Annotated in this window: 46 protein-coding genes and 1 tRNA gene (1 of these 47 cut by a window edge); 21 read left to right on the top strand and 26 right to left on the bottom strand. The window is 72.7% G+C overall.

Annotated features, from left to right (window positions below):
• Positions 1 to 1686, top strand: partial view of a hypothetical protein gene (locus ACZ4WQ_RS05705; RefSeq protein ID WP_398369282.1) — the 3' portion only. Its footprint begins 1128 nt before the window's first position; 1686 of the gene's 2814 nt are visible here — the last part of the coding sequence; its start codon lies off the left edge, out of view; its stop codon occupies positions 1684 to 1686.
• Positions 1687 to 1736: 50 nt separating this feature from the next.
• Here ACZ4WQ_RS05705 and ACZ4WQ_RS05700 read toward each other — a convergent pair whose 3' ends face one another.
• Positions 1737 to 2807: a DUF8094 domain-containing protein gene (locus ACZ4WQ_RS05700; RefSeq protein WP_398369284.1), complete on the bottom strand. Its 1071-nt coding sequence runs from the start codon at positions 2805 to 2807 to the stop codon at positions 1737 to 1739.
• A gap of 280 nt (positions 2808 to 3087) precedes the next feature.
• Here ACZ4WQ_RS05700 and ACZ4WQ_RS05695 point away from each other — a divergent pair, with 280 nt between their 5' ends.
• Both ACZ4WQ_RS05695 and ACZ4WQ_RS05690 read left to right on the top strand, forming a co-directional pair.
• Positions 3088 to 3543, top strand: a complete 456-nt coding sequence (locus ACZ4WQ_RS05695; protein WP_398369286.1) for a hypothetical protein — start codon at positions 3088 to 3090, stop codon at positions 3541 to 3543.
• Between the two features lie 116 nt (positions 3544 to 3659).
• Positions 3660 to 5750 carry an FUSC family protein gene (locus ACZ4WQ_RS05690; protein ID WP_311729612.1) on the top strand — a complete coding sequence of 697 codons (2091 nt, stop codon included), beginning with the start codon at positions 3660 to 3662 and terminating at the stop codon, positions 5748 to 5750.
• A gap of 22 nt (positions 5751 to 5772) precedes the next feature.
• On the opposite strand, the gene ACZ4WQ_RS05685 is transcribed toward ACZ4WQ_RS05690, so the two are convergent.
• Positions 5773 to 6399 (bottom strand): TetR/AcrR family transcriptional regulator, encoded by a 627-nt coding sequence (locus tag ACZ4WQ_RS05685; RefSeq protein WP_398369289.1) that lies wholly within the window; start codon positions 6397 to 6399, stop codon positions 5773 to 5775.
• A gap of 99 nt (positions 6400 to 6498) precedes the next feature.
• Between ACZ4WQ_RS05685 and ACZ4WQ_RS05680 the strand changes: the two genes are divergently transcribed.
• From ACZ4WQ_RS05680 to ACZ4WQ_RS05670, 3 genes are all read left to right on the top strand, one after another.
• Entirely contained in the window at positions 6499 to 7032 is a 534-nt protein-coding gene (locus ACZ4WQ_RS05680; RefSeq protein ID WP_358845456.1) for a PH domain-containing protein, read from the top strand.
• Entirely contained in the window at positions 7029 to 8603 is a 1575-nt protein-coding gene (locus ACZ4WQ_RS05675; protein WP_398369291.1) for a PH domain-containing protein, read from the top strand. Before ACZ4WQ_RS05680 ends, ACZ4WQ_RS05675 begins: the two co-directional genes overlap by 4 nt.
• A 360-nt stretch (positions 8604 to 8963) precedes the next feature.
• A complete protein-coding gene (locus ACZ4WQ_RS05670; RefSeq protein ID WP_358845454.1) occupies positions 8964 to 10145 on the top strand; it encodes a Cmx/CmrA family chloramphenicol efflux MFS transporter in 1182 nt (393 codons plus the stop codon).
• 48 nt (positions 10146 to 10193) lie between these two features.
• Here the strand turns inward: ACZ4WQ_RS05670 and ACZ4WQ_RS05665 are convergent, their stop codons facing one another.
• The 3 genes from ACZ4WQ_RS05665 to ACZ4WQ_RS05655 are packed head-to-tail and all read right to left on the bottom strand — an operon-like array spanning position 10194 to position 13658.
• Positions 10194 to 10949: a succinate dehydrogenase/fumarate reductase iron-sulfur subunit gene (locus tag ACZ4WQ_RS05665; RefSeq protein ID WP_311722370.1), complete on the bottom strand. Its 756-nt coding sequence runs from the start codon at positions 10947 to 10949 to the stop codon at positions 10194 to 10196.
• Entirely contained in the window at positions 10946 to 12892 is a 1947-nt protein-coding gene (locus ACZ4WQ_RS05660; protein WP_385340799.1) for a fumarate reductase/succinate dehydrogenase flavoprotein subunit, read from the bottom strand. Before ACZ4WQ_RS05660 ends, ACZ4WQ_RS05665 begins: the two co-directional genes overlap by 4 nt.
• A 1-nt stretch (position 12893) precedes the next feature.
• Positions 12894 to 13658 carry a succinate dehydrogenase cytochrome b subunit gene (locus tag ACZ4WQ_RS05655; RefSeq protein ID WP_311722372.1) on the bottom strand — a complete coding sequence of 255 codons (765 nt, stop codon included), beginning with the start codon at positions 13656 to 13658 and terminating at the stop codon, positions 12894 to 12896.
• Positions 13659 to 13741: 83 nt separating this feature from the next.
• Between ACZ4WQ_RS05655 and ACZ4WQ_RS05650 the strand changes: the two genes are divergently transcribed.
• On the top strand, positions 13742 to 14695 hold the full coding sequence (locus ACZ4WQ_RS05650) for a LysR family transcriptional regulator (protein ID WP_311722373.1): 954 nt from the start codon (positions 13742 to 13744) through the stop codon (positions 14693 to 14695).
• Between the two features lie 97 nt (positions 14696 to 14792).
• On the opposite strand, the gene crcB is transcribed toward ACZ4WQ_RS05650, so the two are convergent.
• From crcB to ACZ4WQ_RS05635, 3 genes are read right to left on the bottom strand one after another with little or no spacing between them, the layout of a single operon-like run.
• Positions 14793 to 15167, bottom strand: a complete 375-nt coding sequence (gene crcB, locus ACZ4WQ_RS05645; protein WP_311722374.1) for a fluoride efflux transporter CrcB — start codon at positions 15165 to 15167, stop codon at positions 14793 to 14795.
• The gene (locus ACZ4WQ_RS05640; protein WP_311722375.1) at positions 15164 to 15529 is read right to left on the bottom strand and encodes a DUF190 domain-containing protein; all 366 of its coding nucleotides are present in this window, start codon (positions 15527 to 15529) and stop codon (positions 15164 to 15166) included. The genes crcB and ACZ4WQ_RS05640 overlap by 4 nt, the downstream gene beginning before the upstream one ends.
• On the bottom strand, positions 15529 to 16035 hold the full coding sequence (locus tag ACZ4WQ_RS05635) for a fluoride efflux transporter FluC (protein ID WP_311722376.1): 507 nt from the start codon (positions 16033 to 16035) through the stop codon (positions 15529 to 15531). Before ACZ4WQ_RS05635 ends, ACZ4WQ_RS05640 begins: the two co-directional genes overlap by 1 nt.
• Before the next feature lie 212 nt (positions 16036 to 16247).
• Between ACZ4WQ_RS05635 and ACZ4WQ_RS05630 the strand changes: the two genes are divergently transcribed.
• The 3 genes from ACZ4WQ_RS05630 (at position 16248) to ACZ4WQ_RS05620 (ending at position 18805) form a co-directional block, all read left to right on the top strand.
• Positions 16248 to 17249, top strand: coding sequence for a zinc-binding alcohol dehydrogenase family protein (locus ACZ4WQ_RS05630; protein WP_398369296.1), 1002 nt, complete (start codon positions 16248 to 16250; stop codon positions 17247 to 17249).
• 57 nt (positions 17250 to 17306) lie between these two features.
• Entirely contained in the window at positions 17307 to 18224 is a 918-nt protein-coding gene (locus ACZ4WQ_RS05625) for a nitroreductase/quinone reductase family protein (protein WP_398369298.1), read from the top strand.
• Positions 18225 to 18313: 89 nt separating this feature from the next.
• The gene (locus ACZ4WQ_RS05620) at positions 18314 to 18805 is read left to right on the top strand and encodes a MarR family winged helix-turn-helix transcriptional regulator (RefSeq protein ID WP_398369300.1); all 492 of its coding nucleotides are present in this window, start codon (positions 18314 to 18316) and stop codon (positions 18803 to 18805) included.
• Positions 18806 to 18846: 41 nt separating this feature from the next.
• Here the strand turns inward: ACZ4WQ_RS05620 and ACZ4WQ_RS05615 are convergent, their stop codons facing one another.
• Positions 18847 to 20085: a glycosyltransferase family 39 protein gene (locus ACZ4WQ_RS05615; protein WP_398369302.1), complete on the bottom strand. Its 1239-nt coding sequence runs from the start codon at positions 20083 to 20085 to the stop codon at positions 18847 to 18849.
• Positions 20086 to 20228: 143 nt separating this feature from the next.
• A tRNA-Arg gene (locus tag ACZ4WQ_RS05610) sits at positions 20229 to 20301 on the bottom strand.
• A gap of 387 nt (positions 20302 to 20688) precedes the next feature.
• On the opposite strand from ACZ4WQ_RS05610, the gene ACZ4WQ_RS05605 reads away from it, so the two are divergent.
• From ACZ4WQ_RS05605 to ACZ4WQ_RS05575, 7 genes are all read left to right on the top strand, one after another.
• Positions 20689 to 22386 (top strand): dynamin family protein, encoded by a 1698-nt coding sequence (locus ACZ4WQ_RS05605; RefSeq protein ID WP_385340849.1) that lies wholly within the window; start codon positions 20689 to 20691, stop codon positions 22384 to 22386.
• A complete protein-coding gene (locus ACZ4WQ_RS05600) occupies positions 22383 to 24467 on the top strand; it encodes a GTPase (protein ID WP_398369304.1) in 2085 nt (694 codons plus the stop codon). The genes ACZ4WQ_RS05605 and ACZ4WQ_RS05600 overlap by 4 nt, the downstream gene beginning before the upstream one ends.
• Positions 24468 to 24556: 89 nt before the next feature.
• A complete protein-coding gene (locus ACZ4WQ_RS05595; RefSeq protein ID WP_398370493.1) occupies positions 24557 to 25048 on the top strand; it encodes a single-stranded DNA-binding protein in 492 nt (163 codons plus the stop codon).
• A 204-nt stretch (positions 25049 to 25252) separates the two neighbouring features.
• Positions 25253 to 26653 carry a Cys-Gln thioester bond-forming surface protein gene (locus ACZ4WQ_RS05590; protein ID WP_311722386.1) on the top strand — a complete coding sequence of 467 codons (1401 nt, stop codon included), beginning with the start codon at positions 25253 to 25255 and terminating at the stop codon, positions 26651 to 26653.
• Between the two features lie 304 nt (positions 26654 to 26957).
• Complete coding sequence (ettA, locus tag ACZ4WQ_RS05585) at positions 26958 to 28622, top strand: energy-dependent translational throttle protein EttA (RefSeq protein ID WP_311722387.1); 1665 nt, start codon at positions 26958 to 26960, stop codon at positions 28620 to 28622.
• A 2-nt stretch (positions 28623 to 28624) separates the two neighbouring features.
• Entirely contained in the window at positions 28625 to 29113 is a 489-nt protein-coding gene (locus tag ACZ4WQ_RS05580) for an acyl-CoA thioesterase (protein ID WP_358846479.1), read from the top strand.
• A complete protein-coding gene (locus ACZ4WQ_RS05575; protein ID WP_358846478.1) occupies positions 29110 to 29895 on the top strand; it encodes a DUF8185 domain-containing protein in 786 nt (261 codons plus the stop codon). Before ACZ4WQ_RS05580 ends, ACZ4WQ_RS05575 begins: the two co-directional genes overlap by 4 nt.
• 57 nt (positions 29896 to 29952) lie before the next feature.
• Here ACZ4WQ_RS05575 and ACZ4WQ_RS05570 read toward each other — a convergent pair whose 3' ends face one another.
• Positions 29953 to 30357 carry a globin gene (locus ACZ4WQ_RS05570; protein WP_358846477.1) on the bottom strand — a complete coding sequence of 135 codons (405 nt, stop codon included), beginning with the start codon at positions 30355 to 30357 and terminating at the stop codon, positions 29953 to 29955.
• 228 nt (positions 30358 to 30585) lie between these two features.
• On the opposite strand from ACZ4WQ_RS05570, the gene ACZ4WQ_RS05565 reads away from it, so the two are divergent.
• Complete coding sequence (locus ACZ4WQ_RS05565; RefSeq protein ID WP_385340817.1) at positions 30586 to 31635, top strand: methyltransferase domain-containing protein; 1050 nt, start codon at positions 30586 to 30588, stop codon at positions 31633 to 31635.
• Between the two features lie 229 nt (positions 31636 to 31864).
• On the opposite strand, the gene ACZ4WQ_RS05560 is transcribed toward ACZ4WQ_RS05565, so the two are convergent.
• The 13 genes from ACZ4WQ_RS05560 to ACZ4WQ_RS05500 all read right to left on the bottom strand — a co-directional run bounded on the left by ACZ4WQ_RS05560 (position 31865) and on the right by ACZ4WQ_RS05500 (position 49416).
• Complete coding sequence (locus ACZ4WQ_RS05560; RefSeq protein WP_398369309.1) at positions 31865 to 33046, bottom strand: FHA domain-containing protein; 1182 nt, start codon at positions 33044 to 33046, stop codon at positions 31865 to 31867.
• A gap of 71 nt (positions 33047 to 33117) precedes the next feature.
• Positions 33118 to 34485: a vWA domain-containing protein gene (locus tag ACZ4WQ_RS05555; RefSeq protein WP_398369311.1), complete on the bottom strand. Its 1368-nt coding sequence runs from the start codon at positions 34483 to 34485 to the stop codon at positions 33118 to 33120.
• A 49-nt stretch (positions 34486 to 34534) separates the two neighbouring features.
• Positions 34535 to 35884: a PP2C family protein-serine/threonine phosphatase gene (locus ACZ4WQ_RS05550; RefSeq protein WP_398369313.1), complete on the bottom strand. Its 1350-nt coding sequence runs from the start codon at positions 35882 to 35884 to the stop codon at positions 34535 to 34537.
• Positions 35885 to 35886: 2 nt separating this feature from the next.
• Positions 35887 to 38382: a serine/threonine-protein kinase gene (locus ACZ4WQ_RS05545; protein ID WP_398369315.1), complete on the bottom strand. Its 2496-nt coding sequence runs from the start codon at positions 38380 to 38382 to the stop codon at positions 35887 to 35889.
• Positions 38379 to 39701 (bottom strand): hypothetical protein, encoded by a 1323-nt coding sequence (locus ACZ4WQ_RS05540; protein WP_398369317.1) that lies wholly within the window; start codon positions 39699 to 39701, stop codon positions 38379 to 38381. Before ACZ4WQ_RS05540 ends, ACZ4WQ_RS05545 begins: the two co-directional genes overlap by 4 nt.
• Positions 39702 to 39835: 134 nt before the next feature.
• A complete protein-coding gene (locus tag ACZ4WQ_RS05535; RefSeq protein ID WP_358846472.1) occupies positions 39836 to 40855 on the bottom strand; it encodes a glutamate ABC transporter substrate-binding protein in 1020 nt (339 codons plus the stop codon).
• 20 nt (positions 40856 to 40875) lie between these two features.
• A complete protein-coding gene (locus ACZ4WQ_RS05530) occupies positions 40876 to 42300 on the bottom strand; it encodes a hypothetical protein (RefSeq protein ID WP_398369320.1) in 1425 nt (474 codons plus the stop codon).
• A gap of 265 nt (positions 42301 to 42565) precedes the next feature.
• The gene (locus ACZ4WQ_RS05525) at positions 42566 to 43600 is read right to left on the bottom strand and encodes an N-acetylglucosamine kinase (protein WP_311722399.1); all 1035 of its coding nucleotides are present in this window, start codon (positions 43598 to 43600) and stop codon (positions 42566 to 42568) included.
• Positions 43591 to 44853: a 6-phospho-beta-glucosidase gene (locus ACZ4WQ_RS05520; RefSeq protein WP_398369322.1), complete on the bottom strand. Its 1263-nt coding sequence runs from the start codon at positions 44851 to 44853 to the stop codon at positions 43591 to 43593. Before ACZ4WQ_RS05520 ends, ACZ4WQ_RS05525 begins: the two co-directional genes overlap by 10 nt.
• The gene (locus ACZ4WQ_RS05515; protein ID WP_398369324.1) at positions 44850 to 45752 is read right to left on the bottom strand and encodes a carbohydrate ABC transporter permease; all 903 of its coding nucleotides are present in this window, start codon (positions 45750 to 45752) and stop codon (positions 44850 to 44852) included. Before ACZ4WQ_RS05515 ends, ACZ4WQ_RS05520 begins: the two co-directional genes overlap by 4 nt.
• Positions 45753 to 45776: 24 nt before the next feature.
• Positions 45777 to 46733, bottom strand: coding sequence for a carbohydrate ABC transporter permease (locus ACZ4WQ_RS05510; protein ID WP_385340833.1), 957 nt, complete (start codon positions 46731 to 46733; stop codon positions 45777 to 45779).
• Between the two features lie 10 nt (positions 46734 to 46743).
• A complete protein-coding gene (locus ACZ4WQ_RS05505) occupies positions 46744 to 48075 on the bottom strand; it encodes an ABC transporter substrate-binding protein (RefSeq protein WP_311722404.1) in 1332 nt (443 codons plus the stop codon).
• 138 nt (positions 48076 to 48213) lie between these two features.
• A complete protein-coding gene (locus ACZ4WQ_RS05500) occupies positions 48214 to 49416 on the bottom strand; it encodes an ROK family transcriptional regulator (protein WP_311722405.1) in 1203 nt (400 codons plus the stop codon).
• Between the two features lie 189 nt (positions 49417 to 49605).
• On the opposite strand from ACZ4WQ_RS05500, the gene ACZ4WQ_RS05495 reads away from it, so the two are divergent.
• Positions 49606 to 50637 (top strand): trypsin-like serine peptidase, encoded by a 1032-nt coding sequence (locus ACZ4WQ_RS05495; protein ID WP_398369327.1) that lies wholly within the window; start codon positions 49606 to 49608, stop codon positions 50635 to 50637.
• Between the two features lie 15 nt (positions 50638 to 50652).
• A complete protein-coding gene (locus ACZ4WQ_RS05490; protein ID WP_358846466.1) occupies positions 50653 to 51144 on the top strand; it encodes a hypothetical protein in 492 nt (163 codons plus the stop codon).
• 99 nt (positions 51145 to 51243) lie between these two features.
• Here the strand turns inward: ACZ4WQ_RS05490 and ACZ4WQ_RS05485 are convergent, their stop codons facing one another.
• Positions 51244 to 52347 carry a mechanosensitive ion channel family protein gene (locus ACZ4WQ_RS05485; protein WP_398369329.1) on the bottom strand — a complete coding sequence of 368 codons (1104 nt, stop codon included), beginning with the start codon at positions 52345 to 52347 and terminating at the stop codon, positions 51244 to 51246.
• Positions 52348 to 52715: 368 nt separating this feature from the next.
• Here ACZ4WQ_RS05485 and ACZ4WQ_RS05480 point away from each other — a divergent pair, with 368 nt between their 5' ends.
• Positions 52716 to 53252, top strand: coding sequence for an HNH endonuclease (locus ACZ4WQ_RS05480; RefSeq protein ID WP_352128433.1), 537 nt, complete (start codon positions 52716 to 52718; stop codon positions 53250 to 53252).
• A 392-nt stretch (positions 53253 to 53644) separates the two neighbouring features.
• On the opposite strand, the gene ACZ4WQ_RS05475 is transcribed toward ACZ4WQ_RS05480, so the two are convergent.
• Positions 53645 to 56620: a beta-N-acetylglucosaminidase domain-containing protein gene (locus tag ACZ4WQ_RS05475; RefSeq protein WP_398369332.1), complete on the bottom strand. Its 2976-nt coding sequence runs from the start codon at positions 56618 to 56620 to the stop codon at positions 53645 to 53647.
• Between the last annotated feature and the right edge of the window lie 454 nt (positions 56621 to 57074).

The raw sequence follows: 57074 nt of genomic DNA, 5'->3' as shown, positions 1-57074 counted from the left end.
GACCACGCCACGGGGGCGCCGGAGGGCGGCCTCGAGCCCTTGCTGGCGCCGCTGGTGCCGCTGCCGCCCGGGGTCAGGTCGGGCACCGCGCCCCGTTCGGGCCCGGTCTCTCCGCGGGACTTCCGGATGGGCCCGGTCGCCGAGGCGGTGCTGGAGGGGGTGGCCCTGGTGGCGGTGCTGGGTGTGCTGGGGGCGTGGCTGATCCCCATGACGATGGGCGGCGAGGACGAGAGCTGTCTCGGCGGCGCGTCCGGTGGCCCCCTCTCGGGCCGGGCGGAGCTGGGCGCCACACCGCCCCGGCAGCAGTACGAGGCCGCGGCGCTCATGATCGAGGAGGAGAACAAGCGGGTCGACGAGGCGGTGCTGCGGCGCGGAGCCGAGGCCCGTACGGTCGTGCACATCGGCGCGGAGGTCGCCAAGGACCAGGAGGGCCAGCGGTACAACGGCGCCGTGCCGGAGCTGCGCGGCATCGCGCTGGCCCAGCGCGCGCTCAACGACGAGGCGCGGAACGACTCGCAGAAGGTATGGCTGCGCGTCCGGATGCTCAACGGGGGCGAGGGATACAAGGACGCCGAGCGCCGCGCGCGGCAGGTCGTCGAGGAGGCGGGGCGGAAGGGCTCCGGCATCATCGGCGTGGTGGCCTTCTCACAGAGCCTGAAGCAGACCCAGGCGGCCGTCCGTGAGCTGGGCCGGGCGAAGATTCCCATGGTGGGCACCACAGCCACGGCCGACGCGATGAACGTGAGCCCCTACTACCGCCGGGTGGCGCCGACCAACAGCCGCGAGGCGCGGATCGAGGCCGACTTCGCCCATCGGGGAAACATCATGGACGGCGGCTCGGGCGGGTGCTCGCCGGCCGAGGCGGCGGTGGTGGTCCAGGACCCCGCGGACCTGTACAGCAAGGAGATCGGAAACTTTTTCGCCGAGCAGTTCGGCGGGGACTGGTCCAAGCTGGAGTACTCGCCCGGCGGCCGGTCCGGCGGCGCCTCCGAGTCGGGCGCCCCGGGGTCGGGCGGCAACCGCGTCACGCACGAGGACAGCATCAAGGACGTGGCCGACGCGGTCTGCGAGCGGATCAAGGCCCAGCCCCGTACAGTCCTGTACTGGGCGTCCCGGGCGCGCGAGTTCACCGCGTTCCTCGATGTCTTCGGGGACGACACCTCCTGCGAGGGGCGGAAGCTCACGGTCCTGGGCGGCAATGAGCTGACCACCGCCGCCCTCTCCGGCGAGTACGAGGCCCGGCCCTGGCTGCGGCTCTACCACACGGCCCATGTGCTGCCCGCCGGGCATCCGCGCGGCAGCGACGTCACCCAGGAGTTCAACGCGGAGTACGCCGCGGCGTTCGGCGCCAAGGACCTGTGGCGCAACGACGGCCGGGCGGCGCTGGCCCATGACGCGATGCAGCTGATTGCCGCCGCGGCCAACGAGGCGTTTGCCAGCACCGGTGATGTGGAGCGGTCCAATGTGCAGATCAGCCTCGACAACGGCATCAGCAAGGAAGGAGCCAGCGGCTATCTGGACTTCGGGCGAGGCGCCAAGGTCTCGCGCGACAAGCCGCTGGTGATCCTGCATCACACGGCGAAGGGCTCCGAACCGGTCCTGTTCTGCGGCTCGTTCGCGCAGAACACTGGGCGGGTCGAACGCTGGGGGCCGAAGGGCGAGTTCGCCTGCCCGAAGGACGGCTGAACCCGCGATTCGGCTCTCGGCGTGCGCGGCGGGCGTTGGACAGCGGCTGTCTAGCCCTTGGCGTTGATGAGCTGGAAGCTGTATCCGGTGACCCGGACCCGCTTGCCCGAGGGCGGTACGACAGCCATGGTGAGCGACGAATCGGTGCGGGTCAGGAAGGTGGAGGTGCCCCTGCCGTCCAGGTAGACACCCGTGACCGTGGGCATGTTGTCGATCTGCATGACGGAGGTGCAGTTCATGCCATCGGCCTTCGGCCAGTTCAAGTAGTCGATGCCGAAACCGTAAAGAGCCACGGCGCCACCGTCGGCGGTCTTGAGCCCGTACACCGTGTCGTCCGCGGTGGGGGCGGCCTTGTACTTGCCGTTGACGCAGCCGTCGGGGAAGTCGGCGCGGTCCGCGTAGCTCTTCTTCCAGGCCTTCACGGCAGCGTTCTGCGTGAACGTGCTGTCCGCGCTCTTGCCGCCGGTCAGAAAGATGTCCTGGGACAGCCCATGCAGATCGGCGAGGGTGGTGCCGCCCACCTGGTCCGACTCCTTGAGTGCGGAGGCGAATCCGTCGCCGTCCAGCTGGATCTTCGGCAGTTTGGTCTTGCTGTCGAGGTTGCCGACGCCCACCGCCTTCCAGGCGGCACCCTCGTTGCCTTTCGTCTGTTTGAAGGCGATCAGCCGGCGGCGGCCCTCGTCGATGTTCGTGCCGGTGATCCGGGTGTCGACGAAGAAGACGCTCTCGGAGCCCTTGGGCGGAATGTAGAAGTGGGCGCCCTTGACCGGATAGTAGAAGGGGACTTTGTAGGAATCCTGTTCCTTCTTGGACAGAGTCTTGAATTGGGTGAAGGTCGCCTGGCTCTGCTGCCGCAGCGCGCCGTCCTCGATCTCGGCGATCTTCTTCGGATCCCGGGCGGCGTTGGCCTCGTTGTTGACCTTCGCGTAGTTGAGCAGGACTTTCTGTGCCGCCTTGAGGGAGATGACGCCGACCGCGGCCGACGGGGACGACGACGCGTCCTTGCCGCCCTTGTCGGAAGAGTCCGATCCACCGCCGGATCCGGAGCAGGCGGTGAGTACGACGGCGAGGGCGACTGCAGAGACAACCGTTCGCCCAGATCCGGATATGTGGTGGCGCATGTTTACGAGTCCCCTGAGGTGGTTCCAGGACGATGACCGCCACAGGCTAACGGACGGGTTTTCTCCGTTGAATGGGGAGGCCACCTGTCGGGACACCTGTTGGGCGCGCGGAGCCATCCGGCTCCGGCATCGAGTCGGGCCGCGGCCGTGCTGTTACACGCCTGTAGCGGAGCGGAGGAGCAACCATCCGATGTCCGTGAGGGTCTTTCTTGGTGTTCGACCGATCAATGGTCAGATGACCGCTCACCGATCGAAACAGCACTTCACGGGGGTATTTCTTATGCTTCGTACTCTGCGCCGCTCCGCGGCGCTCGCCGGGGGCTGCGCGGCCGCGCTCGGCCTCGGCCTCACTCTCGCGGCCGGCTCGCCCGCGGCCGCCTCCGCGCAGACCGACCCCAACAACCGCTACACCGCCGAGGAGATCCACCACTTCCTGGAGGGCTTCTACGGCAACCACGGCCCGACCGCCTGGGAGCGGAAGCACCTGGTCTCGGCACAGCTCAAGGAGAAGGCCGCCCAGAACCCGGACTTCGATGTGCTGCTGTGCGCGCAGAACACTCCGCGGGACATCGAGGTCGGGGAGGTCACCACGGCCCAGTCGGCGCGGGTGGGCTGGGCGACGATCACCACCACCTGGGGCGGCGAGCCGCGGACCGCGTCCTTCACGGCGTATGTGGACCTCGACGGCAGCAAGCCGATGAAGCTGCTGGACGTCTACTGCGGGGCGGAGGACTGAGTGATACGCCGACGCGGATCCGACGAAGCCATGCCGCGGGTGTGATGCGGCGGATGTGACGAACCAGTGCGGAACGGCTGGTTCAGCTCTGTGGATCAAAACCGTAGTCTCGGCGTATGACCTGGTCACACGCGCTGAAGGCGACCGCACGCGCCGGGCTTGCGATCGAGCGCACCCGGCTGGAACCGCTCGTCGCACTGCGCGGCGCGTGCGGGGTCGCCCTGGTCATCGGCCTGACCATGTGGCTCGGCTCGCCGACCCTCGCGGTCTCCTCCGCGTTCGGCGCCTTCTCCTCGGGGATCGCGACCTTCCAGCGCAGCTGGCGGCCGCGCCCCGCGCTCGCGCTGGCCGCCGCGGGCGGGCTGGCGGTGTCCACGTTCCTCGGCTATCTGGCCGCCGCCCACACCGTCACCTTCCTGATCATGGTCGCCGTCTGGACGCTGCTGACCGGCATGGCCTGGGCGGTCGGCCCGGTGTCCGGGCTGGTGTCCACCCAGATGGTCGCGGTGATGCTGGTGACCGTCACCCTCCCGACCTCGGTGCTCGGCGCGCTCCAGCACGCCGCCCTGATCGGGTTCGGCGGCGTGGTGCAGGCCGCGCTCATCGTGCTGTTCCCGGTCCGGCCGTGGGGGGTGCAGCGCGACGCCCTCGCGGACGCGCTCGCCGCGGTGGCCGACTACGCGCGCCGGCTGCGCTATGACCCGGTGGCGCCGTTCGACCCGCAGCCGCTGATGGAGGCCCGCAGCGCCGCCGCCCTGACGCCCCGCCAGGCCCGGCGGCGCCCGCGCCAGCTGCGCGGCTACCGGCTGCTCGCCGAGCGGATCCGGCCGGTGCTGGCCTCGCTCGCCGACCCGGTGGTGGGAGCCGCGCCCGAGGGCCCGGAGCGCGACCGGGCGCGCGCCCTGCTCGGCGCGACCGCCACCGTGCTGGACGCGGTGGCGCACGCCATCCGCTGGGGCAAGCCGGTGCGGCTGCCGCCCGACGCCATGGCGGTGCTGGAAGTGCCCCCGACCGGGCCGATGCTCAGCGGCGCAGGCCGCCGCGCCGCGCTCCGGCTGATGGCGCTGGTGGCCGATGTGGTGGAGTCCTCGGACGAGCCGGTCGAGGCGGTGACGGCCGAGGGCGCCAAGGACCGCCGGTATCTGCCCCGGCCCACCGTCCCCGGCATGGTGCCGGTGGCGCTGCGCGCCCTGCGGCGCGAGGCGCGTTGGTCCTCGCCCGTGCTGCGCCACGCGGTGCGGGTGTCCGTGGTCGCCTCCTGCGGCTATCTGCTGGGGGCCGCGCTGCCGTGGGGCCATGGCTACTGGGCGCCGCTCACCTCGGTGATGGTGCTGCGGCCCGACTTCGCCCAGACCTTCTCGCGCGGCGTCGCGCGCTTCACGGGCACCCTGGGGGGTGTGGTGATCGGTGGTGCGGTGATGGCGCTGGCCCACCCCGGTCCGTATGTGAGCGCGGCGCTGGCCGTGGTCTGCGCCGCGCTGCTGTACCTGCTGCTGCGCACGGGCTTCATCGTGGCCTCCGCGTGTGTGACCGCGTATGTCGTCTTCCTGCTGGGCATCGCGGGCGAGGGCTGGTCGCAGACGGTGGCGGCGCGGGTGGCACTGACCCTGCTGGGCGGGCTGCTGGCGATGGCCGCCTATGTGATCTTCCCCGCCTGGGAGACACCGCTGCTGCGGGACCGGCTGGCCGACTGGCTGGAGACGAACGGCCGTTACGCGGTGGCCGTCTTCGACGCCCATGCCCGCCCCGCCGACCGCCGCCCCCGCCAGGTGCGGGAGGCGCTGCTGGACGCCCGGGCGGCGCGGTCGGCCTGGGAGCGCAGCGAGGCGCGGGCGCATCAGGAGCCGGTGCGCCACCGCGGGCTGTCCCGTGGCGCGGCGCGGGCGGCGCAGACGGCGCTGTCCACCATGGGCCGGGTCACGATGCTGCTGGAGGCGCATCTGCCCGCCCGGGACGCGCCCGCGTCGAAGGAGGCCGCGGAGTTCGCGGCGGCGCTGCGGGAGTCGCTGCCGGATGCGGTCTCGGCCGTACGGGAGCGCCGGCCGCCCGAGTGGGGCCCGGTGCACGAGGCCCTGGAGCGGTGGCAGATACGGGAGGGGGAGCGGCAGGGGGTGGCGGTGCGCGGCGCCGAACTGCTGGTCGAGGCGCTGGACGATCTGCCGCAGGCCCTCGCGATCAAGCCCGGCCGGGGCGGGCACAGCCGCTAGTGCCCGGCATCGCGCCGTGACCTCAGGCGGCGCCGCCGGTGTCTTGCGCGGCGCCGCTGAAGAGGCGCGCCAGATGCAGCTCGAGCAGGTCCAGGGCCCCCCGCGGGCTGTCGTACTCCATCAGGGCGGCGGCGGAGAGCCCGTCCGTCAGCGCGATCAGCAGCGCCGCCTCGCGGTCGGGATCGCGGTCCGCGGACACTTCCCCCTGGGCGATGGCCGTCTTCAACTGGTCGGCGAAGAAGGCCCGCAGGGACGCGATGCCCTCCTGGGCGTGGGTGCGCAGCCGCTCGTCGTGGACGGCGCGCACGAAGTAGGAGATCTGCACCAGATAGCCGGTGCGGCTCGCCTCGTCCAGGGGCAGCATCTCCGCAAGCGTCTCGCGGAGGACGACCCGGGGGGTGGGGGCGCCCGGCAGTGCCTCGATGCGGGTGCGGATGCGGTGCTGGGCCAGCCGCTCGATATGGCCGAGCGCGAAGACGATCATGTCGTCCTTGCTGGTGAAGTAGTGCTGGAGCTGTCCGAGCGAGATGCCCGCCTCCGCGGCCACATCGCGCAGGCTCGCGCCGTCGAGGCCGCGCGCGGCGGCGATCCGCCACAGCGCCTCGGCGATCTGTCCGCGCCGTTCCTCATGGTCCACCCGCTTGGGCACCCCGGCCTCCCTTCCCACTTTCGCAAGTCAATCGTATTGCTATACCGTGGCGGGTGCGTGCCAATACAGTTGACTTGAAAAACCTCGGGGGAATCTCCCATGTCCGTCCCGCCCAGGCCCCGGCTCGGGGCGCCCACGCTCAGGGCGCCGCTCCACAGCGTCGACCCGCGCGCCCGCCGCTGGTGGACCACGCAGGCGCTGCTGATGGTGAGCGGGCCGATGCTGCTGACCGCCGCCGCCCTGCTCGTCCTCTCGCTGCTCTTCTTCCCCGGCGCACTGCCCTGGCTCGGCCCGCTGCTGCTGGTCACGCTGGTGCTGCCCGGGCTCGGATACGCATGGGCCATGCCCCGGTGGCGCTACCGCACACACGCCTGGGAGCTGGGGGAGCGCGCGGTCTACGCGGCGAGCGGCTGGCTGTGGCGCAAGCGGCGCATCGCCCCGCTGTCGCGGGTGCAGACCGTCGACACCGTGCGCGGCCCCCTCCAGCAGGCCTTCGGGCTGGCCACCGTCACCGTCACCACCGCCTCCACGGCGGGCGACGTACGCATCGCGGGGCTCTCCGACGCCGATGCGCGGGAGCTGGCGCGGCGCATCGGCGACGCGGCGCAGCTGGTGCCGGGTGATGCCGCGTGACCACCCACCTGACCGGCGCCGACTCGCCGGGCGCCGATCACCCGGGCACCGACTCGCCGAGCGCCGCGTGGCGCGCGCTGGACCCCCGCACCATCGCCGTCCACTGCGCCTGGATGGCGGCCCCGCTCGCCTCGCTCGCGCTCACCGCGCTGGCCACCGGCGGCCGGCTCGGCAGCCGGGCCTGGATCACGCTCGCCGCCATCGCCGTCTCCTTCGCCTGCGTCACCGTCACCGGGCTGATCAGCTGGTCGCGCACCCGCTACCGCGTCACCGCCGACTCCTTCGAGCTGCGCACCGGCCTGTTCACCCGCCGGCTGCGCGCCATACCGCTGCACCGGGTGCGCAACGTCGACCTGACGGCCAACCCCGTACAGCGGCTCTTCGGCCTCGTCGTGCTGCGCGCGGGCACCACGGGCGCGGGCGGCGGCCGTGAGCTCACCCTGGAAGCCCTCACCCGCCCCGCCGCCGAGCGGCTGCGCGCCGAACTGCTGGCCCGCGCGGGCACCGGCGACACCGCCGACGAGCCCGTCCTGTCCACCGGGGACCCGCGCTGGCTGCGCTACGCCCCGCTCACGTTCTGGGTGTTCGGAGGGGTGTTCGCGGCCGTGGGCGCGGTGTGGCGGGTTCTGGACGACCTCGGGGTGCAGCCGTGGCGCATCGGGCCCGTGCGCCGCGCCTTCGAGGACTTCGGCAACAGCGCCCTGTGGCTGACGATCCCGCTCGCGCTGCTGGCCGTGGCCGCCGTGGGCGGCGTCGGAGCGGTCGTGCTGTACGCCGAGAACTGGTGGCGGTACCGCCTGGAGTGGGCGGACGCGGGCACCCTGCGGGTCCGGCGCGGGCTGCTCACCACCCGCTCGGTCTCCATCGAGCGCGCCCGGCTGCGCGGTGCGGTGCTGCGCGAGCCGATGCTGCTGCGCGCGGGCGGCGGCGCGACCGTACGGGCCGTGGCGAGCGGCCTCGGCGACTGCGAGGAGAACCGCACCCGCTCCACGCTGCTGCCGCCCGCCCCGCGCCCCGAGGCCCTGCGGGTGCTGACCGGCGTGCTCGCGCGGCCCGCCGCGCCCGCTGAAACCTCTGTCGGTGAAGCCCTCTTCGACCGGCCCGAGCTGACCCGGCACCCGCGCGTCGCCCTGCGCCGCCGTGTCATGCGCGGCATGGTGTGGGTCGTGGTGCCGGTGACGGCCGCCCTCGCGGTGCTCGGGGCGCTGCTGACGCCCGTACTGCTCTACTGCGCCGGGGGCTTCCTCCTCGTCGCGACCCCCGTCGTGTACGCCCTGGCGCGCGACGCGTACCGCGCGCTCGGCCACGGGCTGGCGGGCGGTCACGACGGCCATCTGCTCATCCGCTCCGGCACCTTCAGCCGTGACACGGTGGCCCTGGACCGCCGGGCCGTGCTGGCCTGGACGTTCACCGACAGCCCGATGTCGCGGCGGGCCGGGGTCACCACGCTGACGGCGGCTGTCGCGGCGGGTGAGGACGGCTACCGCATCCCCGACATGGCGGCCGGGGAGGCGGCGGCGTTCGCGCACGAGGCGGCTCCGGGGATCCTCGACGAGTTCCTCGCGATGTGACACCCGGCAAAGACGCGGCACCCGGTAAATCCGTGGAAGCGGTCCGCCGGGGCTGCTACCGTGCTCGACCATGTCCAGCCCGGAGTCAGACAGACCGTAGCCACCGGCCCCGTCCGGTGGCAGTGACGCCGCCCCGCCGCACACCCCGCCCCTAAGGCCGTGCGGCGCTCCGTGGCGTGCCCCCGGTGGCCGGATCTCCGCATCACGGCAGCGGACGACTCCGACCGGACGTCGATTCCCTTTCTTTCGTCGCGCCTTGGCGCGTCATCGCGCATCGCGCATCGCGCATCGTGGCGAACTCTCCCGTCGGCGAACGCTGCCCGCTCGCAGTCCCATCGGATTCACTCGGGGAGTTCCCGTATGCCCTTTGCCGTCTACATGCTCGGGCTGGCCGTATTCGCCCAGAGCACTTCGGAGTTCATGCTGTCCGGCCTGGTGCCGGACATCGCCGCCGACCTCGGGGTGTCCATCCCGCAGGCCGGCTTTCTGACCTCGGCGTTCGCCATCGGCATGGTCGTCGGCGGGCCGCTGCTGGCGATGCTCACGCTGCGCTGGCCGCGGCGGACCGCGCTGGTGGCGTTCCTCGTGGTGTTCGCCGCCGTCCATGTCGTCGGGGCGCTCACCTCCGACTACGGCGTGCTGCTCGCGACGCGGATCGTCGGCGCGCTCGCCAACGCCGGTTTCTGGGCGGTGGCCGCCGGGGCCGCGGTCGGGATGGTCGAGCCCGGCGCCAAGGCCCGCGCGATGTCCGTGGTGATGGGCGGGGTCACGCTGGCCTGTGTGGCGGGTGTGCCCGGCGGTGCGGTGCTGGGGCAGCTGTGGGGCTGGCGGGCGGCGTTCTGGGCGGTGGCCGTGCTGTCCGCCGCGGGCGTGGCCGCCGTCCTGGCCTCGATCCCGGGCGGGCGCCCCGAGGCGCCCGCGGCCGGGCTGCGCGCCGAGCTGCGGTCGCTGATCGGCGGGCAGCTGCTGATCGCGTACGCCATGAACGCCCTGGTCCAGGGCGCGACCTTCTGCACCTTCACCTATCTCGCGCCGCTGCTGACCGACGTCAGCGGCTACGGCGCCGGGTGGGTGCCCGCGATGCTGGTGCTGTTCGGTGTGGGCGCGTTCATCGGCATCTCCGTCGGCGGCCGGATCGCCGACGCCCGGCCTCATCTGACGCTGCTGACCGGCATGGCCGCGCTCACCGTGGGCTGGGCCGTGCTGGCCCTGTCGGCGGGGGCCGCGGTGGCCGTGTTCGTGCTGGTCTTCGTGCAGGGCCTGCTCGCGTTCGGCATCGCGCCGGCGCTGACCTCGCGCACGTTCTACCTGGCCGACGGCGCCCCCACCCTCGCGGGCGGGTTCACCACGGCGGCGTTCAACGTCGGTAACACGGCGGGCCCGTGGTTCGGCGGGCTCGCCATCGACGCCGGTCTCGGGTTCCGTGCGCCGGTGTGGACCAGCGCGCTGATGATGGTCGTCGCGCTGGCCACGTTCGGCCTGGCCGCCGCCCTGCGCCGGCGCGAGGCGCGACGCGAGACCCCGGTGGTGGCGGCGGCCTGAGCCCGGCCGCCACCTCGCCCTGCTGACGGTACGAGGGCTCTCGTACCGTCAGCTCCGGCCGCCCCCGCCCTTGACGCTCGCCCGCAGGAACTCCCGGTTCATCATGGAGATGCTCTGGAGCGGGATCCCCTTGGGGCAGGCCACCGCGCACTCACCGGTGTTGGTGCAGCCGCCGAAGCCCTCCTCGTCCATCGCGCCGACCATGTCCAGCACCCGCGACTCGCGCTCCGGCTGCCCCTGCGGCAGCACGTTCAGGTGGACGACCTTGGCGGAGGTGAAGAGCATCGCCGAGCCGTTGGGGCAGGCCGCCACGCAGGCCCCGCAGCCGATGCACTCGGCGTGCTCGAAGGCCGTGTCGGCGACCGGCTTGGGCACCGGCGTGGCGTGGGCGTCCGGGGCGCTGCCGGTCGGGGCGGAGATGAACCCCCCGGAGCCGATGATCCGGTCGAAGGCCGAGCGGTCCACGACCAGGTCCTTGACCACGGGGAAGGCGGCGGCGCGCCACGGCTCGACGTCGATCGTGTCACCGTCGGAGAAGTGCCGCATGTGCAGCTGGCAGGTGGTGGTGCGCTCGGGGCCGTGCGCCTGGCCGTTGATGACCATGCCGCACGCGCCGCAGATGCCCTCGCGGCAGTCGTGGTCGAAGGCCACGGGCTCCTCGCCGCGCAGGATCAGCTCCTCGTTGAGCGTGTCCAGCATCTCCAGGAAAGACATCTCGGGCGATATGCCGTCGACTTCGTACGCGGTCATGGCGCCCGGCTCGTTCGGGCCGTGCTGGCGCCAGATCCGCAGGGTGAGCCTCATGCGTAACTCCGCTGCGTGGGGTGGACGTACTCGAAGACCAGGTCTTCGCGGTGCAGGACGGGGGCGCTGCCGGTGCCGGAGAACTCCCAGGCCGCGGCGTACGAGAAGGACTCGTCGTCACGGGCCGCCTCGCCGTCGGGCGTCTGGCTCTCCTCGCGGAAGTGGCCGCCGCACGACTCGGCGCGGTGCAGCGCGTCCAGGCACATCAGCTCGGCGAGCTCCAGGTAGTCGACGATGCGGTTGGCCTTCTCCAGCGACTGGTTGAGCTCCTCTCCGGTGCCCGGGACCTTGATCCGCCGCCAGAACTCCTCGCGGAGCGCCGGGATGCGGTCGAGCGCCTTGCGCAGCCCGGTCTCGGTGCGGGCCATGCCGCACTCGTCCCACAGCAGTTCGCCGAGCTCGCGGTGGAAGGAGTCGGGGGTGCGGTCCCCGTCGTTCTCCAGGAGGCGCCGCAGGCGGTCCGTCACCTCGGAGACCGCCTCGGTGACCGCCGGGTGGCCGGGGTCGACCTCGCCGTGCGGGTGCCGGGCCAGGTAGTCGTTGATGGTGGAGGGGAGGACGAAGTAGCCGTCGGCCAGCCCCTGCATCAGCGCGGAGGCGCCGAGCCGGTTGGCGCCGTGGTCGGAGAAGTTGGCCTCGCCGATCGCGAACAGGCCGGGCACGCTGGTCTGGAGGTCGTAGTCGACCCACAGGCCGCCCATCGTGTAGTGGATGGCGGGGTAGATGCGCATCGGCACCCGGTACGGGTCCTCGGCGGTGATCCGCTCGTACATCTCGAAGAGGTTGCCGTACTTCTCGGACACCGCCTTGCGGCCCATCCGGGCGATCGCGTCGGCGAAGTCCAGATAGACGCCCTGCCCGCCCGGGCCCACCCCGCGCCCCTCGTCGCACACGTTCTTCGCGGCGCGCGAGGCGATGTCGCGGGGCACCAGGTTGCCGAACGACGGGTAGATCCGCTCCAGGTAGTAGTCGCGCTCGTCCTCGGGGATCTCGGCGGGCGGGCGGGTGTCGCCCTTCGCCTTGGGCACCCAGATGCGGCCGTCGTTGCGCAGCGACTCGCTCATCAGGGTCAGCTTGGACTGGTGGTCGCCCGAGCGCGGGATGCAGGTGGGGTGGATCTGGGTGAAGCAGGGGTTGGCGAAGTACGCGCCGCGCCGGTGCGCCCGCCAGACGGCCGTGGCGTTGCTGTTCTTGGCGTTCGTGGACAGGTAGAAGACGTTGCCGTAGCCGCCGGAGGCCAGGACGACGGCGTCCGCGAAGTAGGTGGAGATCTCGCCGCTGATCAGGTCGCGGGCCACGATGCCGCGGGCCCGGCCGTCGATGACGATCAGGTCGAGCATCTCGGTGCGGGGGTGCATATCAATGTTATCGGCGGCGATCTGCCGGGTCAGCGCCTGGTACGCGCCGAGCAGCAGCTGCTGGCCGGTCTGGCCGCGGGCGTAGAAGGTGCGGGAGACCTGGACGCCGCCGAAGGAGCGGGTGTCCAGCAGACCGCCGTACTCGCGGGCGAAGGGCACGCCCTGGGCCACGCACTGGTCGATGATCTCCACCGAGACCTGGGCGAGGCGGTGCACATTGGACTCGCGGGCGCGGAAGTCGCCGCCCTTGACGGTGTCGTAGAACAGCCGGCGGATGGAGTCGCCGTCGTTGCGGTAGTTCTTGGCCGCGTTGATGCCGCCCTGGGCCGCGATCGAGTGGGCGCGCCTGGGCGAGTCCTGGTAGCAGAACTGCACCACGTGGTAGCCCTGTTCGGCGAGGGTCGCCCCGGCCGCGCCGCCCGCCAGGCCCGTGCCGACCACGATGACGGTGTACTTGCGGCGGTTGGCGGGGTTGACCAGCTTCGCCTCGAAGCGGCGGCGGTCCCAGCGCTCCTCGATGGGGCCGTCCGGGGCCTTGGTGTCGTTGATCGGCTCGCCGGTCGTGTACTCCGCATAGGTGCTCATGTCAGCTCACTACTCCGGTCATGACCCCGATGGGCGCGGCGACGAACCCGCCGGCCAGGACGACCGCCACGGCCGTCGAGGCGATCTTGAGCGCGCGGTCCCGGCCCGGGCGGCCCGCGCCGAGGGTCTGGACGGCGCTCCACAGGCCGTGCCGGATGTGCGCGCCGAGGGCCAGCATCGCCACGATGTAGATGGTGTTGCCGTACCAGGTGGAGAAGGTCGCCACCACGTTCTGGTACGGATGGCCGGGCTCGGCGCGCTCGTTCACCGTGAGCGTGGTCAGGTCCAGGATGTGCCACACGATGAACAGGCCGAGGATCACCCCGCCCCAGCGCATGGTGCGCGTGGCATAGCTGGCCTTCTGCCTGCGGCGCGCGTACTTCTGCGGCCGCGCGGCCAGGTCGCGGCGGCTGAGCTGGTACGCGGCCACGCCGTGCAGCACGACCGAGGCCACCAGCGCCACCCGGACCACCCACAGGAACCACTCGTAGTGCAGCGCGGGCTCGCCGATGGTGCGCAGCCAGTGCGCGTAGTGGTTGAACTCGCCGGGGCCGAAGAAGATCTTCAGATTGCCGAACATGTGGGCCGCCAGATAGGCGAGCATGATCAGCCCGGTGACGGCCATCACCGCTTTCTTGCCGACGGTCGAGCGCCACACGGAGCCGATGAGTGACGGGCTCCGCGCAGGCCTCCGCGGCGGTTCCGGCCGCTGTCGCGGCCCCTTCTGGGCGGGCCGCTCAGGGTCCGTCCGCGTCGCCAGTGCCATGTGACAAGACGCTAAGCAGGCTTTTGTGATTCGTCCAAGACATGGAATGGCTCGATTCCATAGACGGTAGCTATCATGGCTGGGTGAGACTCCAGCAGCTGCGCTATTTCGCCACCGTGGCCGATACCCGCCACTTCACGCGCGCGGCGGAGATCCTGCATGTCGCCCAGCCCTCGCTGTCCCAGCAGATCCGCACCCTGGAGCGGGAGCTGGGTGCCGAGCTGTTCCACCGCGCCCGCGGCAACATCGCCCTCACGGACGCGGGCGAGGCCCTGCTCCCGCTGGCCCGGCAGATCCTCGCCGACACCGAGACCGCGCGCCGCGAGGTGCAGGAGGTCGCCCAACTGCGGCGCGGCCGGGTGCGGCTCGGCGCCCCGCCGAGCCTGTGCGCCAGCCTCGTCCCGGATGTGCTGCGCCGCTTCCACGACGAGTTCCCGGGCATCGAGCTGATCGTGGACGAGGGCGGCTCGCAGGACCTGGTGCGCACCCTGGCCGCGGGCGAGCTGGACCTGGCGCTGATCATCACCCCGCTGGCCGGGCAGGCCCCGGCGCTGGCCACCACCGAGTTGCTGCGCGAGGAGCTGGTCGTGGCCTCCTCGCCCGCGTCCCCGCCGCCCGTGCGGCGCCGCCACATTCGCGTCGAGGATCTGCGGGACCAGCCGCTTGTGATGTTCCGGCGCGGCTATGACCTGCGGGAGTTCACCACCTCGGCCTGCCGGGCGGCCGGCTTCGAGCCCTCGTTCTCGGTCGAGGGCGGGGAGATGGACGCGGTGCTCGGCTTCGTACGGGCCGGGCTGGGGATCGCCGTGATCCCGGGGATGGTGGCCGCCAGATCCGGGCTGCGGGCCACGCCCTTCGCGGACCACGGCATGCAGCGCACCATCTCGGTCGCGCACCGCAAGGACGTCGCGCCGCCGCGCGCGGCGCGGGAGCTGCGCCGGGTGCTGCTGGAGCATCTGCGCTCGGCGAGGGCGGGGGAGGAGCTGACCCCGGGCACCAGGCTGCTGCCGCCTGTGCCCGACTCCGCTTCCGGCTGAGCTGCTTCCGGCTGGGCTGCTTTCGCCTGGGCCGCTTCTAGTCGGGCTGCTTCCGGCTGGGCTGGTTCCGGCTGGGCTCCTTCCGGTTGGGCGGCGCTCAGCCCCAGATGGCTCGGGCCAGCGCCACACCGCCGAAGGCGGCGCCGAGCCCGGCCGCCACACTTGCCGCGACATTCGCGACCGCAAAGAGCCGGGCGCCGTCCTCGGCCAGCCGCAGCGTCTCGTACGAGAACGTGGAGTACGTCGTCAGCGCCCCGCACAGCCCGGTGCCCAGCAGCAGCTGGAGGTGCGAGGAGGCGGCCCCGGCAGCGGCGGCGCCGGTCAGCAGGCCCAGCACCAGACAGCCCGAGACATTGACCACGAAGGTGCCCCAGGGGAACACCGAATCGTGCCTGGCCTGCACCGCCCGGTCGGTCAGATAGCGCAGCGGCGCCCCCACCATGGCGCCGGCCACCACCAGCAGCCAGTTCACCGGGCCTCCTCCTCGTGGCCGCTTCCGCCCTCGTCGTCTCCGTCGCGGCCCGGGAAGCGAAGCACCTCGACCGGGTCGAGGGCGACGAGCCCCTCGCCGACGATCTCCTCCAACTCGGGCAGAAAGGCCCGCACCCGCTCCTCCGTATCCACGATCACAATCGCGACGGGCAAATCCTCGCTCAGCGACAGCAGCCGCGAGGTGTGGACGACCGACGTCCCGCCGAACCCCTCGACCCCGCGGAAGACGCTCGCGCCCGCGAGCCCCGCGCGGTGGGCGCGGTGCACGATCTCCGCGAACAGGGGCCTGTGGTGCCAGGTGTCGCACTCGCCGACGAAGGCGGTCAGCCGCAGGCCGTTCATCACGTCCCCCCGCCGCTCTCGCCGCGCGCCGCGAACGCCCCGACGGTGCGCCGCGTCGCCGCCACCGCCGCCCACACCGCCGCCAGCGCCGCCAGCGGGGTGGCCGCCAGATAGGCCAGCCCGGTGGCCGGATGGCCCCCGTCGATCAGGCGCTCGAAGTCGACGGTGTAGGTCGAGAAGGTGGTGAACCCGCCCAGCACCCCGGTGCCGAAGAACGGCCGCACCAGCCGGTGGGCGGCCCACACCTCGGTGATCAGCGCCAGGAACACGCCGATGAGCGCACAGCCGACGGCGTTGATCGCGAACGTCGTCCAGGGGAACCCGCCCGTCTTGGTCGGCCACAGCAGCGACGCCCCGTACCGCGCGACCGCCCCGGCGGCGCCGCCCACCGCCACCACGCAGACCACCGGGCCCTGCCCGCGCCAGGTGCCGCGGCGGGCGTGCGGGGCGGAGCCGGCACCGGGGTTGGTGACGCCCTCGACCAGTGGAGACCGTGAGCTGCCCATGACCTCAGACTACGGGGCGCCCACCCGGTGCCCCACGGCGCTCCCGGCCACGCCCCAGGCCCGCTCCGGCCCACGGGCGTGCCTGCGGGCGTGCCTGCGGACGTACCCGCTGACGCGCCCGGAACGCGCGCCTCCGCGCCCCCGTACCGCCACGGCGTTACGTTGCCCCGGTGGCGCAGGCGAATGCGGGTTTCTCGGGTATTCCAGGGAAAATGCGGGCATGGGTGGTGCGGACCCCGGGTCGGCTCGACCGGGTGGAGCTGCCGGTTCCGCAACCCGCCGAGGACGAGCTGCTGGTGCGGGTCCGGGCCTGCGGGGTGTGCCGCACCGATCTGCATGTCCGCGACGGCGATCTGCCGCCGCACAAGACCCCGGTCGTCCCCGGCCATGAGGTGGTCGGGGAGGTGGTCGCGGCGGGCCCGGCGGCGGAGGGGCCCCCGCTCGGGGCGCGGGTCGGGATCCCCTGGCTGCGCCGGACCTGCGGCCGGTGCCGCTACTGCCTGCGGGGCCGGGAGAACCTGTGCCCGTCCTCCGAGTACACCGGCTGGGACGCGGACGGCGGCTACGCCGAGTACGCCACGGTCCCCGCCTCGTACGCGTACGAGCTGCCCGGCGGCTACGCGGACCAGGAGCTCTCCCCGCTGCTGTGCGCCGGGATCATCGGCTATCGCGCGCTGCGCCGCGCCGAGCTGCCGCCGGGCGGCCGGCTCGGGATCTACGGCTTCGGCGGGTCCGCGCATCTCACCGCCCAGGTCGCGATCGGCCGCGGCGCCGTGGTCCATGTGCTGACCCGGTCGGCGGCGGCGCGCGCGCTCGCGCTGGAGCTCGGCGCGGCATCGGCGGGCGACGCGTACGGGCGGCCGCCGGAGCCGCTGGACGCGGCGATCCTCTTCGCCCCGGTGGGGGATCTGGTGCCGGTGGCCCTGGAGGCGCTGGACGGCGGCGGCACCCTGAGCGTCGCCGGGATCTACCTCTCCGACATCCCGCCCCTGGAGTACGAGCGCCATCTCTTCCACGAGCGCACCCTGCGCAGCGTCACGGCGAACACCCGGGAGGACGGGCGGGAGTTTCTGAACGCGGCGGCCGCCCATCGGCTCCGGGTCACCGTGACGCCGTATCCGTTCGAGCGGGCGGACGCCGCGCTGGACGACCTGGCGGCCGACCGGGTGCACGGGGTCGCGGTGCTGACGATGGATCGGGAGGCACCGTCCTGATCCCTTTGCTTTCAAAGTAAAGCCTTTTGTTCGAGTCGATAGGGCTCAAGGACTCCCATGTACCTGAATAAGCACGTCATCGAAGAATTCCGGGCGAACAACGGAAAAGTGGGCGGCATGTTCGAAGGCGCCTCCCTGATCCTGCTGAACACGACCGGCGCCAGGACCGGCAGGCCGCATACGACCCCCACCGTGTATCTGCGCGACGGGAACCGCTATCTGGTCTTCGGCTCCAACGCCGGCGGCCCCCGGCACCCGCACTGGTACCACAACCTGCTGGCCAATCCGCATCTCACCGTCGAACTCGGCACCGAGGACGGGGCCGTCAAGCCGTTCGCGGCGCGGGCGGTGCCGCTGGAGGGCGAGGAGCGCGACCGCTACTGGGAGCTCCAGTGCTCGCGCGACCCGGGCTTCCGCGCCTACGCGGAGCAGACCGAGCGGACGGTACCGGTCGTCGCCCTCCACTTCCTGGACCTCGGCGCGAACAACCCGGAGCGCAACCGGATGATCGGCCGGCAGCTGGTCCAGCACCACAGCGAGCTGCGCGCCGAGCTGCGCCGCGTCCGTGCCGAGATCGACCGGGTGCTCGCCAGGAAGCACCCGGCGGATCTCCCGGAGCCGGAGGACCGGCCCGGGGCCGACCTCGCGAGCCAACTGCGGCGGCACTGCCTGACCTTCTGCTACGCGCTCCAGACACACCACACCCGGGAGGACGGCTCGTTCACCGCCTTCGAGAAGCAGTTCCCGCACCTCGCCCCGGCCATCGCCCGGCTGCGGCGCGAACACGAGGCGGTGGAGCGCGGCCTGGCGGAATTCGAGGCGCTGGTGAACGGGGACGGCGGGGAACTGCCCGCCGATCCCGCCGACGCGGAGAAGCTCCGCGCCGAGCTGGACCGGGTGGTCGCGGGCCTGGAGGAGCACTTCGCCTACGAGGAGCAGCACCTGCTGCCCGCTCTGGAGGCGCCCCTTCGGTAAACGCCCCTGTCGCCCGGCGGCGGCGCGCCCCGGGATAGCTTTGCCGTGAAGGTGACGGCACGAAGCCAGCTGCGAGGGGGCCGGGAGGCATGTCGAAGGAGCACGAGCCGGGGTCCGGCCCGGAGGCCGCCCTGAGTACGGATCAGGCGATCCGGGCCATGCTGCTGGTGATGCCGCGCGTCGCCGCCCGGCTCAAGCGCACCAGGATCCCCGAGCGGCTGCGCTCCTTCAACCTGGCCCCCCGGCATCTGTCGCTGCTCTCCTACCTGCTGTTCGACGGCCCGATGCCGGTCAACGAGCTGGCCGCCCGGCTCGAGGTCGCCCCCACCACGGTCAGCCTGATGGTCGGCGACCTCAGCCGGCAGGGGGTCCTGGAGCGCCGCACCGACCCCGCCGACCGCAGGCGCACCATCGTCACCATCACGGAGGACGCGGAGACCCGCTCGGCCATCGAGGCCTGGCTCGCCCACGGCGCGAACGCCTGGCGCCGGGCCTTCGAACAGCTCACCCCCGACCAGCGCGCCATGTTCGTCCGGACCATCGAGACGTACGAGCGCGAGGTCTCCGGCTCCGCGGACTGAGCGCGCCCGCACCGCTTCCCCGGCCTGGCGCCGTACAGGGCCTACGGCGCGTGCGCGTCGGCGAAGACCAGATAGGCGCCGTACAGCGCGGACAGGACGGCGGCTGTGCTGAGCAGCGCGACGCGGACGCCGCCGGAGCGCACCCGGGCCAGGCATGCCGCCACCGGCAGCAGCAGGGGAAAAGCGGGCAGCAGGAACCGGGCCCGGACGCCGAAGAACGACGAGTCCCCTACGGCGATGGCCAGCAGCACCACGCTGTACACCAGCAGCGGCAGGGGCTGCCGCCGGGCCACCACCACGGCGCCGAGGAACACGGCAGCACACAGGACCAACGTCACGACCACCCAGGTGAGCGGCACCGAGGTGGGATGGAGGCAGGCCCGCCACACCTGACGGACCGTGCTGACGCCCCAGTCGAACCGGGAGTGCCACAGCATCTGGACGGCGAAGTAGCCGTCCCAGCGGCCGAGCCGGTCGCCCACCCACGCGATGAAGCCCAGCCAGCCGAGCGGGGCGATCGCCGCCCCCAGACACGGCCGCCACCGGGCCTCCTCCGGCGCCCGGGCCTCTTCCGCCCACCGGACCTCCTCCGCCCACCGGGCCCCCTCCGCCCACCCGCCCGGCTGCCCGCGCGGCCGTACCACCGTGGCGACCGCGGCCGCGACGATCGCCGCCACCAGGGCCACGGCGGTGGGCCGGGTCAGCCCGGCCAGCGCGCACAGCACACCGGCCCAGATCCAGCGCCGGGTCAGCACCGCGTACAGCGACCAGGAGGCCAGCGCGGTGAACAGCGCCTCCGTGTACGCCATGCTCTCCACCACGGCGTGCGGCAGCACCCCCCAGAGCACCACGGCCAGCACCCCGACGCGCCGGCCGTGGCACCAGGCGGCGACGGCGAAGATCCCCCACGCGGCGGCCAGGGACGCGACCCAGGTGATCAGCAGGGCGGCATGCGTGACGGGCAGCGGCGTCATGGTGTGGACGAGCCGGATCAGCGCCGGGTAGAGCGGGAAGAACGCCAGATTCGAGTAGTCGTTGTCCGTCGGCGCGCCGGTCAGGCCCCCCGCGGCCGGCAGCCCGTGGTCGTACCCGGCCACCGCGATATCGATGTATCGCTGGGCGTCCCACAGCGTCGCCATTCGCTGCGCCGCCGGATGCCCGAGCCGATGCCCCCAGTAGGCGAGTATCGCCACCCCCAGGGTCCGCACCGCGGCGAAGCCCAGCAACGCGGGCGCCGCCTCTCGGGCGGCCGCACGCAATCGGCGAAGTCGGATGGGCACGGTTGCCCCCTCAGGTCATGCCGTCACCGTAGGCATGACCTGGCCGCCGCACGCGCGGGAGTCGGCCATCCGGCTCTACACGCCGCGCCCGGGCTTTTTCGCTGACACACTTCCTCTACGGGCGTAGAGGAGGGAGTGAAGGGCGCCCCCGGCAGGACTCGAACCTGCGGCCAAGTGCTTAGAAGGCACCTGCTCTATCCACTGAGCTACGGGGGCCGGACGCTTGTCACGCAACTGCTGAGCCCCCGGGTGCCTGCGGTTCCGACGGTGCGGGGCCGTGGTGCCGGTGGCCGGGCTCGACGGATCCGTGACCTTGCCGGGGACAAGGATAGGGCTCCCTGCGCCTCGCCCCGGTTGCTTCACCTCCGTGGCACGTTGTGGAGGTTCGGTGAAGCGGTTTGATAATCGCAGGCAGGTGCGAATCCCGCATCGTTTTTCACGCCTCAGAGGGCGGGTGTTGTCTACTCGTTATGCCCGAGCCCCAGTCGCCACGCCCGCCCCTTGCCCAATCTGAGGTAATCCGGGTGGGTCTGTTTGACGCGCACGAATGGGCATACGCTTCAAAAAGAGATCAAAAGCGGGCATTCTTCACCCGTGGCGATCTTGGACGTACGGCCCCGACTGCTCGACGCACTGACCGCACTGCGCGATCGCGTCGATGCCGCACGGTTTCCGCTCCCCCTCCCCGGCGCCGACCGCGCTCGCCGCGGCCGAGCCGAATTGCTCGCCCAACTGGATGACTACCTGGTGCCCCGGCTGCGTGCCCCCCAAGCGCCCTTGCTGGCGGTCATCGGCGGATCCACCGGCGCCGGGAAGTCCACGCTCGTCAACTCGCTGGTCGGCCGCCGCGTCACCGAGGCCGGAGTGCTGCGCCCGACCACGCGCACGCCGGTGCTCGTCTGTCATCCGGAGGACCGCCAGTGGTTCGACGGGCAGCGGGTGCTGCCGCAGCTGACCCGGGTGTGGGTGCCGGCGCAGGGCGAGCGGGCCGACGGCGGGTACGAGGAGGAGGCGTACGAGGGGGCGTACGAAGGCGCGGCATATGAAGCGGCGTCGTGTGAGGGAGCGTTGCGCGAAGGGGCGCCGTACGAGGGGGCCGACAGGGCGGCGTGGACCGCGGGGGCGCTGCGGGTCGAGACCGACCCCGGGCTCGCGCGCGGGCTCGCGCTGCTGGACGCGCCGGACATCGACTCCCTCGTCGCCCGCAACCGCGACCTTGCCGCCGAGCTGATCTGTGCCGCCGACATCTGGGTGCTGGTGACCACCGCCACCCGCTACGCCGACGCGGTGCCCTGGCATCTGCTGCGCACCGCCAAGGAGTACGACGTCACCCTCGTCACCGTGCTGGACCGGGTGCCCCACCAGGTCGCCGCGGAGGTCTCCCACCAGTACGCGGCGCTGCTCGCGGCGGCCGGGCTGGGGGACGTGCCCCGCTTCACCATCCCCGAGCTCCCCGAGTCCGCGGGCGGCGGCAGCGGGCTGCTGCCCGGCACGGCCGTCGCGGCGCTGCGCGACTGGCTCACCCGGCACGCCCAGGACCCCGGCGCCCGCCAGGCCGCGGCCGAGCGGACCGCCGTCGGGGTGATCGCCTCGCTCCGCGCCCGGATGCCCGCGCTGGCCGGGGCGGCGGCCGCCCAGCACGCGGCGGCGGTGCGGCTGGTGCAGCACGTCGGGGGCGCGTACGGGGAGGCGGCCGAGCGGGTGCGGCGCGAGCTGGCCGGCGGGACGGCGCTCGCGGGGGGCGCGCTCACCCACTGGCACGGCCGCCCGTACGACAGCACGCCCGAAGAACTCCTCACCGCCCTCGCCGACTCCCTCGCCACCCTGTTGCGCAGCGCCACGGCCGCCGCCGACGAGCGGGTCGGGGACGTCGGGCGGCGCGAACCCGCCGCGCGCGCCGGGCTCGCGCCGTGCGACGCGCGCGGTGCCGGGGAGCGGATCGGCGTGGCCGTACGGCACTGGCGGCGCTGCATCGAGGAGCTCGCCGAGGAGGAGGTGGCCGCACGGGCCGCCGAGGGCGGCGCCGGCTGCGCCCCGGACGAGGCGGCCGCGCTGCTCGTGGCGTCCCTGATCGGCGGGCGCCGCACCCGTACGGCGGGCGAGCGGCTGGCCGAGACGCTGGGCGCGCACGGGGCGCTGCGCCTGCGCGACCGGGGCCGCCGGCTGCTCGACGAGTGCGTCGGCCGGGTGCTGGCGGCGGAGCGGGACCGGCGGCTTGCCCCGCTCGACGCCCTCGACGTGACCCCGGACCACCAGGTCCGGCTGATCGCCGCGCTGTCCGTACTACAGAAGGAGAGGTGACGGTGGTGACGGCCACTGCGACGTCCGGGCCGGAAGGCGCGCCCTCCCAGGAGAGCGCCGCCAGGCAGACGTGGGACGACGGCCTGATCGCCCGGCGGACGCGGGGCCGGCGGCCCGGAACGCCGGCCGCGGCGGAGCCTGAAGCGGAGGCGGTCGCGCCGGGGCGGGAGGCGGCGTACGGCGGTGGCGGCGCGGCGTACGGCGGGCCTCATGGGCACGGGCCTCATGGCCAAGGGCATGGGCCAGGACACGGCGAGGGGCGGCAGGGCGGGGGATACGGCCAGGGCGGGGCAGGCGGCCTCGGTGGTGGTGGCGGCGCGCGCGAGCCATACGCGCCGGCGTACGAGCCCGGCGGCCGCGGCTTCGTCACCGGCGCTCTGCGGCCGCGCCTGGACGCGCTGCGCGAGCTGGTCGGGCTGTCCCGCACCCGGCTGGACGGGCGCACGCTCGGCGAGGCGGGGCGGGTGCTCGACGAGGCCGTCGCGCGCGGGCGGCATCCGCTCGGACACACCGTCGTGGCCCTCGCCGGGGCCACCGGAAGCGGCAAGTCCACTCTCTTCAACGCCCTGGCCGGGGCGTATGTGTCCGAGGCGGGGATCCGCCGCCCCACGACGGCCGCGCCCCTCGCGTGCGCCTGGACCGACCACGCCGACGGCCTGCTCGACCGGCTGGACATCCCGCACCGGGACCGCCGCCGCCCCGCCTATCCGTACGACCCCACGCTGCGCGGGCTGGTGCTGCTCGATCTGCCCGACCACGACTCGGCGGCGGCGGGACACCGCGAGCGGGTGGACCGGCTGCTCGGGCTGGTCGACGCGGTGGTGTGGGTGGTGGATCCGGAGAAGTACGCGGACGCGGTGCTGCACGAGCGCTATCTGCGGCCGCTGGCCGGATACGCCGAGGTGACCTTTGTGGTGCTCAACCAGGTGGACCGGCTGCCGGGCGACGCCGCCGACCAGGTGCTGGACGATCTGCGGCGGCTGCTGGACGAGGACGGGCTCGCGCTCGGCGAGCACGGGGAGCCGGGGGCGACCGTGCTCGCGCTGTCCGCGCTGACCGGCTCGGGCGTCGGGGAGCTGAGGGAGGCGCTGGGCCGGCTCGCCGCCGACTGCGGGGCGGCGGAGCGGCGGCTGGCGGCGGACGTGGACGGCGCGATGGAGCGGCTGCGTCCGCAGTATGTGGCGGACGGGGCGCCGGTCGGCTTCTCGGCGCGGGCCCGGACGGAGTTCGAGGAGCGGCTGGCGGACGCGGCGGGCGCGGTGGCGGCCGGGCAGGCGGCGGAGCGCGCCTGGCTGCGGGACGCGCGGTGGGCGTGCGGGACACCCTGGGGGCGGCTGAGGCAGCTGAGGCGGGCGGGGGCGATGTGGTCGTGGGAGCGGGACGCGGAGGGGGAGGAGAGCCAGGGCGCGGCCGGAGGACGGTCCGGGGGACGGGCCGGGACCGCGCTGGACATCCCGGGCGCGCGGGCGAAGGCGGCGGCGGTGGCCGCGGTCACCGCCCGGCCCGCGGTGGAGGAGGCGGTACGGAACCTGGCGGACGAGGCGACCGCGGGGCTGCCCGCGCCCTGGGCGCAGGCCGTACGGGAGGCGGCGGCCTGGGGCGGCAAGGGGCTGCCGGACGCGGTGGACGGGGCGGTGGCCGCGACGGCGGAGCGGCGGCTGTCCCGGCCTGTGTGGTGGTCGGTGGCGGCGACGGCGCAGCTCGCGCTGGCGGGGGTGCAACTGCTGGGGTTGGTGGGCCTGGTGGCGGTGGCCGCGGGGGCGCTCGGCGCTCCGGCGTGGTGGGTGGCAGCGCTGCCGGCCGTGGTGGTTGTGGCGGCCGTGGCGTGCGGGCAGGCGCTGGCCTGGGCGTGCGGTCTCGCGGCTCGGGGGCCCGCGCGGCGGTACGGGCTGGCGGCGGAGCGGCGGCTTCGGGAGGCGGCCGCGGAGTGCGGGCGGGCGCGGGTGCTGGAGCCGGTGGCGGCGGAGCTGTCGCGCTACCGGGAGGTGCGCAAGCAGTACGTGATCGCGGCGGGTGGCGTCGCCGCGGGCGGGATCGGTTCAGCCGGCCGGGGGGCCGAGTTGTCCACAACCGGGGAGTAGCCCACAGGCCCCGGCGGACTTCGGCGATCGCGTGCAGCATGAACTCGGAAGGGGACGGACGCGGTGAAGTGAACGGGGAGGCGGCGCGGTTGAACGAGACCTGGCTGACGGTGGTGGGCAATGCCGCGACGCGGCCGGACTATTGGGAGACGGCGGCCGGTGTCGCGGTGGCCCGGTTCCGGCTGGCGGTGACGGCGCGGCGCTGGGAGCGGGCGCGGGAAGCGTGGACGGACGCGTACACGAGCTTCTACACGGTCTGGGCCTGGCGGGGGCTCGCGGCCAATGTGGCGGCGTCGGTCTCGCTCGGCGAACCGCTGGTCGTGCACGGCACGTTGCGGGTGCGGGAGCGGACGGGAGAGCGGCCTCCGGACCAGCGGTCGGACCGGCCGTCGGATCGACTGTCGGATCGACTGTCGGATCGACCGGGGGACGACGGCGGCGGCGGGTCCAGGCGGTGGATCACCGCGGATGTCGACGCGGTGGCGGTCGGACACGACCTGGCGCGGGGCACATCCGCGTTTCGCAGAATCTCGCGGGCTAAACCTCTTTTAAACGCACCGACTGGGGCAACACCCCCGTGATTCCCGGTGATTTGTCGATAAAGCCAGGTCAGGTGGGGTGGTGTGATGAGATAACGATTTCGATTCGGATTGGTTGGCCCTTGGTATTCCTGGGGAACAGGGCGAGGGTTCTCCCTAGGATCCCTGATGCCAACGGGGGCTCCTGAGTTTTGAGTTCGCTGGCGAGGCGCACCCACAGATTGGCGCTCGCCCGGAGGGGAAACCATGATTTCTGTAAAGGGGCGGGGCTCTGCCCGCCTTGCCGCCGCGCTCCTGGCCTCCGGCCTGGTCGCGGCGGGTGCGATAGTCACGGCCGGTACCGCAGTCGCGGACGACGCGCCCCCGAGCCAGGGCGGTGCCACCGCCACGCTGAGCGGTCTCAAGACCTTCGACAAGGCGGTCATCCACGAGGACGGCAAGGACCAGCGGGTCGGCGCCGGTCTGTTCGAGATGGCGGTCGACAACGGCGGCACCATCCAGACGTACTGCATCGACCTCCACAACCCGACGCAGAGCAAGGCGAAGTACGAGGAGAAGCCCTGGAGCGCCACGTCGCTGGCGCACAACACTGAAGCGGGCAAGATCAACTGGGTTCTCCAGAACTCCTACCCGCAGGTCAACGACCTCTCCGCGCTTGCCGCCAAGGCGGGCTCCGGCCCCCTGACGGAGAAGACCGCGGCCGCCGGCACCCAGGTCGCCATCTGGCGCTTCTCGGACGGCGCCGACGTCGACGCGGTCGACCCCGCGGCCCAGAAGCTGGCCGACTACCTCGAGAAGAACGCGCAGAGCCTCGAGGAGCCCAAGGCCTCGCTGACCCTGGACCCGCCCGCGGTCTCCGGCAAGTCCGGTGAGCGCCTGGGCCCGATCAAGGTCCACACCAATGCGGACAGTGTCACGGTCACCCCGGGTGACACCGCCGCCTCCGGCGTCAAGGTCGTCGACAAGGACGGCAAGACGGTCACCAGCGCCGCCGACGGCAGCGAGCTGTACTTCGACGTGCCGGCCGGTGCCGCCGACGGCAGCGCCTCGCTGACCGCCCAGGCCGCCACCAAGGTCCCGGTCGGCCGCGCGTTCGCCAGCGCCACCAAGAGCCAGACCCAGATCCTGGCCGGCTCCAGCGAGTCCACCGTCTCCGCCACCGCCACCGCGGACTGGGCGAAGAAGGGCCCGATCCCGGCGCTGTCCGCCGAGAAGAACTGCGCCAAGGGCGGCGTGGACATCACCGCGACGAACAAGGGCGACGAGGCGTTCACCTTCGAGCTCCTCGGCGAGAAGCACACCATCGAGGCCGGCAAGTCCCAGACCATCACCGCCCCGGTGAAGGAGGACCAGGCCTACAAGTTCACGATCACTGGTCCGAACGGCTTCGAGAAGACCTTCTCCGGCGTGCTGGACTGCAAGACCGCGAGCACCGGCGGCGGCAGCGGTGACAAGACCCCGTCCTCCCAGCCGAGCCCGGCCTCGGCCGGCGGCGGCAGCGCCGACAGCAGCGGCGGCGACCTCGCCGAGACCGGCTCCAGCAGCAACACCCCGATCATCGCCGGCGTCGCCGTGGCGCTCGTCGTGATCGGTGGCGGCGCGGTCTTCTTCGTCCGCAAGAAGAAGGCGGCTCCCGCGGGTGAGTGATCGCTGACCCGAAGTAATCGCTGAAAGGGCCGGGGCCTCGAAAGAGGCTCCGGCCCTTTCGCGTGCGCGGCCGACGAGAGGACGGCATGCGGTTGATATGTGGCCGTTATGTGACCGCCATGCGGCAGGAACGAGGCCGGACCCGGGCAGAGGGGGTAACGGGTTTCCGTCGCACGCTTGGCGTACGGCAAGATGGGGTGTATCTGACGACGCGGCGCAGCCGCGTACCGACCCACGCGGCGACCCACGCGGTGACCCACGTGGCAAGGCCGCACTTAGACCTACGATTGCCGGACGGTTTCTCTTGGCTGAGTACATCTACACCATGCGCAAGACGCGCAAGGCTCACGGCGACAAGGTGATCCTCGACGATGTCACGCTGAGCTTTCTGCCCGGCGCCAAGATCGGCGTCGTGGGTCCCAACGGCGCCGGTAAGTCGACGGTGCTGAAGATCATGGCCGGTCTGGAGCAGCCGTCCAACGGGGACGCCTTCCTCTCGCCCGGATACAGCGTCGGCATCCTGCTCCAGGAGCCCCCGCTGGACGAGACCAAGACCGTGCTGGAGAACGTCCAGGACGGTGTGGCGGAGATCAAGGGGAAGCTGAACCGCTTCAACGAGATCGCCGAGCAGATGGCGACCGACTACTCGGACGCGCTGCTGGAGGAGATGGGCAAGCTCCAGGAGGACCTGGACCACGCCAACGCCTGGGATCTGGACGCCCAGCTGGAGCAGGCGATGGACGCCCTCGGCTGCCCGCCCGGCGACTGGCCGGTCACCAACCTCTCCGGTGGTGAGAAGCGCCGCGTCGCCCTGTGCAAGCTGCTGCTGGAGGCGCCCGACCTGCTGCTGCTCGACGAGCCCACCAACCACCTGGACGCCGAGTCCGTGCAGTGGCTGGAGCAGCACCTCGCCAAGTACGCCGGCACCGTCGTCGCCATCACCCACGACCGGTACTTCCTGGACAACGTCGCCGAGTGGATCCTGGAGCTCGACCGCGGCCGCGCCATCGGCTACCAGGGCAACTACTCCACCTACCTGGAGACCAAGCAGACCCGGCTGAAGGTCGAGGGCCAGAAGGACGCCAAGCGCGCCAAGCGGCTCAAGGAAGAGCTGGAGTGGGTCCGCTCCAACGCCAAGGGCCGCCAGGCCAAGTCCAAGGCGCGACTGGCCCGTTACGAGGAGATGGCCGCCGAGGCGGAGAAGACCCGGAAGCTGGACTTCGAGGAGATCCAGATCCCGCCGGGCCCGCGCCTGGGCAATGTCGTGGTCGAGGTGGAGAACCTCTCCAAGGCGTTCGGCGAGAAGGTCCTCATCGACGACCTCTCCTTCACGCTGCCGCGCAACGGCATCGTCGGCGTCATCGGCCCCAACGGCGCGGGCAAGACCACGCTGTTCAAGATGCTCCAGGGACTTGAGACCCCGGACGCGGGCAACATCAAGGTCGGCGAGACCGTCAAGATCTCCTACGTCGACCAGAGCCGCGCCAACATCGACCCCAAGAAGACGCTGTGGGCCGTCGTCTCGGACGAGCTGGACTACATCAACGTCGGCCAGGTCGAGATGCCCTCCCGCGCGTATGTGTCCGCGTTCGGCTTCAAGGGCCCGGACCAGCAGAAGCCGGCCGGGGTGCTCTCCGGCGGTGAGCGCAACCGCCTGAACCTCGCGCTCACCCTCAAGCAGGGCGGCAACCTGCTGCTCCTCGACGAGCCGACCAACGACCTCGATGTGGAGACCCTCTCCTCGCTGGAGAACGCGCTGCTGGAGTTCCCCGGCTGCGCCGTGGTCGTCTCCCACGACCGCTGGTTCCTCGACCGCGTCGCGACGCACATCCTCGCGTACGAGGGCGAGTCCAAGTGGTTCTGGTTCGAGGGCAACTACGAGTCGTACGAGAAGAACAAGATCGAGCGCCTCGGCCCGGACGCGGCCCGTCCGCACCGCGCCTCGTACAAGAAGCTGACCCGGGGCTGAGCGTGGCCCGTCATATCTACCCCTGCCCCCTGCGCTGGTCCGACATGGACGCGTTCGGCCATGTCAACAACGTGGTCTACCTCCGCTATCTCGAGGAGGCGCGCGTCGACTTCATGTGGCGGCTGGCGCCGGGGGGCGGCAGCCGGGCGTTCACCGGCGGCGTGGTCGTGGCCCGGCACGAGATCAGCTACCTCAAGCCGCTCTTCCACCGGCACGCGCCGGTGACCATCGAGCTGTGGGTGGAGGAGACCGGCGCCGCGTTCATCACGCTCGGGTACGAGGTCAAGGACGAGGACACCGTGTACGCGCGGGCCTCCACCGTGATCGTCCCCTATGACCTGGAGCGCGGCCGTCCGCGCCGCCTCACCTCCGAGGAGGAGGGCTTCCTCGCGAAGTACCGGGAGGACGGCGCGGCAAAGGCCGCCGGTGCCGCCGGTACTGCCGGGGCCGTCGGGCGGGACGAGCAGCCCGAGGGGGCCGTGACCGTATGACGGGGCAGGGGGAGGAGCTGCGCCTCGCCGACCCGGGGGAGGCGGCGGACCTCGCCGCCTTCCTGGCGCGGCTGATCCACTACGACCGCGCCGCGGCGGTGCGGCTACAGGCGGGCGGCGGAGTGCTCGCCGTCTTCGGCCGTCCGCCGTCCTTCGAGGTGCTCGCCATCCGCACGGCGCGCCTCACGGTCGACACCGTGCTGGACACGACGGTCTCGGCCGGGCAGTTCGCGGACGCGCTGGACGCGGGGGCGCGGGGCCTGACGGGCGGCGGCCCGGTACCCGAGGGGCTGGCCGTCGCCGTGCCCGAGGCCGTCACCGGCCCGCCGTGGGCCGGGCTGCTGCCGCCGCGCGGCGGCTGGCGGCGGATGCCCGGGCTGCCGGCCGTGGACGAGGTGCGCGGGGCGGTCACCGCGGCCGTCGCCGAGTTCCGGGCCCGGGACGCGGCGCTGCCCGAGGAGCGGCGCACCCGTGCCGAGCGGGACCGCATCGGCCGCGAGATCTGGTCCCGCACGCTCGGCGAGACCGGCCTCCCGCTGCGCGTCGTCCACGCCGCGCAGTCCCTGGGCTTTCTGCGCCCGGCCCGGACCCCGGTGGCGGTCGCCGCGGCCGTGGCGACCGGCTCATCGGGCGGCGGCGCGACGGCACCCGCCCCCGGGGCCGAGCAGCTCGCGCTGCTCGCCGCGGGCGGCTGGCTGCGGCTGCGCACGCCGTACGGCTCGATAGCGGTGCGCAGGACGGGACTGACCGGGCTCTCGGGCCTGTCGGTGACGCCCACCTGAGCGGGGAATGGCCCGGTGGCTCCACACCTCACCGGGCCATCAGTCCGATCCGCCGGGTCAGCCCGCGGTGTTGACCATGGACGCGGCGGCGTAGGTGAGGTAGTCCCACAGCTGCCGCTCGTGCTCCGGCGCCAGCTCCAGCTCGTCCACGGCGTCACGCATATGACGCAGCCAGGCGTCGTGGGCCGCGCGGTCCACGGTGAAGGGCGCATGCCGCATCCGCAGCCTCGGGTGGCCACGGTTGTCGCTGTAGGTGCGGGGGCCGCCCCAGTACTGCATGAGGAAGAGCCTCAGCCGGTCCTCGGCCGGGCCCAGGTCCTCCTCGGGATACATGGGCCGCAGCAGCGGGTCCTCGGCCACCCCCTGGTAGAAGCGGTGCACCAGGCGCCGGAAGGTCTCCTCGCCGCCGACCTGTTCGTAGAACGTCTGCTCCTGAAGCGTGCCGCCGGAATTCTCTGTCACGCCTCCATGCTCTCAGACGGCCCGACCGACGACTTCGGGCGTAGGGGGTGCCTTGTGGATCAGGCTGGGCTCCCGACGCCTGGCACGCCCATCCGCTGCCTCCGCTTTGCGGCTGGACGCGCCCCCAGCTACCGCTGGGAGGTACCCCCGGACGCCGCTCGCTGATCCAGCCTGACCCACGGCACCCCCTATGTCGCGGCTGGGGCGTGGGCGCAGGACAGTGGAGTCATGGGGAGCGCGCGCACGGGAAGGCGCGGCGCGCAGGGCGCGGACCGGAAGTCCGATCCGTACGCCGCGACGGCCGCGACGCTGCGGGCCGCCCTGGTGAGGGAGATCACCGCGGGCGGCGGGCTGAGCGACCCGGCCTGGCGGGCGGCCTTCGAGGCGGTGCCGCGCCATGTGTTCGTGCCCCACTACTACGAGGCGGGCGGCTACGGCTCGCCCAGCGGGGCGGCGGTCTACGAGCGGCTGGGGCGGCACGACCCCGACCCGGCGCGGCGGGCGCGCTGGCTGGCCGGGGTGTACGCCGATGCGCCCCTGGCCACGCGGGTGCGCGACGGCGAGCTCGTCTCGTCCAGCAGCCAGCCGTCGCTGATGGCGCGGATGCTGGAGGCCCTGGAGGTGCGGGACGGGGACAGCGTGCTGGAGATCGGCACGGGCACCGGCTACAACGCGGCGCTCCTCGCGCACCGGCTCGGCGACGACCGGGTCACGACCGTCGATATCGACCCGGTCATTACCGACACCGCCCGCGAACACCTGGCCACGGCGGGATACCACCCGGCGGTCGTCGTCGGGGACGGGGCGCTCGGCTGCCCCTCTTGTGCCCCCTTCGACCGGATCATCGCCACCTGTGCCGTGGCCACCCTGCCGCCCGCCTGGCTGGGCCAGTGCCGGGCCGGCGCGCTGATCCTCGCGCCGCTCGCCACCGGGCTGGTCGTGCTGCGGGTCGCCGACGCCGGGCACGGGGAGGGGCGCTTCCTGGCCACCCCCGCCTACTTCGTTCCGCTGCGCGGCGCCGAGCCTCCGCCCCCGGTCAGCACGAAGGGCCTGCCGAGCCGGCCGCTGCTGGACGACTCCTTCCGCTTCCTGCTGAACGTCGTCACAGCGCGGATGGACCCGCTGGAGGCCCTGGCGCTGTGGGAGCACGAGGGCCGGCCGGGGCGGGAGCGCTACGGGGTGACGGTGCGCGAGCGGCGGCAGTGGGCGTGGCTGGACGACCCGGAGGGCACCTACGCCTGGACGCTGGGGCCGCTCCATGCCGAACAGGCCCCGTAGGGCGCGGCCCGTGGCGGGCGGCCTGAGCCGACGCCCCGCCACCGGGCGCACGCCCGAGCCGGGTCCTAGGCCCTGTCTCCCCGATCTCTGTGGATCAGCCCGCGGCGTCTGGTGCGTGCGATCGCAAGGCGGAGGGCCGCCCTCGTAGTGGGCCTACTCGGGCGGGCCCGACAAGTAGCGAGCGTGCGTGCCAGGCGTCGCGGGCCCGCAGAGATCGGGGAGACAGGGCCTAGCCCCGGCGCACGGTGATCGTCGTCCAGGCGCCGACGTGGACGCGGTCGCCGTCCTGGAGGGGGATGGGGACATACGGCTGGATCGGGTCCTCGGCGCCGTTGATCGTGGTGCCGTTCGTCGAGTCCTGGTCGACGACCGCCCAGCCGCCGTCCGGCTGCTGGACGAGGACCGCGTGCTGGTGGGAGACCCCGGGGTCCTCCGGCGGGCGCGCCAGGTCGATGTCGGGCGACTCGCCGGTGCTGTGGCGGCGGCGGCCGATGGTGACCTGCTGGCCGGTGAGCGGAAGCTGCTGCTCGGGGGAGTAGGCCGGGAGGTTCAGTCCGGCCGCCTCCGGGCCGCTGCGGTGCATCATCGCCATGAAGTACTCACGGTCGGGGGCGATGACCGCGATCCATCCCGCGGCGCTCTGGGGCACGGGGCCGCCGGGGGCACCGCCCTGGGGCGCGGGGCCGCCCGGCATGCCGCCCTGGGTGAAGTGGGCGGGCGGCCCCTGGTGCGGTCCGGGCGCCGGGGGGCTCGAAAAGTCGCCGCCGCCGTAGGGCGGACCGGGCGGCGCCGGGACCTGATGCGGATGCGGCTGCCCGTACTGGAGCGGGGGCGCGGGGGCGTTCGGCGGCGCGGGTGCGCCCGCGGCGGCGTTCGGCGGCGGAAGCGTCCAGTCGTCGTCGGCGAAGGCCGGGCCGGGGGGCTGGGCCTGCGGCGCCGTGAACCCGTGCGGCGGCGGGGGCTGCGGCGGCTGGAAGCCGCCGGGGCCGGGCGGGGGCGGCGGGGCGTACGAGGTGGCCGACTGGGTCAGAAAGTTGTAGCGGCACTCCTCGCAGAAGGGCGCCTGCGCCTCACGGGGCGTACGGCACTGCGGGCACAGCTCCGCCTGGAAGGTGGCCTCCGGCGGCTGCGGGACCGGCGGCGCGGGGTAGCCGTAGCCCCCGGGCGCGCCCTGGGGCCCCGGACCGCCGGGCCCAGGGATACCGGGCCCAGGGATACCGGGCCCAGGAACACCCGGCGGCGGTCCGCCGGGATAGCCCATGCCGTCCGGGAACCCGGGCGGGCCGGGCATCGGCGGGGGCGGTGGCGGTGGGACGGCGCCCGAGGGCACGGGCGTCCCCGACATCCGGTGGCCACACACCTCGCACCAGTCGTCGGCCGCTGATTGGTGACCGTTAGGGCATGTCGGCATGTCGGTGTTCCCCCTCTTGTGCCGTTCTTGGCGCTTGTTGCCGCTTTACGCGCTTTTCGCGTTACTTCTTGTCACTTTTTGACGCGAACCGTCTTGGTCGAACGCGTTTCGAGAGTCATCTCATCCGCCTCCGCGACCTTCGCTTTCAGTCGCACAGTACCTGTCGCCGCGTCGACGACGTCCACCACCTTCGCAAGCAGTTTCGCCGTGTCTTCGTTCCCCGAGGCGCTGGCCAGCTGGACGGCACGTCCCAGCTTCGCCGTTGCTCCATCCATATCTCCAGCTTTGCGGGCATCCAGCCCCTGCTGGATGGCCTGTGCCAGTTCGGCCTGGCCCGTATAGTGCGCGACCTGCGGATTCATCGCGGTGGAGGCGACCATGTCATCCGTCCAGACGGCCCGCACCAGCCCCTGGGCGAGGGGGGCCGGGAGCCCGCCGTCGGGCTGGGGCAGCACCAGGGAGACCCGGGCGGCCAGCATCTCCTGCCCGACGTCGGCCGCGGGCACCCGCACACACAGGTGATAGTCGCGGGACTCGTCGCCCCACGAGCCCGTCGGATAGTCGCCCGCCCGCGCTCCGGCCTCGGCGCGCCGGTCGGTCAGGTCCTCGACCGTGGGCGCCACCTGCTTGACGAACGCCACCTCGGCGCCCAGCGGGGTCCAGACGCGCAGGCTGACGTCCGCGACCTCCTTGCCCAACGCGTTCTCCATCATGCGGGTGAAGTCCGCGGTCAGCGCGGCCAGATCGGAGGGGTCGGCCACGATATCGGCCGAGCCGAGCAGCGCGGAGGCGACGCCGGTGACCTCCTTGACCTCCCAGTCGGTGCCCACCCCGCGCGCGTCGCAGGTGAAGCGGCCCGCGCAGGCGTCCAGCGCGGCCCGCAGCTCCTCCGGCTTCTCGTGCTCGTTGCGGCCGTCGGTGAGCAGGATGCCGTGCCGGATCGGCACATCGGCCGAGGCCAGCAGCCGGTCGGCGAGGCGCAGCCAGGTGCCGATCGCGGTGCCGCCGTCGGCGCGCAGCCGGCGCAGCGTGTCCTTGGCCCGGGCCCGGGTGGCCGGGTCGGCGATCGCCAGCCGGCCCTCGCCCGGGAACACCTCCTGCGCCTTGTGGGTGCCGGCGACCACGGCGAAGGCGACGCCGTCGCGGACCGTGTCGATCGCGGCGGCGGTCGCGTCCCGCGCGTTGCGCATCTTGGCCGGCGGATAGTCCATGGAGCCGGAGCAGTCGACCATGATGACCACGGCCGCGCCGGGGGACGGGCCGCCGTCCTGGTCCGGGGCCGGGGCGGGCGCCGGGATGGGCATCCCCCCGGTGGTGCCGCCGCCGGTCGAGGTGACCGTGACGATCGCATTCACCTCGCGGCCCTCCTCGGGGAGGTGCTCGTTCTGGAAGACCTCGACCGAGAACCGGGGCACGGTGGACTTGGCGAAATTGGCCATCAGATCGGCTCCTTGGTCAGATCCGCTCCCGAGGGGTGCGTCCGGAGAATCAGCCGGATCCTGCCCTGCCCGGCTCCGCGGGGAACGGCAGGACAGCCACTGTTACGTTGTCGTGGCCCCCGCCCTCCAGGGCGTGACCGACCAGGGCGCGGGCGCTGTGCATCGGCCGGACACGGGCGTCCGGCGGCACCGCGCGGGCCATCTCCTGCGCCGATTCCGCGTAGTTCCACAGCCCGTCGGTGCACACCACCACCACACCGGGCCGGTCCGGTTTGAAGGACGCGGTGTGCGGGTCCAGTTCATAGGCGTCGGCGCCCAGCCAGCCGGTGATGGCGTGGGCCCGCTCGTCCGCGTACGCCTCGGCCTCGGACATCAGCCCCGCGGCCACCATCTGGGCCGCCCAGGAGTCGTCCTCGGTGAGCCGGGCGGGCGGGGCCGAACGGTCGTCGGGCACCCAGTAGACGCGGCTGTCGCCGATCCAGCCGACGGTCAGGATGCCGGTGGTGACCACCGCGCTGACGATGGTGCAGGCCGGCGCGTTCTGCTGGCGCTGGTGGGGCTCGTCGTGCCCCCCGGCCCCACAGGCCTCCGCCGCCAGGGAGTTCACGGCCTCGGCTGCGGCGACGATCGCCTCGTTCATGGCCTGCTGGGGGTGGGCGCCGCGGGGGAGTGCGGCGAGCAGCGACTGACCGGCGGCGTGGGCGGCGGCCGCGGACGCGTCGTCAGGGCGGGTCGCCGAGGAGACCCCGTCGCAGACGACCGCGAGGACGGCCGGTGAGCCGTCGGGCAGCGCGGCGGCGGACACGGCGAACGCGTCCTCGTTGCGGTGGTGGCGCAGGCCGCGGTCGCTGGCCGCCGCGACGCCCGCCAGCTCCCGCTCCATGTGGTCGCGCTCCCGCGGCTGGGCGTGCCCGCAGGAGTCGCAGTATCCGTCCTGGTCGATGGTGCCCTCCCGGCATGCGCCGCACAGGCGGCCGCCGCTGTTCGTGTCGGTGTGTGTGGTGATGTGCGGCGCGCCCGGCGCCCCGGGGGCCGGCCGGCCCCCGAGCGCCGCGGCGGACCGCGGGTCGGCCGCCGCGGCGCTGTCCGGCGCGGCCGGGGTGTCCCAGGCGACCGGGGCGGCCGGAGCCGCCGGGTCGGCCGGGAAGGTCGGGTCGGCCTGGCCGGCCGGGGGAGCCGGGGCGGGGGCCGGCAGCGGATAGTCCTCCGGCTCCTGCCGCCTGGCCCGTGTCGCTCCGTTCACCGGCGGCGGCGCCGGGCGGTCCACGGCCACGGCGGCCTCCGGCGGGGCCGAGGCAACGTCGGCCCCGCACACACCGCAGAAGTTGTCACCCGACTCCAGCGGCTCTTCACAGGTCGGGCAGGCTGCCACCCGGGGCAGCTGCGGCATCTGCGGCATGATCACACCCACGTCCTGGGGCGGAAACGGTTGGCCCGTTCCACCAGTTCGATCCTTTCCTCGCCGCGCTGCGCGAGCCTGGCGAGCACCCGGTACGAGCGTTCCAAACCGAAGCGCAGTCCCCGCTCGTCCAGACTGCTGCCGAGCAGGGACGGCCGGGCGGCACTCGGCGGCGCGCCGCTGCTGCCGGACAGTACCCAATCCAGGGCGCTGCCCAGTACTTCCGTGCACAGCCGCTCATAACGCACCGCGTCGAGGCCCAATTGTCCCAGCCGCTCGACCTGTTGGGCCGAGGCCGTCAGATCGGCCAGCAGCGGCTCGTGCGCGGCCCGCTGCCGCAGCCGGGCCCGCACCGCGGCGACCCGGGCCGCCGTGTAGTGGATGGACGACTCCGGTACGGACTCGAGGGCCGCCACCGCCCCCGCGCGGTCCCCGGCGTACAGCAGCACCCGGGCCAGCCCGAAGGCGGCGCTCACATGGTTCGGGTCGGCCGTCCACACCAGCCGGTAGTACTCCGCCGCGTTGTCCAGCTGGCCGAGCACCTCGGCGCACACGCCGAGCGCCAGCTTCGGCGCGGGCTCACCGGGGAACGCGTCGTAGACGGCGTCGAAGGACAGGGCCGCGGTCTCGTTGTCCCCGGTCGCCAGCGCGTGCAGGCCCCGGTGCCAGACGATCCGCCAGTCGTCGGGATAGCCGGCCTCCAGACCGTCCAGCGCGATTCCGGCCTCGCGCGCGTGTCCCAGCTCCAGCTGGGCGCGGATGCGGCGCAGCCGCAGCTCGAGCGAGTCGGCGGGGGCGGCCCGCAGCGCCGCGTGCAGTTCGGTCGGGGTGGAGGTCAGCAGCCCGGCGAGGAACCCGGCGTTGGCGTCGTCCGGGTCCACCAGCGGCATCGGCACCGCCAGGGCGGTGGCCCGGGCGTCCGGCGGCGCGATCGCGGGCAGCGGCAGCGCGAGCACGCCCTGCGGGCGGGGCGGCTCGACGGCCGCGGAACCCCGGCCGCCGCGGCCCCCGAGCATGGACGGATCCTGGCCCTGCTCGGCGAACAGCTGGGTGTCCACCACCCGCGGCTCGGGCCCGAACAGCGTGGACAGCGCGGGCCGGGGCCGGCCCGTCTGGAGCGCCACGACCTCCCGCAGCACCCCCGTCAGCTGGTCGGCCATCTCCTGCGCGGAGGCGAACCGGCGGTCCGGGTCGGGGTCCGTGGCCCGCACCAGCAGCCGGTAGAACGACTCGTAGCGGCGGAAGACCTCGATGTTCCCCGGGTCGGGCAGGCTGTCCGCGAAGACGTTCGTATAACCCTGGAAGTCGAAGGTCAGCACCGCGAGGGTGCGCGCCACCGTGTACAGATCCGAGGCGACCGACGGGCCCAGCTCCGAGACCTCGGGGGCCTGATAGCCGACCGTGCCGTAGATGGGGCTCTCGTCGTCGTCCATCCGCCGCACCGCGCCCATGTCGATCAGCTTGAGCTGGTCCTGCTGCTGGATGGCGTTGTCGACCTTGAAGTCGCAGTAGAGCAGATTGCGGCTGTGCAGATGGCCCAGGGCCTCCAGGGCCTCGATGCCGTACGCGCACGCCTGCTCGACCGGCAGCGGATCGCGCCTGCCGTCCGGCGCGCGGCGGGCGTTGGCGATGTCCTTCAGCGACTTGCCGCCGACGTACTCCATCACGATGTAGCCGTCGAGGCTGCCGGTGCGCTGGTCGAGGTGTTCGACGAAGTTGTAGATGCGGACGATGTTGGAGTGCTCGATCTCGGCGAGGAACCGGCGCTCCGACACGGCGACGGACAGCGCCTCCTCGTCGCCGGTGTCCAGCAGGCCCTTGAGGACCACCCAGCGGTCGGACACCGCCCGGTCGATGGCCAGATAGATCCAGCCGAGACCGCCGTGTGCCAGACAGCCCGCCACCTCGTACTGGCCGTGCACGATGTCACCCGGGCGCAGCTTGGGCACGAAGGAGTACGGATGGCCGCACTTGGTGCAGAAGCCCTCGGTGCGCCCCGGCCTTTCGCCGCGCGCCCGCCCCACCGGCGCCGCGCAGTCGCTCCGGCTGCAGAACCGCTTGCGCTCGGGCACCTCGGGGTCGGCCAGCACCGCCGTACGAGGGTCGGGGCGCGGCACCTCGGGAACGCTGACCAGGCCCGCGCCCAGGCGGCTGCGCCCGGAGCGGGCCACGGCGGAGGAGCGGGAGCTGCGCACCGACACGGAACGGGACGAGGACCGCCCCGACCCCAGCGACCGCGACAGCCGCCCGGACACCGAGCGCCGGGACGAGGCGGACCGGGACGACGACGGGCGCGAGGAGGCCCGGGAGCCGCTGCCCGACGACCCGCTCACCCCGTCGCCCCGCCTCATGCCGGCGATGCCGGTGGGCGGCGAGCCGACCATGCCGTCACGCGAGACGACCGGGGCCATCCCGCAGGTGTCGCAGTACAGCTGGCCGCTGCCCACGTCCTCGTACGACCCGCCGCACGCGCGCCGCTGACACCTGCCCGCGTTCATAGGACTTCCCCCGTTCTACGATCCCGTGGCCCCGTCTGACGCGGGACCAGGACCTGGGACGCGGCCTGCTGGTAGCGCAGCACCGCCGCTTCGGCGGCGCGCAGATCGCAGGGCGCGCTCCACAGCATCCGGCGCGCCGTGTCGTAACGCTCGATCAGCAGGGGGTCCTCGGCCATGCCGTGGCGGGCGACCTTCGCCTTGTACGCGTCCAGCCTGCCGCGCAGCTCGGCGCGGACGGCCAGCGGCGCGGTCACCGCGGTCAGCGACTCCCGGGCGCGCAGCAGCTCGTCGTCGGCGCGCTCCTCCAGGGACTCCAGCAGCGGGGAGAGCCGGTGCCACTGGGCGCGCCTGCGGTACTCGGCCGCCGTCACCAGCTGCTCCTGAAGCACGGTCGGTGGGCCGCTGACCGCGGGCACCTCGGAGGCCGCGATCTTGGCCAGCACCTCGCCGCGCGCCTGCCGCGCCTCGGCGAGGGTGCGGTCCGCGCGGGAGAGCACATCGCGCAGCCGCATCAGCCGCCGCTCCGCGTCCTGCCGCACATCGAGGACCGCCTCGATCTCGCGCCGCACATCCTCCAGGGCGCGGGCCGCGGCGTCGTAACGGGTGGTGTCGGGGCGGCCGCCGCCGGGCGCGGAACTCGGCGACGCACCGGACCAGAAGGCGAGCGGGTCGGAGACGACCTCGGCGCGCAGCGAGGTCAGCTCCGCGGTGATCCGCTCCAGATCGTCGCCGGAGGGGTGCTCGCCGGGGCGCACCCCGACGGAGTGGGCGAGGGAGCGAGTGCGCCGCAGCTCGGCGGAGAGCATGTCGATACGGGCGGGCAGCGCGGACCACACGGCGTCGGCCGTGACGATGACATCGAGAGCCTCGGCGTACCAGCGGTTCATCCGGTCGACCAGCGCCTCGACCGTCAGCTGCTCGCTGAGCAGCGGGGCTCCGCTGAGCGAGGCGCTGCTGGGCAGCGTGATACCAGGGCCGCGCAGCAGCTCGGTGAGCTCGGCCAACTCGCCGGGCGTGGACCAGCGGTGGCGGGAGCGCACCTCACGGGCGGTGTGCAGCGCGTCCGTATAGGCGTCGAAGTACGTCCACAGCAGGGAGATGGCCTGCTCGGTGGTGGCCCACCGGTCCTTGGTGACGCCCGTCAGCTCGGCGCCTTCGAGGAGTCTGCGGCCGGCGTGGTCCTGGAGGGCGAGCAGCGAGGACTCGATCGCCTCGTGTTCGGCGCCGAGTCTCGCCAGCACGCGGTCCACCTCCTCGCGGCCCATGACCGGCTTGTCGGGTTCCCCCGTGGAGCTGGGGAAGGGTCCCGTGCCCCCCATCGATCACCTCTCCGTGTCCGTGCTGTGTGATCCGCGTGATCCGTATTCGCTCATCCCTGCTGCGTGCACTTACTGCGTGCATCCCTACCGCGCGCGGACCGGCCGCTAATCCTTGGCCGCTCATCCTTCGCGGGTTAATCCCTGTAGGCGGGCGCCGGTGCCGCCGGATTCTCCTCCGTTCTGCCGAGATCTTCCGCGAGCCACTTGCGGTAGGCCCGCATCCAGGGGCTGCCGGAACCGCCGGAGCGGTACTCCTCCAGCACCTTGTTGACCCGGCGTACCAGGTCCTTGTCGTCCTTGTTCATCGCCACGCCGTAGAACTCCTCGGTGAACGGCTTGCCGACGAGCTTGACGGACGGGTCCTGGGCCGCCTGCCCGGCCGCCAGGGCGTTGTCCGTGATCACGGCGTCGACCTGGCCCAGCTGTAGCCTGACCAGGCAGTCCAGCTGATTGGGCACCGGTGCGACCTTGATCGCGCCCAGGTCCTTCGCGCCGCCCTTCTCCTGGTCCAGCTCGGCCTCGGCGGTGGAACCCTGCGCCGTGCAGACCTTCTTGCCGCGCAGCGAGGTGTTGTACCCGGTGACGGACGAGCCCTTGGGGACCAGCACCTGCTGCCCCGCCTTGAAGTAGGCGGTGGAGAACGCGACGTCCTTGAGGCGGGCGCAGTTGATGGTCATGGTGCGGACGACGATGTCCACCTTGCCCTGCTGGAGGGCGTTGACCCGCTGGCTGGTGGGGATGGCGCGGTAGATGACCGCGTCAGGGTCGCCGAAGATGTCCTTGGCGATGGCGCGCACCAGGTCGATGTCGAAGCCGGTGAGGTCGCCGGTGGCCGGGTCGCGATAGCCCCAGCGGTAGCTGTTCTGGTCGACCCCGGCGATCAGCTTGCCCAGCTTGCGGCCCTCGACCTCGCGGTTCTTGATGCGCTCTATGGCCGGGCCGCTCGCGCTCGACGGTCGCAGGCTCGCCTCCGGCCGGACGCACTTCTCCGGGGCGGCGGCCGTCGTCCCCACGGACCGCGGGTGCGCCTGCCCCTCGCCGAGCCCGCTCCCGGCCCCGCCGCCCTGATCGTCCAGCGCCGTGGGCACGAAGATCGCCGTGGCCACCCCCAGGGCGCACACGGCCACCGCGGTGCCCGATCGCACTGATCGCATCCTCACGCCCCCCGTCGCCCTCACCGGTACTCCGACAGCCGGCGGCCTATGCCCATCAGCGCCGCGGCCGCCCCCAACAGGGCCAGCGCGCCGGCTCCTGGCGCCAGCCCGGTCAGCGCGCCGCGCCCGTCGTCCGCCGCCCGCTTGAACTCCAACTGCTCGTGCTCCAGGGCCTTCGCCAGCAGCGCGTCGACCTGGTCGAAGGACTCGCCCGTGCTGCCCTTGCCGCCGATGACCTTCGCCCGCGCGTCGTTGTAGTTCCCCGCGTCGTCGGCGGCGCGGGCGACCTTGTGGCGCGCCTGCCACTCCCGTACGCGGGTGATGGCCTCGTTCACCGGGGCGCGGCCCGCGTCGTCGTCCGCGAGGTCCCGGGCCCGGGCCAGCAGGCTGCCGGGGGCGGCCCCGGCCTTGCCGCCCGCGTCGCTTCCGGTGTCGGCGCCGTCGTCGCCTATGAGGCCGGACATCTGCTCGGCGTAGCCCACCTCATAGGCGTCCTTGCCCTGGTTCTCGCCTTCCTTGTCGACGACGACCGCCCCGCGCGCGACCAGCGTCAGGTTCTCGTCGCCACGGGCGCGCAGCGAGTCGATGCGGGCCTCGTTGAGCACATGCAGGGACTTGGCCCCGTGCTCGTCGGAGTCGTTCAGCGCGGCGCGGGCGAGGCCGTGGCCGGCCGCCAGCCACAGCAGCACCACCGCCGAGGCGGCGGCCGAGGCCAGCAGCCCCCGGTTGAACACCCGGTTGGTGCGCAGGAAGTCGCGGCGCTGGGCCCAGCCCAGAGCGGCCAGCGCGACGACGCCGGTGCCGATCGCCGCCCACGGCCAGGATTTCGCCGCCTCGTAGTCCTCGCCGAGCCGCGCGGTCTCGGCCTGGTACAGCCGCCCCGCGGCCGGCAGCAGCTTGCCCCGCATCGTGTCGTTGGCGTACCGCAGATACGCCCCGCCCAGCGGCAGCCCCTGGCGGTTGTTGGCGCGCGCGGCTTCGACCAGGCCCGTGTAGACCGGGAGGAGTTCGTTGATCCGGCGTATCTCCTCGCGGGCGGTGGCCGAGCCTTCCGTGTTGGCCGCGGCCCGCACCAGCAGCTTGGACGCCCGGTCGATGTCCTCCTCGTACCGCCGGCGCACCTTGGCCGGCTCCTGCCCGCCGGCCAGGAAGGCGCTCGCCGCGGTGGTGTCGGCGTCGGCGAGGGAGCGGTAGATGTTCGCCGCGTCGGCGCTCAGCGGCTGGCTGTGCTCGGCCACCGCGTCGGCCGCGGTCTGCCGGTCGGAGACCTGCCAGGCCGTCACCGCCCCGAAGGCCACCACCAACGCCGCGAGCACGGCTCCGATCACGCGCAGCCTGCCCGGCTCGGTCGTCGCCGCGGCCCGGGCCCGCTCGACGCCCTCCCGCCATGCGGCCCGCCGCGGGCCCGCGGATGCGGCCGCGCCGGTGGTCGGCGGGTATGCCACGAGACCTCCCCCTCGGTCCTGACCCCTCAGTCACTGTCGGCGGCCCGTCGCCCGGTGCGGCGGGGGACAGGTATCCGGGCAGCAGTATGGACGCAGCCGCAGGCGAGCACACCTGTCGTGCCCGGATCTTGGCCCGATCGCGATCTTCGCCTCGGGGTCGTCGGTCCCGGGGTGTCCGCGTCGTCCTCCTTCTCCCAACTTCTCATACGCTTCTCAGCGCGTTTCGGTTCCCAATGACCCCCCGCGACCTGGAAAGTCGGCGCCCTCAGCGCCGGGCGTAGTGTGCCCGCAGCGCGGTGTACGCGGCCGCCGGAGCGCCCGTGCGGTCCAGGCCCAGCAGGGCGGCCCCGAGCACCGGCGGCGCGGTGACCACCCTCGGTTCGGCCTTGGGCGCGCGTTCGGCGAGCAGCTCCCGCACCCGGTCGTCCAGGAGCGGGTGGCGGGCCGCGAGCACACCGCCGCCGAGGACCACGGGCGTCTGCTCACCGAGCAGTTCCAGCCGGGTCAGGGCGACCGTGGCCATGGTGACCACCTCCTCGGCCTGCCGGGCGACCAGGGCGCGGGCGATCTCGTCGCCGGAGTCGGCCACCGCGAAGAGCACCGGCGCCAGTTCGTGGCGCCGGGCCGGGGCGATCCGCCCCAGGTGCAGCGCCTCGATCAGCTCGTACATGCTGGCCAGGCCGAAGTGCTCGGGCAGGGCGCGGGCCAGGGCGGTCGGCTCGCCGCGGCCGTCCTCCGCGCGCGCGGCCCACCACATCGCCTCCTTCGACAGATCGCCGCCGCCGCCCCAGTCGCCGGAGATCCGGCCGATGGCGGGGAACCGCGCGGTCCGGCCGTCGTGGCCCAGGCCCGCACAGTTGATGCCCGCGCCGCAGACGACGGCGACGCCGGTCGGCTCTCCGTTGTCCGACTTGTCTGCGACTCCGGCCCGCAGCAGCGCGAAGGTGTCGTTGGCGACCGTGACGGTGGCCCCCCAGCCATGGGCCGCCAGCAGCGGAGTGACCTGTTCCTCCTCAGCCGGGAGGTCCACATTGGCCAGGCAGGCCGAGACATGCTCGGCCCGCGGCGGCCCGTCGAACCCCGCGGCCCGCCCCGCCCGCGCCACCAGCGGGGCGAGCGAGGCGACCGCGGCCTCGGCACCGACGACGGGCGGCGCGAAGCCGCCGCCGCGCGCGGTGCCGAGGACCGCCCCGTCCGGGCCGATCAGCGCCACGTCGGTCTTGCTGTTGCCCGCGTCGACCGCCAGGACGGTGGCGCGCGGCGGTTGGGCGGTCAGACCCTGGGACTGCGTCAGGCCCACGCCAGATGCTCCCGGTTGTGTGCGATGAGGGTGTCGGTCAGTTTCTCCGCGTACTCGATCTGGCCGATCAGGGGGTGGGCCAGCAGGGCGTCGAAGACCCGCTCGCGGCCGCCCTTCAGCGCCGCCTCCAGCGCCAGGTCCTCGTACGCGGTGACATGGGCGACCAGCCCCGCGTAAAGGGGTTCCAGGGGGCGCACGGGCAGCGGGCTCGCGCCGCGCCCGTCCACGGCCGCGGGGACCTCGATCACCGCGTCGTCCGGGAGGAAGGGCAGGGTGCCTTGGTTGAACGTATTGACGATGCGCACCTCGCCAGTGTCCCGCAGCAGCGACGAGGTCAGATCGACCGCCGCCTCCGAGTAGAAGGCGCCGCCGCGTTTGCCCAGCAGCTCGGGCTTCTCGTCGAGCGCCGGGTCGGCGTACATCTCCAGCAGCTGACCCTCGATCGCCGCGACCTCGGCGGCCCGCGACGGCTTGGTCCTGAGCTCCCGAACCACCGCGTCGTGCTGGTAGAAGTAGCGCAGATAGTAGGACGGTACGACGCCGAGGCGGTCGAGCAGCCCTCGCGGCATCCGCAGGTCGTCCGCGATCGCGTCGCCGTGCTCGGCCAGCAGCTTGGGCAGCACGTCCTCGCCGTCCGGGCCGCCGAGCCGCACCGCGCGCTCCCAGGTCAGGTGGTTGAGGCCGACGTGGTCCAGCGACACCTCGTCCGGGGCCACGCCCAGCAGCTTCGCGAACTTCCGCTGGAAGCCGATCGCGACATTGCACAGCCCGACGGCCCGGTGCCCCGCCGTCAGCAGCGCACGGGTCACGATGCCGACGGGGTTGGTGAAGTCCACGATCCACGCGTCGGGGTTGCGGCGGCGCACCCGCTCGGCGATGTCCAGCACCACCGGGACCGTGCGCAGCGCCTTGGCGAGCCCGCCGGCGCCGGTGGTCTCCTGCCCGACACAGCCGCACTCCAGCGGCCAGGTCTCGTCCTGGTTCCGGGCGGCCTGCCCGCCGACGCGCAGCTGGAGCAGCACCGCGTCCGCGCCGTCCACGCCCGCGTCCAGGTCGTCGGTCCAGGAGATCTGGCCGGGGTGGCCCTGCCTGGCGAAGATCCGCCGCGCCAGCCCGCCGACCAGCTCCAGCCGGTCGGCGGCCGGGTCGACCAGGACCAGCTCCTCCATCGGCAGCACATCCCGCAAGCGGGCGAATCCGTCGACGAGTTCGGGGGTGTAGGTGGATCCGCCACCCACCACTGCGAGCTTCAACCCTTGACTCCTGTCAGTGTGACGCCTTCGACGAAGGCTTTCTGAGCGAAGAAGAAGATGATGATGACGGGGGCCATGACCAGCAGGGTCGCGGCCATCGTCAGATTCCAGTTGACGCTGTGCGCGCTCTTGAAGCTCTCCAGGCCGTACGAGAGCGTCCAGGCGCCCGGATTCTGCGCGGCGTAGATCTGCGGGCCGAAGTAGTCGTTCCAGCAGTAGAAGAACTGGAAGAGCGCGACGGCCGCGATGCCCGGCTTGGCCATGGGCACGATGATCCGCAGCAGGGTCCGCAGCTCCCCGCAGCCGTCGACCTTCGCGGATTCCAGATATTCCTTGGGGATCGTCAGCAGGAACTGCCGGAGCAGAAAGATGGAGTACGCGTCGCCGAACGCCATCGGGATGATCAACGGCCACAGCGATCCCGACAGATGGAACTGCTGCGCCCACACCAGATACATCGGCACCACCACGACCTGTGGCGGCAGCATCATCGTGGAGATGACCAGGATCATGGCGGTGCGGCGGCCGCGGAAGCGGAATCTGGCGAGCGCATAGGCGACCGGCACCGACGAGAGGAGCGTGAAGGCCGTGCCGAGCCCCGCGTAGATCAGGGAATTGCGCCACCAGTCCAGAAAACCAGGGGTGTTGAAGACCTCGGTGTAATTGGACCAGTGCCATGCGTCGGGCCACAGATCGCCGCTCATCGCCTGGCTGTCGCTCATCACCGAGGTCAGGAAGACGAAGACGAACGGCAGCACGAAGAAGAGCGCGGCGGCGACGGCGACCGCGTGCACGGCGATCCAGTGCAGTACGGCCTTGCGGCGGGCGGCCGGGGCGGAGGAGGGACGGGCGGCGGGCCGTACCGGTGCGGACGGTGCCGAGAGGGTGGTGGTGGTCATATCGGTTGGTCCTCTCAAGCCTTCTCAGTCGTCCGCCGACAGCAGGCCGGCGCGCCGGCGCATCAGCAGGGTGGTGACGGCCATCGCGATCGCGAAGAGCACGAGCGAGAGCACACAGGCGGCGCCGGTGTTGAAGTTCTGGAAGCCCAGCGAATAGACGAGCTGTGGCACCGTGAGCGTGGAGTGGTCGGGATAGCCGGGCTGGATGACCGTGCCCGGGCCGATGCTGACGCCCGAGGCCAGCTTTCCGGCGACCAGGGCCTGGGTGTAGTACTGCATGGTCTGCACCACACCCGTCACCACCGCGAACATCACAATGGGTGTGATCGACGGCCAGGTGACATAACGGAACTTGGTGAACGCCCCGGCGCCGTCCAGCTCGGCCGCCTCGTACTGCTCCTTGGGAACGTCCAGCAGCGCGGCCATGAAGATGACCATCAGGTCGCCGATGCCCCACAGGGACAGCAGTACCAGCGAGGGCTTGGCCCAGGCCGGGTCGTTGAACCAGTTCGGCGCGTCGATCCCGACCTTGCCGAGAACGTCGTTCACCGGGCCGGTGCCGGGGTTGAGGAGAAAGACGAACGCCACGGTCGCCGCGACCGGCGGGGCGAGATAGGGGAGATAGAAGGCGGTGCGGAAGAAACCGGCCCCCGACTTTATCTTCGTGATCAGCAGTCCGATGCCCAGGCCGAAGACGACGCGCAGCGCGACCATCACCACGACCAGCCACAGCGTGTTCCACAGCGCCGGGCCGAACAGCGGCATCTGTTCCAGCACATACCGCCAGTTGCGCAGGCCCACGAAGGTCGGCGCCTTGATCTGGTTGTAGTGCATGAAGGAGAAGTAGACGGTGGCGATCAGCGGATAGCCGAAGAAGACAGTGAAGCCGACCAGCCAGGGGGAGAGAAAACCGAGGGTGCTCAGCCGCCGGCGCAGACGCTTGCGGCGCAGGGCGGGGGCGTTTGTCGTCATCGTGGCCATGTCGCCCTCCTCAGTCCTGCGCCTGGAGAATGTCGGCGTCTATCTGGTCGTCCAGTTCCCTGAGGCCCTTGTCCAGGTCATGGACCTTTCCCGCCTCCACGTTGTACGAGAAGTCCTGGAGCGAGGTCACGTACTGTCCGCCGTTGATCGAGGGCGGAAGGGCGTTGCTGTACTTGTTCTGCGCGATGTCGAGGAAGGCGCGGAAGGTCGGATCGGGGTCCAGCTTCGGCGAGGTGAGCGCCGCCCTGGTGGACGGCACATTGTGAATGGCGTTGGCGAAGGCGACCACCTGATCGGTGTCGGCGGTCAGGAAGCGCACCAGTTCCCATGCGGCGTTCTGGTGTCTGCTGCTGTGCGCGATGCCCGTGACGGTGCCGGTGAGATATCCCCGGCCGTAGGTGTCTGCCTGGTCGTCGGGCACGGGCAGCGGGGCGGTGCCCCACTTGAATTTGGCGTCCTTGAGGAAGAGGCCACGCCATTCGCCGTCCAGGTGCATGGCCAGCTTGCCGGTCAGAAATGCGTTCTGGGAGGAGAACTCATCGCCGAAGGAGGTACGGAACGTCTCCAGCGCCCCGTATCCGCCCTGTTCCCCGATCAGGTCCCGCACGGTGGCATAGAATTCCTTGATCTTTCCCTCCTTTTCCAGCCGTGCCTTTCCGTTCTTGTCGAAGTACGTCGGGCCCCACTGGGCGAAGAGCCGGTCCGGGCTGTTCTGGTAGAGCCGGAAGTTGGGCATGAAGCCTACGCGCTCCAGGCCGCCGCCCTTGGTGCGCTTGGTCAGCTTGGCGGCGTCCCGCTTCAGCTCCGACATGGTGCGCGGGGGCCGCGCGATACCCGCTTCCTTGAAAGCGTCCTTGTTGTAGTACATGCCGTAGGCGTCGGCGAGCAGCGGCAGCGCACACTGCTTGCCCTCATAACTGGTGTAGTCCAGAAGCGTCTTGGGGAAGACCTTCTTCTTGTCGAGACCGGTTTTCTCCATGAACGGGTCGAGATCGGCCCACATTCCGGACGAGCAGTACTGGCCCACATTGTTGGTGGTGAAGGAGGTGACGACGTCGGGGGCGTCGCCGCCGCCCGCGCGCAGCGCCTGATTGATGGTCTCGTCAGTGACATTGCCGACGGACTTCACCTTGATATTGGGGTGGAGCTTCTCGAAGCGGGCGATGCTGGCGTTGATCGCGTTGACTTCGTTCTTCTCCGACCAGCCGTGCCAGAACTTGAGCGTGACCGGTTTGGTCGGGTCGTCGTCTGCGCTGCCGGTGCTCGGGTTGGCGCAGCCCGCGAGGAGCAGGGCGGCGGCGCCGAGCGCCGACGCGAGGTGGGCCAATGGTCGTCGTGGCATGGGCGGACTTCCTTGTGCACGGGGGAAACGGCAGGGGAAGCGGCGGTGCGGGGCGCCGGGCGGGGGGTTGGGTACGGCGGGAACCGGAAAGGGCCGGGCGGTGTATAGGAGACAGGCGATAGGGGACAGGGGAAGGGGTCAGGCGGTGTCGAAGACGGTGTGGCGGGCATCGGCGAGCGCCCTCTGGAGCGCGCCGATGAGAATCGGGTCCCCCTCGATGGCGCTGATCCGCAACTGCGGCCGGGGCAGCGCGAGCCCGGTCATCTCGGCCTCGACCAGTTCGCGCAGCCGCTCCCCGCCGGCCTGGGCGACCTGCCCGGAGAGCACCACCAGCTCCGGGTCGACCACCGCCACGACCGAGGCGAGTCCGGTGGCCAGGCGGCGGGCCAGCTCGGTGAGGACGGCGTCGCCCGCGCCGGGCGTGCGCAGCGCGGTGGCGAGCGCCTTGGCGGCGGTGGGTGCCTCGATGCCGTGCTCCCGGGCCAGTTCGACCACGGCGGGGGAGCCGACCAGCTTCTGGAAGCCCCCGCCCGCGTCCGGCCGGGCGGCGCTGTCGTCCCCGCCGCGCGCGAGCGGAGCGCCGGGCAGCGGCATATAGCCGATCTCCCCGGCGCCGCCGGTGGCCCCGCGCAGCAGTGTGCCGCCGAGCACGATGGCCGCGCCGACGCCCTCGTCCGCCCAGACCAGCGCGAAGTCGTCGAAGTCCTGCGCGGTGCCGTGGTGCTGCTCCGCGACGGCCGCGAGGTTGACGTCGTTCTCGATCACCAGGGGCGTGCCGAGCACCTCGGCCAGCTCGTCGCGCATGGTGCGGGACTGCCAGCCCGGCAGATGCGGCGCGTAGCGCAGCACCCCGGTGTGCGGGTCGAGCGCGCCGGGCGTGCCGATGACGGTCTGCCGCAGCTCGTCCCGGGTCAGCCCGGCGGCGGCCAGCGCGCCGTCCACCGCCTCGGCGACCAGCTCGCCGGTGCGGTTGCGCACCGACTCGGAGGTCGCCTCGGCGTTCACCCGGTGCTCGCCGAGGATCCGGCCGGTGATGTCGGCGACGGCGGCGGTGATGCCCTCCTGGTCGACGGCGAGCGCCGCGACATGGGCCGCGGCCGGGTTGATCTCGTACAACTGGGCGTTGGGCCCCGGCCGGCCGGTGACGTTCCCGGTCGTCCTGACCAGTCCGGCGGCCTCCAGGCGGGTCAGCAGCTGGGAGGCGGTGGGCTTGGAGAGCCCGGTCAGCTCGCCGAGCCGGGTCCTGGTCAGCGGCCCGTGCGCGACCAGCAGTTCGAGCGCGGCCCGGTCGTTCATGGCGCGCAGCACGCGCGGCGTCCCCGGAGTGCCTGATGCCGCCATGGTGGGTGCCCCCGTATCGCTCGAGCTTCTCTGTTAAGAAACTTTCCTATTGATGAACAGCAAGGTAAGGGGCGGCGCCGCGAGGCGTCAATGGGTGCGGCCGGGTCAGTGGGGCGGGCTGAGGGATCCTCCACCGGAGGTCCAGCGGCGCCTGCCACGGTCGCGGCCAGTCGAGAGAACGGGGAGTCGATGAAAAAGACCTCACGAGGGCCGCTCACGGTGCTGATCGCCGTGCTGCTCGCGGTCGCCGCCGGCGCCGGTGGAGCGACGGCCGCGTCGGGCGGCCCGGGTGGCGCCGGTGGCGCGGGCGGCGCGAGAGCCGTCTCGGACGGCGCGGGCACGGCGTCGGCGGCGCTGACGGACTCCGGAGGTGCCCGGGCCACCGACCGGGCGGCCGCGGCCGACACTGTCCGGGCGTACTGGACGCCGGAGCGCATGCGGCGCGCCGAATACCAGGGCGGCGGCCTGTCCCGAGGCGCGATGGAGCACGTCCGGCGGCAGGTCGCGGACCCCACCGGCGAGCCCGGCTCCGTCCCCCCGGCCGCGGCGAGCAGCTCGGGCCCGCCCGCCGCGGCCGTCGAGATCCCGACCCGCGTCGGGCGGATCTTCTACGTCGACCCGTTCGACGGCAAGGACAAGGCATGCGACGGCAACCCGCTGAACAGCGGCTCGCGCAGGCTGGTGGTCGCGTCCGGCAGCTGTGTGTTCAGCAGGGCCGCGCACACCTGGATGAACAACTGGGTGTTCATTCCCGGCTATTTCAGGGGGAGCGCGCCCTACGGCAAGTTCGTCGGCGACTGGGGATACACGTTCAACGCGTGGATCGACGACGGCAATATGAACTACGACTTCGGGCTGGCGACCACCCACCCCAACGAGTCCGGCCAACGGCTCGTCGACAGGGTCGGCGGCGACGGCTTCGCCTGGAATCAGCCCAAGGAAGTGTTCGTGAGCGCCAACGGATACTCCGTCAACGGGCAGATCCCCTCCGGGTGCGGCGGCTACACCCGCTCCGCCTCCTTCGGGGGCATCGAGCTGCCCTGCGCCCCGTCGGACGGTGGGCTCTCCCGGGGCGGCCGCTGGCTGATGAACATCGATCCCGACACCTCGCTCGGCTACGTCAACGGTGTGACGAGCATTCACCAGCCCAGCGGCTGGCTACAGAGCCCCTACGTCGACACCGAGTTCAGGGACTTCTTCTACCGGGTCGCCGACAGCTGACCGGGAGGGATCATCATGCGCGCTCTGAAGACACTCGCCGCCCGCGCCGTGCTCGCGGTGGGCACGGCCCTGGCGGTCTCCACCGCCCTTCTCGTCCCCGCCGCCCAGGCCGCGGTGGCGCCCGCGGCCGCCGAGCGGGTGGCCGCCGGACCCACGCTGATCAGCTACGACATCCAGTCCAAGACCCTGACCGGCAGCGGCTTCCTGCCCAGCCACCGGGTGTGGGTCAGGACCGCCGTCTCGGGCGCGGTGCCGACCTGCGGCACCGTCGTCCTCACCGACCTCCGCACCAGCCCCACGCTGCTCCAGACCACGTCCGATCCGTCCGGGAACATTTCCGTCCCGGTGGACCCCAAGGCCACGCTGCCACCCTTGCTCGTCTGCCCCAACCCGATCATCTACCTCTACGGGGCGTATCCGGGCGAGCACGTCCACTTCAGTGCCCACGACGAGCGCTACGAGAATGGCCGTCTGGTCTGGAGCAACACGCTGACCGTCACAGCGTGAGACGCCGCACAACGTAAGACCCCGTACGCACAGCCGCGCGACCACCGAGGCTGTGCGTACGGCCGTTTCCCGGCCGACTGCGTCCCGGCTACGGCGCGGCTACTTCTGGACGGGCGGTGCGGCCGGTGGTGCGGCGGGCGGCGGGATCGGGGTTGTGGCCATGGCCTGCGGGGAGTCCGGGTTGGACAGGGCCGACGGCGCCGCGACGGCCGCCCCCGCCGAGTTGGCGTCCTCCTCGGGCTGGAGATCCGGGTCCACGGGGCGGCCGACGATGAGGACGCCCGCCTCGTCCAGTGCCTTCTTGATCCGCCACCGCAGCTCGCGCTCGACGCCGACCGCCTTGCCCGGCATCGTCCGCGCGGACACCTTCACGACCATGGAGTCCAGGTAGACCGCATCCAGCCCGAGCACCTCGATCGGCTCCCACAGCCGCTCGTTCCAGGGCTCTTCCTTCGCCATGTCCACGCCGACCTGCGTGATCAGCGCGCGGACCTCGTCCAGGTCCTCGTCCGCACGGATCTGGACATCCACGCCGGCCGTGGCCCAGCCCTGGCTGAGGTTGCCGATCCGCTTGACCTCGCCGTTGCGCACGTACCAGATCTCGCCGTTGTCGCCGCGCAGCTTGGTGACGCGCAGCCCGACCTCGATCACCTCGCCGGAGGCCACCCCGGCGTCGATCGAGTCGCCGACCCCGTACTGGTCCTCCAGGATCATGAACACGCCGGACAGAAAGTCGGTGACCAGGTTGCGGGCGCCGAAACCGATGGCCACACCCGCGACCCCGGCGCTGGCCAGCAGCGGCGCCAGGTTGATCTGGAGCGTCGAAAGGATCATCAGCGCCGCCGTGCCCATGATCAGGAACGAGGCGACGGAGCGCAGCACCGAGCCGATCGCCGCCGACCGCTGGCGCCGCCGCTCGACGTTGACCAGCAGACCCGCCAGCGCGGTGCCATCCACGGCCTGGGCGGTGCGGTTCATACGGTCGATCAGCTTGGTGATCGCACGCCGCACGACGGACCGGAGCACGAACGCGATCACCAGGATCAAGGCGATGCGCAGCCCGATGCTGAGCCAGGTGGACCAGTTCTCCTCCACCCAGCCCGCGGCGTTGGTGGCGCTCTGCTGCGCGTCCTTCAGCGTGGTGGGAGGAGGCGTGGCGTCTGCGGCCGTAGCAGCGGACCAGAACACAGCGAAACCCTTCATGTGCGACATGCCCGCACGGAGGACCGCACGCGCAACCCCTCACACAGTAGCCGGGCGAGGGAATGTGCCGTTCCTGTGTTCGAGAGCGCGTGAGGGCGCCGAGGGGGCGTACAAGAGCGGAGTGAGGGCGTCAGCCCAGCGGTTTCCGCCTCGGGCCCTCGGCGGCCCGTGATTCTCGCCACTCCCATGGGCTCCCACGGGCCCGGAAGGCCGCCGGATTCCGCTCTTCCGGCGGTATCCGCGCGGTACGCGGAAATGCCTCTCAACCGTTAACCCGGTGATGGTGGCGTTCCGGCCGGGGTTCAGGGGAAACTGGGGGAGATCGTCCCGGCGCGAGCCACGCGCCGCCGGCGTACAAGGAGGCACCCGTGCCGCATGTCCTGGTCCTCAACGCGTCGTACGAGCCGCTCGGCGTCGTACCGCTCCGCCGCGCGCTCGTACTCGTCCTCAACGACAAGGCCGTCAGCCTTGAGGACTCAGGCGCCCTGATGCACAGCGCGACCCGTGTCATACCCGCACCCAGCGTGGTCCGCCTCAAGCGTTTCGTCCGGGTGCCCTACCGGGGCCCCGTCCCGCTCACCCGCCGCGCCCTGTTCGCCCGTGACGGCGGGCGATGTGCGTACTGCGGGGGCGTGGCGACCAGCGTCGACCACGTCATTCCGCGCAGTCGCGGCGGCCAGCACACCTGGGAGAACGTGGTCGCCGCGTGTCGTCGCTGCAACCATGTCAAGGCCGACCGCCATGTCGCGGAGATCGGCTGGCGGCTGCGGCATCAGCCCGCGCCGCCGTCGGGCCTGGCCTGGCGGATCATCGGCACAGGGCATAGGGACCCGCGCTGGCTGCCATACCTGCAGCCGTACGGCGCGGACGACGCCATGGCCCGGATCGACGGCAAATCTGCCTGAGACCGGGCCATCGTCGTGTCTGCGGAGCGTTCGCGGACGGGGCCCGCGGCGGAGCGGGGGCCGCACGCGGGTTCGCTCCGCGGGGCGGTGTGGGGGCTGGTCGGCGTCCAGCGGATCGTTCCCCACCCCGCCCCTTCCCGAACCAAGGGCTTCGCCCCTGGACCCCGTATCCGTGGCGGAGCGCTCCGCCACGCGGAGCCGCACAGGGGCAGGGCCGGGAACGGGCTGGGCCGCCGGGCATGCCCCAGGGGGTGTCCGGCGGCCATGCGGCGGAGCCCCCCACGCGGCGGAGCCGCACATCGAAACGGTCGGGAAGGGGCGGGGTGGGGCAGTGCCCGATGTGCGGTCCGCCGCGTGGCCGCCGCAGGCGTCAAGATCCGCCGGACACCCCGCTAGTCGGCTGTCACCGCGTATGCGGCGACCGACCACAGGGAGTAGCCGAAGCGGGTGGCGCGCTCGGCGCCCTGGATGCGGATGAAGCGGGTGCCGGGGGCGTCCATCCGTACGGTCTCGTGTCCGCCCCGGCCGTCGGAGACGGTCGCCGCCGTGCGCCAGGCGCGGCCGTCGGCCGAGACCTGGACGCGATAGCGCGAGGCGTAGGCGTCCTGCCAGTGCAGCTCGAGCCGGCCGACGCGGGCCGGGCGGGCGAGCTCCAGCTGGAGCCAGGCGCCGTCGTCGGCGGGGGAGGACCAGCGGGTGGCGGGGTCGCCGTCGATCGCGGCGGAGGCCGGGAAGTCGGGGGTCTCGTCGGCGGAGGACGTGGCCTCGGCGCCGTCCGCGCGGGCCAGGTCAGGGCCGCCGGTGGGCGGGAAGACCCGTACGGTCAGCTCGCTCTCCTGAGAGCCGAAGCGCACCGGCACGGTGAAAGTCCCCGTCTTGGTGGACTCCGGGATCGAAACCTGGATCCGGGCGGTCGCCGTGCCCCCGCGCGGGGCGGTCACCGTCTTGTCGGCCGTGACGCGGACGCCGCGCGGCGCGCGGACGGTGAGCTTGCCGTGGATGTCCTCGGGGCGGCGGGCGGTGACGCGGGCCTCGACGACGGCGCGGCCGCCGGTCTCCGCGTCGACCACGTCCCGGGACAGCCGCAGATCGGCGGCCGGGGTGTCGGCGAACCAGGGGGTGATCTCGTGCACGGCGGGCGGAGTGGTGCCCTCCGCCCAGGTCAGCCGCACCGCGTCGGCCGTTACGCCACGGCCCGCGAGCTGCGTCCAGCCGCTGCCGGAGACCGCGCCGAGCCGCCGCCAGCCCTCCCCGGGGACATGGGCCCAGGCGGTGCCCGGCGAGTCGGCGGCGTGGCCGGTGAGGGCGGAGAGGGCGCTGAGCGGGCGGGCGCGGTCGAAGCGCACGGTGACCGGCCCGTCCGGGTCCAGTGAGGTCGCCGCGTCGCCGTCGGCGGCGACGTGCTGCGCCGCGGAGGTGCGCAGCGAGCTCAGGTCCGCGCCGTCCAGGCCCGCCCAGGCGTCGGCGCGGGTGACGGCCTCCTTCAGGAAGGAGTTCAGGACGCCCTTGCCCACCGTCACCCGGCTCTGCGCGATCTTCTCGCGCAGCCCCTGCACCTCGGTCCGGGCCCGCCAGCCCGCCGCCCCGTCGCCGCGCGCCTGGGCGGTGAGCATGTCCACGGCCCGTACCCCGGCGTCGCCGTAGCGCGCCAGCTGGTCGAGCCAGGGGCCCAGTTCGCCGCCCAGGGTCGCGGCGAGCCGGTCGGGGGCGTCCCGCATCGTCGCGAAAGCCGAGCGCAGCCGGTCCGCCGCCCGGTCCAGACGCTTACCGTCGCCCCCGGACAGCGCCGTCCAGAACTCCTCGATCAGCGGGCGTAGATACGCGGACTCCTCGCCGCCGAGGACCGAGGACGCGTCGTTCCCGGCGAGGGCGCGCAGGGCCGCGCGGGTGCGTGCGTCGGGCCCGGCCAGGTCGTCGACGGCCGCCCGCCAGGACTCCTGGGGGCGGTATCCGCGCGGGTTCCAGGCGAAGTCGGCCGCGGTGAACAGCGCGATACGGGAGGCGGTCGGCTGCTCCATGGCGTTGGCGAGCAGCCCGGCCGACTGGGTGGCGACGGCCGGGTCGCGCCCGGTGTAGGGGCCGAGGAAGACGCGGTCCTGGGCGTAGTCGTTGACCGGGTAGTTGTCCATGGTGACCAGCGCGTGGCCGAACGCGGCGCGGGCGCCGGCCAGTTCGCTCCCGGTGATGGTCTTGGGCACCACGCCGACGCCGGTCCAGGCGACCTGCACGCCGTGGTCGAGCCGGCCGGCCAGCTCGCGCCGGAAGTCGGTGTCGCCGTCCTGGTAGTACTCGGTCGGCATCAGGGAGAGCGGGGCGGCGTCCGGATGGCGCGCGGCCAGGTGGCTCGCGACCGCGTTGGCGATCTCGGCCTGGGCCTTCGCCGCGGCTTCGGGGCCCGAGCCGAAGGTCTCGGCGTCGCTGTCGCAGTGCCATTCGCTGTAGCTGACGTCCTGGAACTGGAGTTGGAAGGCGCGCACGCCGAGCGCCCACATGGCGTCCACCTTGCGGTTGAGCGCCCTGAGGTCGTCGGCGGAGGAGAAGCACAGCTCCTGGCCGGGGGAGACCGCCCAGCCCAGGGTGACGTGGTTGCGGCGGGCGCGGTCGGCCAGCTCCCGGAACTGCTCGCGCCGCTCGGCGGGGTACGGGTCGCGCCAGCGGGCCTGGCGGTAGGGGTCGTCGCCGGGCGCGTAGAGATAGCGGTTCTGCTTCGTACGGCCCATGAAGTCGAGCTGGGCGAGCCGGTCCCGGTGGGACCAGGGCTCGCCGTAGAAGCCCTCGGTGGTGCCGCGCACGGTGGCCGCGGGCCAGTCGCGCACGGTCACCCCGGGGAAGGTACCCCCGCCGTTCGCGGGCCGGACCAGGAGCTGGCGCAGCGTCTGGATCGCGTGGAAGAGCCCGTCCGGGCCATTGCCGGACAGCGCGACCGTCGGCACCCCGGCCGCCCGGCCGGTCGCCAGGCGGTAGCCGCCGGAGGGCAGGTCGCCGTCTTCGGGTGCGCCCAGGGCGCGCAGCGCGCTCTGCGCGCCCCGCCCGCCGACGCGCACCACCAGCCCGTCCGCCAGGGGCATGGCCTTGGGGGTGGGCTCGGTGGCCTCGTTGACGATGCGCGCCCCGGCGTCGTGCAGCAGGGCGCGCAGCGCGTCCAGCGCGTACGGGTCGGAGTCGGCGTCGGCTATGAGCGTGACCTCCCGGCCCACGCTCACCCCGGATCCCTGGGCGCGCAGCGACTGCGGACGTGGCCATACGGGCGGCACGCCGCCGTCGCTCTCCCGGTCCGCCGTCGAGGTGCCGGGGGCACCGGGATCCCTGGGTGCGGCGGCCGCGCCCGGCGCGCCTCCCAGCAGTCCGCCGATGACGGCGGCGGCCATGGCCGTGGCACCGGCCGCCCTCGACCTTCGCCCTCGGGTTCCGCGCAACTGCACGGGCTTCTCCTCGATACGGACTGGTGGTTCGCCTAGGTCTGGCCCTGGTACGCGCCGAGCCCACCACCGTGCGCGTGAGGGTGTCAACGGCGGTGACCGAAATGCCGGTAATGCCATGGTGTGTGGTGTGACGAGATGCGCATCAGGGCGGGCCGGGGCTGTGTCGAAGAGGGGCTGCGCCGCGTGGCCGCCGGACGCCCGGGCGGGCGGGAGCGCGGATGGCGGCTCCGCAAGTCTGACGCCGGAACCCGGGGTTGGTCAGTAAGCTATGTGTCTCGGATCCCTTACTGCCGTCAAATCGCCTGGACCAGCGGAATGTGACCTGAAGCACGTCAGGGGGCCGATTGCGTCTGCGGCCGCCTTTCATGGGTAGGCCTGCACCTGTCCCACTGCCGACATC

The sequence above is a fragment of the Streptomyces sp. NPDC028305 genome (assembly GCF_055569495.1).
The sequence above is the reverse complement of the archived record's forward strand: the minus strand, read 5'-3'. Positions and strand labels throughout refer to the sequence as shown.

Bases quoted from the DNA above. Each gene is read 5' to 3' on its own strand.
- ACZ4WQ_RS05700 (WP_398369284.1), bottom strand. From the start codon at position 2,807: ATGCGCCACCACATATCCGGATCTGGGCGAACGGTTGTCTCTGCAGTC.
- ACZ4WQ_RS05695 (WP_398369286.1), top strand. From the start codon at position 3,088: ATGCTTCGTACTCTGCGCCGCTCCGCGGCGCTCGCCGGGGGCTGCGCG.
- ACZ4WQ_RS05690 (WP_311729612.1), top strand. From the start codon at position 3,660: ATGACCTGGTCACACGCGCTGAAGGCGACCGCACGCGCCGGGCTTGCG.
- ACZ4WQ_RS05680 (WP_358845456.1), top strand. From the start codon at position 6,499: ATGTCCGTCCCGCCCAGGCCCCGGCTCGGGGCGCCCACGCTCAGGGCG.
- ACZ4WQ_RS05670 (WP_358845454.1), top strand. From the start codon at position 8,964: ATGCCCTTTGCCGTCTACATGCTCGGGCTGGCCGTATTCGCCCAGAGC.
- ACZ4WQ_RS05665 (WP_311722370.1), bottom strand. From the start codon at position 10,949: ATGAGGCTCACCCTGCGGATCTGGCGCCAGCACGGCCCGAACGAGCCG.
- ACZ4WQ_RS05660 (WP_385340799.1), bottom strand. From the start codon at position 12,892: ATGAGCACCTATGCGGAGTACACGACCGGCGAGCCGATCAACGACACC.
- ACZ4WQ_RS05655 (WP_311722372.1), bottom strand. From the start codon at position 13,658: ATGGCACTGGCGACGCGGACGGACCCTGAGCGGCCCGCCCAGAAGGGG.
- ACZ4WQ_RS05640 (WP_311722375.1), bottom strand. From the start codon at position 15,529: ATGAACGGCCTGCGGCTGACCGCCTTCGTCGGCGAGTGCGACACCTGG.
- ACZ4WQ_RS05635 (WP_311722376.1), bottom strand. From the start codon at position 16,035: ATGGGCAGCTCACGGTCTCCACTGGTCGAGGGCGTCACCAACCCCGGT.
- ACZ4WQ_RS05630 (WP_398369296.1), top strand. From the start codon at position 16,248: ATGCGGGCATGGGTGGTGCGGACCCCGGGTCGGCTCGACCGGGTGGAG.
- ACZ4WQ_RS05625 (WP_398369298.1), top strand. From the start codon at position 17,307: ATGTACCTGAATAAGCACGTCATCGAAGAATTCCGGGCGAACAACGGA.
- ACZ4WQ_RS05620 (WP_398369300.1), top strand. From the start codon at position 18,314: ATGTCGAAGGAGCACGAGCCGGGGTCCGGCCCGGAGGCCGCCCTGAGT.
- ACZ4WQ_RS05590 (WP_311722386.1), top strand. From the start codon at position 25,253: ATGATTTCTGTAAAGGGGCGGGGCTCTGCCCGCCTTGCCGCCGCGCTC.
- ACZ4WQ_RS05575 (WP_358846478.1), top strand. From the start codon at position 29,110: ATGACGGGGCAGGGGGAGGAGCTGCGCCTCGCCGACCCGGGGGAGGCG.
- ACZ4WQ_RS05565 (WP_385340817.1), top strand. From the start codon at position 30,586: ATGGGGAGCGCGCGCACGGGAAGGCGCGGCGCGCAGGGCGCGGACCGG.
- ACZ4WQ_RS05560 (WP_398369309.1), bottom strand. From the start codon at position 33,046: ATGCCGACATGCCCTAACGGTCACCAATCAGCGGCCGACGACTGGTGC.
- ACZ4WQ_RS05555 (WP_398369311.1), bottom strand. From the start codon at position 34,485: ATGGCCAATTTCGCCAAGTCCACCGTGCCCCGGTTCTCGGTCGAGGTC.
- ACZ4WQ_RS05550 (WP_398369313.1), bottom strand. From the start codon at position 35,884: ATGCCGCAGATGCCGCAGCTGCCCCGGGTGGCAGCCTGCCCGACCTGT.
- ACZ4WQ_RS05545 (WP_398369315.1), bottom strand. From the start codon at position 38,382: ATGAACGCGGGCAGGTGTCAGCGGCGCGCGTGCGGCGGGTCGTACGAG.
- ACZ4WQ_RS05540 (WP_398369317.1), bottom strand. From the start codon at position 39,701: ATGGGGGGCACGGGACCCTTCCCCAGCTCCACGGGGGAACCCGACAAG.
- ACZ4WQ_RS05535 (WP_358846472.1), bottom strand. From the start codon at position 40,855: ATGCGATCAGTGCGATCGGGCACCGCGGTGGCCGTGTGCGCCCTGGGG.
- ACZ4WQ_RS05515 (WP_398369324.1), bottom strand. From the start codon at position 45,752: ATGACCACCACCACCCTCTCGGCACCGTCCGCACCGGTACGGCCCGCC.
- ACZ4WQ_RS05510 (WP_385340833.1), bottom strand. From the start codon at position 46,733: ATGGCCACGATGACGACAAACGCCCCCGCCCTGCGCCGCAAGCGTCTG.
- ACZ4WQ_RS05505 (WP_311722404.1), bottom strand. From the start codon at position 48,075: ATGCCACGACGACCATTGGCCCACCTCGCGTCGGCGCTCGGCGCCGCC.
- ACZ4WQ_RS05500 (WP_311722405.1), bottom strand. From the start codon at position 49,416: ATGGCGGCATCAGGCACTCCGGGGACGCCGCGCGTGCTGCGCGCCATG.
- ACZ4WQ_RS05495 (WP_398369327.1), top strand. From the start codon at position 49,606: ATGAAAAAGACCTCACGAGGGCCGCTCACGGTGCTGATCGCCGTGCTG.
- ACZ4WQ_RS05490 (WP_358846466.1), top strand. From the start codon at position 50,653: ATGCGCGCTCTGAAGACACTCGCCGCCCGCGCCGTGCTCGCGGTGGGC.
- ACZ4WQ_RS05485 (WP_398369329.1), bottom strand. From the start codon at position 52,347: ATGAAGGGTTTCGCTGTGTTCTGGTCCGCTGCTACGGCCGCAGACGCC.
- ACZ4WQ_RS05475 (WP_398369332.1), bottom strand. From the start codon at position 56,620: ATGGCCGCCGCCGTCATCGGCGGACTGCTGGGAGGCGCGCCGGGCGCG.